The sequence below is a fragment of the Streptomyces sp. NPDC002680 genome (assembly GCF_042889145.1).
Taxonomy (GTDB): domain Bacteria; phylum Actinomycetota; class Actinomycetes; order Streptomycetales; family Streptomycetaceae; genus Streptomyces; species Streptomyces adonidis.
The window spans coordinates 110627-167046 of sequence record NZ_JBIAQP010000022.1 but is presented as its reverse complement, the minus strand read 5'-3'; the positions used below and the strand labels follow the sequence as shown (position 1 = coordinate 167046).

The 56420-nt window shown below is 68.8% G+C and carries 56 protein-coding genes, 1 tRNA gene and 1 pseudogene (2 of these 58 running past the window's edge); 40 read left to right on the top strand and 18 right to left on the bottom strand.

The window, feature by feature from the left end; all coding sequences use genetic code 11:
• From ACFYXF_RS43090 to ACFYXF_RS43080, 3 genes are all read left to right on the top strand, one after another.
• On the top strand, positions 1-293 hold the 3' end of the coding sequence (locus tag ACFYXF_RS43090; protein WP_389358157.1) for a HelD family protein. It extends 2020 nt beyond the left edge of the window; the window shows 293 of its 2313 coding nt (coding positions 2021-2313); the start codon falls outside the window, past its left edge; the stop codon is at positions 291-293.
• Positions 294-613: 320 nt separating this feature from the next.
• Entirely contained in the window at positions 614-2029 is a 1416-nt protein-coding gene (locus ACFYXF_RS43085) for an NAD-dependent malic enzyme (protein ID WP_389358155.1), read from the top strand.
• A gap of 359 nt (positions 2030-2388) precedes the next feature.
• Positions 2389-2670: an HU family DNA-binding protein gene (locus tag ACFYXF_RS43080; protein ID WP_105974351.1), complete on the top strand. Its 282-nt coding sequence runs from the start codon at positions 2389-2391 to the stop codon at positions 2668-2670.
• Positions 2671-2784: 114 nt separating this feature from the next.
• On the opposite strand, the gene murA is transcribed toward ACFYXF_RS43080, so the two are convergent.
• Positions 2785-4131 carry a UDP-N-acetylglucosamine 1-carboxyvinyltransferase gene (gene murA, locus ACFYXF_RS43075; protein WP_235478274.1) on the bottom strand — a complete coding sequence of 449 codons (1347 nt, stop codon included), beginning with the start codon at positions 4129-4131 and terminating at the stop codon, positions 2785-2787.
• 302 nt (positions 4132-4433) lie between these two features.
• On the opposite strand from murA, the gene ACFYXF_RS43070 reads away from it, so the two are divergent.
• From ACFYXF_RS43070 to ACFYXF_RS43020, 11 genes are all read left to right on the top strand, one after another.
• The gene (locus ACFYXF_RS43070) at positions 4434-5009 is read left to right on the top strand and encodes a YqgE/AlgH family protein (RefSeq protein WP_389358152.1); all 576 of its coding nucleotides are present in this window, start codon (positions 4434-4436) and stop codon (positions 5007-5009) included.
• A gap of 29 nt (positions 5010-5038) precedes the next feature.
• Positions 5039-5335: a DUF3039 domain-containing protein gene (locus ACFYXF_RS43065; RefSeq protein WP_053741615.1), complete on the top strand. Its 297-nt coding sequence runs from the start codon at positions 5039-5041 to the stop codon at positions 5333-5335.
• Between the two features lie 236 nt (positions 5336-5571).
• On the top strand, positions 5572-6897 hold the full coding sequence (locus ACFYXF_RS43060; protein ID WP_389358149.1) for an extracellular solute-binding protein: 1326 nt from the start codon (positions 5572-5574) through the stop codon (positions 6895-6897).
• Between the two features lie 65 nt (positions 6898-6962).
• Positions 6963-7880 (top strand): carbohydrate ABC transporter permease, encoded by a 918-nt coding sequence (locus tag ACFYXF_RS43055; protein ID WP_389358147.1) that lies wholly within the window; start codon positions 6963-6965, stop codon positions 7878-7880.
• Complete coding sequence (locus ACFYXF_RS43050; protein WP_389358145.1) at positions 7880-8731, top strand: carbohydrate ABC transporter permease; 852 nt, start codon at positions 7880-7882, stop codon at positions 8729-8731. The genes ACFYXF_RS43055 and ACFYXF_RS43050 overlap by 1 nt, the downstream gene beginning before the upstream one ends.
• Before the next feature lies 1 nt (position 8732).
• Positions 8733-10367, top strand: a complete 1635-nt coding sequence (locus ACFYXF_RS43045; RefSeq protein ID WP_389358143.1) for a beta-N-acetylhexosaminidase — start codon at positions 8733-8735, stop codon at positions 10365-10367.
• A 270-nt stretch (positions 10368-10637) separates the two neighbouring features.
• A complete protein-coding gene (locus ACFYXF_RS43040; RefSeq protein ID WP_235478279.1) occupies positions 10638-11531 on the top strand; it encodes a xanthine dehydrogenase family protein subunit M in 894 nt (297 codons plus the stop codon).
• A complete protein-coding gene (locus tag ACFYXF_RS43035) occupies positions 11528-13213 on the top strand; it encodes a 2Fe-2S iron-sulfur cluster-binding protein (RefSeq protein WP_389358141.1) in 1686 nt (561 codons plus the stop codon). Before ACFYXF_RS43040 ends, ACFYXF_RS43035 begins: the two co-directional genes overlap by 4 nt.
• Entirely contained in the window at positions 13210-15519 is a 2310-nt protein-coding gene (locus tag ACFYXF_RS43030) for a xanthine dehydrogenase family protein molybdopterin-binding subunit (RefSeq protein WP_389358139.1), read from the top strand. The genes ACFYXF_RS43035 and ACFYXF_RS43030 overlap by 4 nt, the downstream gene beginning before the upstream one ends.
• Entirely contained in the window at positions 15516-15641 is a 126-nt protein-coding gene (locus ACFYXF_RS43025; protein WP_389358137.1) for a hypothetical protein, read from the top strand. Before ACFYXF_RS43030 ends, ACFYXF_RS43025 begins: the two co-directional genes overlap by 4 nt.
• Before the next feature lie 147 nt (positions 15642-15788).
• Complete coding sequence (locus tag ACFYXF_RS43020; RefSeq protein WP_389358135.1) at positions 15789-16658, top strand: SUKH-4 family immunity protein; 870 nt, start codon at positions 15789-15791, stop codon at positions 16656-16658.
• A 37-nt stretch (positions 16659-16695) separates the two neighbouring features.
• On the opposite strand, the gene ACFYXF_RS43015 is transcribed toward ACFYXF_RS43020, so the two are convergent.
• Positions 16696-17238, bottom strand: coding sequence for a VOC family protein (locus tag ACFYXF_RS43015; protein ID WP_389358133.1), 543 nt, complete (start codon positions 17236-17238; stop codon positions 16696-16698).
• 837 nt (positions 17239-18075) lie between these two features.
• On the opposite strand from ACFYXF_RS43015, the gene ACFYXF_RS43010 reads away from it, so the two are divergent.
• The 3 genes and pseudogenes from ACFYXF_RS43010 to ACFYXF_RS43000 all read left to right on the top strand — a co-directional run.
• A complete protein-coding gene (locus ACFYXF_RS43010; RefSeq protein WP_389358131.1) occupies positions 18076-18639 on the top strand; it encodes a DUF4365 domain-containing protein in 564 nt (187 codons plus the stop codon).
• Complete coding sequence (locus tag ACFYXF_RS43005; protein WP_389358129.1) at positions 18636-19829, top strand: hypothetical protein; 1194 nt, start codon at positions 18636-18638, stop codon at positions 19827-19829. Before ACFYXF_RS43010 ends, ACFYXF_RS43005 begins: the two co-directional genes overlap by 4 nt.
• 159 nt (positions 19830-19988) lie before the next feature.
• Positions 19989-20655, top strand: a pseudogene (locus ACFYXF_RS43000) (tyrosine-type recombinase/integrase); the annotation flags it as partial.
• A 75-nt stretch (positions 20656-20730) separates the two neighbouring features.
• Here ACFYXF_RS43000 and ACFYXF_RS42995 read toward each other — a convergent pair.
• Positions 20731-21492: a GAF domain-containing protein gene (locus ACFYXF_RS42995; RefSeq protein WP_389358127.1), complete on the bottom strand. Its 762-nt coding sequence runs from the start codon at positions 21490-21492 to the stop codon at positions 20731-20733.
• Between the two features lie 198 nt (positions 21493-21690).
• Here ACFYXF_RS42995 and ACFYXF_RS42990 point away from each other — a divergent pair, with 198 nt between their 5' ends.
• Entirely contained in the window at positions 21691-21909 is a 219-nt protein-coding gene (locus ACFYXF_RS42990; protein WP_389358125.1) for a hypothetical protein, read from the top strand.
• 339 nt (positions 21910-22248) lie between these two features.
• Here the strand turns inward: ACFYXF_RS42990 and ACFYXF_RS42985 are convergent.
• Positions 22249-22320: transfer RNA gene (locus ACFYXF_RS42985), tRNA-Cys, on the bottom strand.
• A 238-nt stretch (positions 22321-22558) separates the two neighbouring features.
• Here ACFYXF_RS42985 and ACFYXF_RS42980 point away from each other — a divergent pair.
• The 6 genes from ACFYXF_RS42980 to ACFYXF_RS42955 all read left to right on the top strand — a co-directional run bounded on the left by ACFYXF_RS42980 (position 22559) and on the right by ACFYXF_RS42955 (position 28438).
• The gene (locus ACFYXF_RS42980; RefSeq protein WP_389358123.1) at positions 22559-24025 is read left to right on the top strand and encodes an MFS transporter; all 1467 of its coding nucleotides are present in this window, start codon (positions 22559-22561) and stop codon (positions 24023-24025) included.
• 40 nt (positions 24026-24065) lie between these two features.
• The gene (locus ACFYXF_RS42975; protein ID WP_389358121.1) at positions 24066-24266 is read left to right on the top strand and encodes a CopG family transcriptional regulator; all 201 of its coding nucleotides are present in this window, start codon (positions 24066-24068) and stop codon (positions 24264-24266) included.
• Positions 24263-24652 (top strand): type II toxin-antitoxin system death-on-curing family toxin, encoded by a 390-nt coding sequence (locus ACFYXF_RS42970; RefSeq protein WP_389358119.1) that lies wholly within the window; start codon positions 24263-24265, stop codon positions 24650-24652. The genes ACFYXF_RS42975 and ACFYXF_RS42970 overlap by 4 nt, the downstream gene beginning before the upstream one ends.
• Positions 24653-24800: 148 nt before the next feature.
• Entirely contained in the window at positions 24801-26612 is a 1812-nt protein-coding gene (locus ACFYXF_RS42965; RefSeq protein WP_389358117.1) for a DEAD/DEAH box helicase, read from the top strand.
• Positions 26613-26939: 327 nt separating this feature from the next.
• The gene (locus ACFYXF_RS42960) at positions 26940-27581 is read left to right on the top strand and encodes an IclR family transcriptional regulator (RefSeq protein WP_105974336.1); all 642 of its coding nucleotides are present in this window, start codon (positions 26940-26942) and stop codon (positions 27579-27581) included.
• Positions 27582-27646: 65 nt separating this feature from the next.
• Positions 27647-28438, top strand: coding sequence for a S16 family serine protease (locus tag ACFYXF_RS42955; RefSeq protein ID WP_389358115.1), 792 nt, complete (start codon positions 27647-27649; stop codon positions 28436-28438).
• Positions 28439-28566: 128 nt separating this feature from the next.
• Here the strand turns inward: ACFYXF_RS42955 and ACFYXF_RS42950 are convergent, their stop codons facing one another.
• Positions 28567-30387, bottom strand: a complete 1821-nt coding sequence (locus ACFYXF_RS42950) for an RICIN domain-containing protein (RefSeq protein ID WP_389358113.1) — start codon at positions 30385-30387, stop codon at positions 28567-28569.
• Between the two features lie 223 nt (positions 30388-30610).
• Here ACFYXF_RS42950 and ACFYXF_RS42945 point away from each other — a divergent pair, with 223 nt between their 5' ends.
• Positions 30611-31672, top strand: coding sequence for a LacI family DNA-binding transcriptional regulator (locus ACFYXF_RS42945; protein ID WP_389358111.1), 1062 nt, complete (start codon positions 30611-30613; stop codon positions 31670-31672).
• 210 nt (positions 31673-31882) lie between these two features.
• Here ACFYXF_RS42945 and ACFYXF_RS42940 read toward each other — a convergent pair whose 3' ends face one another.
• The 7 genes from ACFYXF_RS42940 to ACFYXF_RS42910 all read right to left on the bottom strand — a co-directional run bounded on the left by ACFYXF_RS42940 (position 31883) and on the right by ACFYXF_RS42910 (position 37004).
• A complete protein-coding gene (locus tag ACFYXF_RS42940; RefSeq protein ID WP_389358109.1) occupies positions 31883-32071 on the bottom strand; it encodes a hypothetical protein in 189 nt (62 codons plus the stop codon).
• A gap of 14 nt (positions 32072-32085) precedes the next feature.
• On the bottom strand, positions 32086-32673 hold the full coding sequence (locus tag ACFYXF_RS42935; protein WP_389358107.1) for an ArsR/SmtB family transcription factor: 588 nt from the start codon (positions 32671-32673) through the stop codon (positions 32086-32088).
• 93 nt (positions 32674-32766) lie between these two features.
• A complete protein-coding gene (locus ACFYXF_RS42930; protein WP_389358105.1) occupies positions 32767-33738 on the bottom strand; it encodes a glycine betaine ABC transporter substrate-binding protein in 972 nt (323 codons plus the stop codon).
• Positions 33735-34616 carry an ABC transporter permease gene (locus ACFYXF_RS42925; protein ID WP_389358103.1) on the bottom strand — a complete coding sequence of 294 codons (882 nt, stop codon included), beginning with the start codon at positions 34614-34616 and terminating at the stop codon, positions 33735-33737. The genes ACFYXF_RS42930 and ACFYXF_RS42925 overlap by 4 nt, the downstream gene beginning before the upstream one ends.
• Positions 34613-35857, bottom strand: a complete 1245-nt coding sequence (locus ACFYXF_RS42920) for a betaine/proline/choline family ABC transporter ATP-binding protein (protein WP_389358101.1) — start codon at positions 35855-35857, stop codon at positions 34613-34615. The genes ACFYXF_RS42925 and ACFYXF_RS42920 overlap by 4 nt, the downstream gene beginning before the upstream one ends.
• Entirely contained in the window at positions 35850-36497 is a 648-nt protein-coding gene (locus ACFYXF_RS42915) for an ABC transporter permease (RefSeq protein WP_389358099.1), read from the bottom strand. The genes ACFYXF_RS42920 and ACFYXF_RS42915 overlap by 8 nt, the downstream gene beginning before the upstream one ends.
• A gap of 30 nt (positions 36498-36527) precedes the next feature.
• Positions 36528-37004, bottom strand: a complete 477-nt coding sequence (locus ACFYXF_RS42910) for an Lrp/AsnC family transcriptional regulator (RefSeq protein ID WP_389358097.1) — start codon at positions 37002-37004, stop codon at positions 36528-36530.
• 128 nt (positions 37005-37132) lie between these two features.
• On the opposite strand from ACFYXF_RS42910, the gene hppD reads away from it, so the two are divergent.
• Entirely contained in the window at positions 37133-38278 is a 1146-nt protein-coding gene (hppD, locus tag ACFYXF_RS42905; RefSeq protein WP_389358095.1) for a 4-hydroxyphenylpyruvate dioxygenase, read from the top strand.
• Between the two features lie 31 nt (positions 38279-38309).
• Here the strand turns inward: hppD and ACFYXF_RS42900 are convergent, their stop codons facing one another.
• Positions 38310-39707: a tetratricopeptide repeat protein gene (locus ACFYXF_RS42900; protein ID WP_389358093.1), complete on the bottom strand. Its 1398-nt coding sequence runs from the start codon at positions 39705-39707 to the stop codon at positions 38310-38312.
• Positions 39708-39799: 92 nt separating this feature from the next.
• Between ACFYXF_RS42900 and ACFYXF_RS42895 the strand changes: the two genes are divergently transcribed.
• Entirely contained in the window at positions 39800-41206 is a 1407-nt protein-coding gene (locus ACFYXF_RS42895; RefSeq protein ID WP_389358091.1) for an FAD-binding oxidoreductase, read from the top strand.
• 14 nt (positions 41207-41220) lie between these two features.
• Here the strand turns inward: ACFYXF_RS42895 and ACFYXF_RS42890 are convergent, their stop codons facing one another.
• A complete protein-coding gene (locus ACFYXF_RS42890; RefSeq protein WP_105974374.1) occupies positions 41221-41694 on the bottom strand; it encodes an SsgA family sporulation/cell division regulator in 474 nt (157 codons plus the stop codon).
• A gap of 308 nt (positions 41695-42002) precedes the next feature.
• Here ACFYXF_RS42890 and ACFYXF_RS42885 point away from each other — a divergent pair, with 308 nt between their 5' ends.
• Positions 42003-43466: an RDD family protein gene (locus ACFYXF_RS42885; protein ID WP_389358089.1), complete on the top strand. Its 1464-nt coding sequence runs from the start codon at positions 42003-42005 to the stop codon at positions 43464-43466.
• Positions 43467-43598: 132 nt separating this feature from the next.
• The gene (locus ACFYXF_RS42880) at positions 43599-44261 is read left to right on the top strand and encodes an RDD family protein (protein ID WP_389358087.1); all 663 of its coding nucleotides are present in this window, start codon (positions 43599-43601) and stop codon (positions 44259-44261) included.
• 80 nt (positions 44262-44341) lie between these two features.
• Here ACFYXF_RS42880 and ACFYXF_RS42875 read toward each other — a convergent pair whose 3' ends face one another.
• On the bottom strand, positions 44342-44635 hold the full coding sequence (locus ACFYXF_RS42875; RefSeq protein ID WP_389358085.1) for a hypothetical protein: 294 nt from the start codon (positions 44633-44635) through the stop codon (positions 44342-44344).
• A 424-nt stretch (positions 44636-45059) separates the two neighbouring features.
• Between ACFYXF_RS42875 and ACFYXF_RS42870 the strand changes: the two genes are divergently transcribed.
• The 3 genes from ACFYXF_RS42870 (at position 45060) to ACFYXF_RS42860 (ending at position 48469) form a co-directional block, all read left to right on the top strand.
• Entirely contained in the window at positions 45060-47405 is a 2346-nt protein-coding gene (locus ACFYXF_RS42870) for an immune inhibitor A domain-containing protein (RefSeq protein WP_389358083.1), read from the top strand.
• A gap of 133 nt (positions 47406-47538) precedes the next feature.
• On the top strand, positions 47539-47895 hold the full coding sequence (locus tag ACFYXF_RS42865) for a hypothetical protein (RefSeq protein ID WP_389358081.1): 357 nt from the start codon (positions 47539-47541) through the stop codon (positions 47893-47895).
• Between the two features lie 91 nt (positions 47896-47986).
• Positions 47987-48469: a pyridoxamine 5'-phosphate oxidase family protein gene (locus tag ACFYXF_RS42860; RefSeq protein WP_389358079.1), complete on the top strand. Its 483-nt coding sequence runs from the start codon at positions 47987-47989 to the stop codon at positions 48467-48469.
• Positions 48470-48729: 260 nt separating this feature from the next.
• On the opposite strand, the gene ACFYXF_RS42855 is transcribed toward ACFYXF_RS42860, so the two are convergent.
• Positions 48730-49314: an isochorismatase family protein gene (locus ACFYXF_RS42855; RefSeq protein WP_389358077.1), complete on the bottom strand. Its 585-nt coding sequence runs from the start codon at positions 49312-49314 to the stop codon at positions 48730-48732.
• A gap of 154 nt (positions 49315-49468) precedes the next feature.
• Positions 49469-50809, bottom strand: a complete 1341-nt coding sequence (locus tag ACFYXF_RS42850; RefSeq protein WP_389358075.1) for a nicotinate phosphoribosyltransferase — start codon at positions 50807-50809, stop codon at positions 49469-49471.
• Between the two features lie 87 nt (positions 50810-50896).
• On the opposite strand from ACFYXF_RS42850, the gene clpS reads away from it, so the two are divergent.
• From clpS to ACFYXF_RS42815, 7 genes are all read left to right on the top strand, one after another.
• Positions 50897-51205 (top strand): ATP-dependent Clp protease adapter ClpS, encoded by a 309-nt coding sequence (gene clpS, locus ACFYXF_RS42845; RefSeq protein WP_053741646.1) that lies wholly within the window; start codon positions 50897-50899, stop codon positions 51203-51205.
• Positions 51206-51217: 12 nt separating this feature from the next.
• Positions 51218-51823: a DUF2017 domain-containing protein gene (locus ACFYXF_RS42840; protein ID WP_389358073.1), complete on the top strand. Its 606-nt coding sequence runs from the start codon at positions 51218-51220 to the stop codon at positions 51821-51823.
• Positions 51824-52053: 230 nt separating this feature from the next.
• On the top strand, positions 52054-53463 hold the full coding sequence (locus tag ACFYXF_RS42835; protein WP_389358071.1) for an amino acid permease: 1410 nt from the start codon (positions 52054-52056) through the stop codon (positions 53461-53463).
• A gap of 189 nt (positions 53464-53652) precedes the next feature.
• Positions 53653-54075, top strand: coding sequence for a Mov34/MPN/PAD-1 family protein (locus ACFYXF_RS42830; protein WP_389358069.1), 423 nt, complete (start codon positions 53653-53655; stop codon positions 54073-54075).
• A 79-nt stretch (positions 54076-54154) separates the two neighbouring features.
• Positions 54155-54253, top strand: a complete 99-nt coding sequence (locus ACFYXF_RS42825; protein ID WP_343239847.1) for a putative leader peptide — start codon at positions 54155-54157, stop codon at positions 54251-54253.
• Between the two features lie 124 nt (positions 54254-54377).
• Positions 54378-54656, top strand: coding sequence for a MoaD/ThiS family protein (locus ACFYXF_RS42820; protein WP_235478314.1), 279 nt, complete (start codon positions 54378-54380; stop codon positions 54654-54656).
• Between the two features lie 16 nt (positions 54657-54672).
• Complete coding sequence (locus ACFYXF_RS42815; protein WP_330290649.1) at positions 54673-55623, top strand: cysteine synthase; 951 nt, start codon at positions 54673-54675, stop codon at positions 55621-55623.
• A 35-nt stretch (positions 55624-55658) separates the two neighbouring features.
• Here ACFYXF_RS42815 and ACFYXF_RS42810 read toward each other — a convergent pair whose 3' ends face one another.
• On the bottom strand, positions 55659-56126 hold the full coding sequence (locus tag ACFYXF_RS42810; protein WP_389358065.1) for a type II toxin-antitoxin system PemK/MazF family toxin: 468 nt from the start codon (positions 56124-56126) through the stop codon (positions 55659-55661).
• 205 nt (positions 56127-56331) lie between these two features.
• Between ACFYXF_RS42810 and ACFYXF_RS42805 the strand changes: the two genes are divergently transcribed.
• A protein-coding gene (locus tag ACFYXF_RS42805; RefSeq protein WP_389358063.1) for an MBL fold metallo-hydrolase crosses the window boundary here: on the top strand, positions 56332-56420 show its beginning. Its footprint extends 664 nt past the window's final position; the window shows 89 of its 753 coding nt (coding positions 1-89); it begins with the start codon at positions 56332-56334; its stop codon lies beyond the right edge, outside the window.

Below are 56420 nucleotides of genomic sequence, written 5' to 3'. Positions count from 1 at the left end.
ACCTCGTGGACGGCACGGTCGGCGTCGTCGTGGCCATGAACCGCCGCGAGGAGGCGGCCCGCTGGCTGGCGGGCCTGGGCGACCGCGTGGTGGCCCTGGGCAGCCTGGAGGCCAAGGGACTGGAGTACGACGCCACTGTGGTCGTCTCCCCGGCGGAGATCGCCGACGAGAGCCCGGCCGGCCTGCGCGTGCTGTACGTCGCCCTGACCCGGGCAACACAGCAGCTCACGGTCGTGTCGGCGGACCGCGACGAGCCCGACGCACGAGGGGTGCCCGACCTTCTCCGTGACTGATGCCAAGAGTGTGGCCGATGGGAATTGCCTTACGGGGATCGTTTGTTACCGTTGACGTGGCACCGGCTCGATCCAAGCCCCCGGGCCCAACCTTCGTCGCTACGAGCGACCACTTGCCGCGAGGCGAGCATGGCGGGTCGGTGCCACTTGAACGCGTAAGGCACAAGAGGTCCACGTCACCTGGTGACGTGGACCTCTTTTCGTTCAAGAACGTATTGAGAACAAAACGTTCGCAATCGAGGCCCCGCTACCAGCTACTCAACGGTAGGTGCGACGATCGGACAGCAAACCAAGCATCAGGGTGAAGAAGGAAGTCGGCCATGGCAACGGCGCCCAGCGTCTCCTACTCGATCACGGTCCGGTTGGAGGTGCCCGCGAGCGGAACCGCGGTCTCCCAGATCACCACCGCCGTGGAGTCCTCCGGAGGCTCGGTGACCGGCCTCGACGTCACCGCCTCCGGCCACGAACTGCTCCGGATCGACGTCACCATCGCGGCCACCTCGACCGCGCACGCCGACGAGATCGTGCAGAAGCTCCGCGGCATCGAGGGCGTCACCCTCGGCAAGGTCTCGGACCGTACGTTCCTCATGCACCTCGGCGGCAAGATCGAGATGCAGTCCAAGCACCCCATCCGCAACCGTGACGACCTCTCGATGATCTACACCCCGGGCGTCGCCCGCGTGTGCATGGCGATCGCCGAGAACCCCGAGGACGCCCGCCGCCTCACCATCAAGCGCAACACCGTCGCGGTCGTCACCGACGGCTCCGCGGTCCTCGGCCTCGGCAACATCGGCCCGATGGCCGCCATGCCGGTCATGGAGGGCAAGGCGGCCCTCTTCAAGCGCTTCGCCGACATCGACGCCTGGCCGATCTGCCTGGACACCCAGGACACCGACGAGATCGTCACCATCGTCAAGGCCATCGCCCCGGGCTTCGCCGGCATCAACCTGGAAGACATCTCGGCCCCGCGCTGCTTCGAGATCGAGGCCCGCCTCCGCGAGGCCCTCGACATCCCCGTCTTCCACGACGACCAGCACGGCACCGCGATCGTCGTCCTCGCCGCCCTCACCAACGCCCTGCGCGTCACGGGCAAGGCGATCGGCGACATCCGGGTCGTCATGTCCGGCGCCGGCGCGGCCGGTACGGCCATCCTCAAGCTGCTCATCGCCGCGGGCGTCAAGACCGCCGTCGTCGCCGACATCCAGGGTGTCGTCCACGCGGACCGCGCGGACCTGGTGAACGCCGCCCCGGACTCCCCGCTGCGCTGGATCGCCGACAACACCAACCTGGAAGGCCTCACCGGCACCCTCAAGGAGGCCGTGCGCGGCGCCGACGTCTTCATCGGCGTCTCCGCCCCGAACGTCATCGACGGCGACGACGTGGCCGCGATGGCGGACGACGCGATCGTGTTCGCGCTCGCGAATCCCGACCCCGAGGTCGACCCCGCGATCGCCCGCCAGACGGCGGCCGTCGTGGCCACCGGCCGCTCGGACTTCCCGAACCAGATCAACAACGTGCTGGTCTTCCCGGGTGTCTTCCGCGGTCTCCTGGACGCGCAGTCCCGCACGGTCAACACCGAGATGATGCTCGCGGCGGCCACCGCACTCGCGAACGTCGTCACCGAGGACGAGCTGAACCCGAACTACATCGTGCCGAGCGTCTTCAACGACAAGGTCGCGGGCGCGGTCGCGGGTGCGGTGCGCGAGGCGGCGAAGGCCGCGGCGGCCGCCGAGTAGGCGTCCACACGGGCAGACGGGCACAATATGTGACGGTTGCCACGGGCCCCCGTACCGGCGCGTCGGGGGCACCCCGCCCCCGGGCGGCTCTAGGGTGGCGGCCAGACTCACCCCGCTCGGCCCCGGCCGGTGACGCTTTCCAGGTGACTCCCAAGGGTGTTCGTGTGACTCCCAGGGGTGCCGGATTGGCTTTCCCGCCGCAGGTGGGGGCAGGATGCGTCTTCGGGCGCGAGGGTCCGACGACGGACCCGGGTCCGGGGACCCACCGAGGACCCTGGCAACATCGGCTTCGCTGTGCCCACCGTGCGGCTCCGCCGCGGGGCACGCCTCAACAGCAAGAAGAACACGGGAGTAACGACATGAACCGCAGTGAGCTGGTGGCCGCGCTGGCCGACCGCGCCGAAGTGACTCGCAAGGACGCCGACGCCGTGCTGGCCGCGTTCGCCGAGACCGTCGGTGAGATCGTCGCCAAGGGCGACGAGAAGGTCACCATCCCCGGCTTCCTGACCTTCGAGCGCACGCACCGTGCCGCTCGCACCGCGCGCAACCCGCAGACCGGCGACCCGATCAACATCCCCGCCGGCTACAGCGTCAAGGTCTCCGCGGGCAGCAAGCTGAAGGAAGCGGCCAAGGGCAAGTAACTTGCCCTAGGACTTGTAACACGCCAATGGGGCGGCCCCCGGAGTTCGGGTGCCGCCCCACTGGCGTTGCTGTCACTGATGGCCTCAAACGCCGGCCGGGCTGAAAGAAAATACCTACCCGAGCGCCTTGCCCGGCAGCTCCACCTTGGCGCCCAACTCCACGAGCTTCTCCATGAAGTTCTCGTAGCCGCGGTTGATCAGGTCGATGCCGTGGACCCTGGAGGTGCCCTGGGCGGCCAGGGCCGCGATGAGGTACGAGAAGCCGCCCCGGAGGTCCGGGATGACCAGGTCGGCGCCCTGGAGGCGCGTGGGGCCCGACACGACCGCCGAGTGGAGGAAGTTGCGCTGCCCGAAGCGGCAGTGCGAGCCGCCGAGGCACTCGCGGTAGAGCTGGATGTGCGCGCCCATCTGGTTCAGCGCCGAGGTGAAGCCGAGCCGGGACTCGTACACCGTCTCGTGGACGATGGACAGGCCCGTCGCCTGCGTCAGGGCGACGACCAGCGGCTGCTGCCAGTCCGTCTGGAAGCCCGGGTGCACGTCCGTTTCGAGGGCGATGGACTTCAACTGGCCGCCCGGGTGCCAGAAGCGGATGCCCTCGTCGTCGATCTCGAAGGCGCCGCCGACCTTCCGGTAGGTGTTCAGGAACGTCATCATCGAGCGCTGCTGGGCGCCACGGACGTAGATGTTCCCCTCGGTCGCCAGCGCCGCCGACGCCCACGACGCGGCCTCCAGACGGTCCGGGAGGGCCGCGTGGTTGTAGCCGTCGAGCTTGTCGACACCGGTGACACGGATGGTCCGGTCGGTGTCCATGGCGATGATCGCGCCCATCTTCTGCAGTACGCAGATGAGGTCCTCGATCTCCGGCTCCACGGCCGCGTTGGACAGCTCCGTGACGCCCTCCGCCAGCACCGCAGTCAGCAGCACCTGCTCGGTAGCGCCCACGGACGGATACGGCAGTGCGATCTTCGTACCGCGCAGCCGCTGAGGGGCCTCCAGGTACTGCCCGTCCGCGCGCTTCTCGATCGTCGCGCCGAACTTCCGCAGCACCTCGAAGTGGAAGTCGATCGGCCGGCCGCCGATGTCACAGCCGCCGAGACCCGGGATGAACGCGTGTCCGAGCCGGTGCAGAAGGGGGCCGCAGAAGAGGATCGGGATACGGCTCGAACCCGCGTGCGCGTCGATGTCGGCGACGTTGGCGCTCTCCACGTGCGACGGGTCCATGATCAGCTCGCCGGGCTCCTCGCCCGGACGGACCGTCACCCCGTGCAGCTGGAGCAGCCCGCGCACGACACGGACGTCACGGATGTCGGGGACATTGCGCAGTCGACTTGGCGCACTGCCCAGCAGGGCGGCCACCATGGCCTTCGGTACGAGGTTCTTCGCACCGCGGACACGGATCTCGCCCTCCAGCGGGGTGCCGCCGTGGACAAGCAGTACGTCGTCTGTGCCGTTGACCGTCATGTATCTCGCGTTCCGATGAGTTGGGCGGGGGTGTTGGGCGGGCCCGTCGTGCAGGACGCGGTCGTGCAGGCACGCACAGGAGCCGAAGAGACAGGGTAATCGCCGTACACCCCCCTTCTGTAAGCCCAAGCGCCGCCCAGCCGTGTCATAGCTTTGCCACAACACGAACCGTTCGCCGCCGGGCACATGCGGTCACCGGCGCAGGCATGCGCCCGCTCCGCCCCGATGCGCCCTGAGCTGCGTTCACGCGGGTACCCCGATTGGCTCCCCGCACCGGGGGAAGATGCGGGATCATGTCTGGCATGACCGAGGTGTCCTCGCTCACAGGGCGGCTGCTCGTGGCCACGCCCGCCCTGGCGGACCCGAACTTCGACCGCGCGGTGGTGCTCCTTCTCGACCACGACGAGAAGGGCTCCCTCGGCGTCGTCCTCAACCGCCCGACCCCGGTGGACGTGGGCGACATCCTGGAGGGCTGGGCGGACCTCGCCGGCACCCCCGGGGTCGTCTTCCAGGGCGGCCCGGTCTCCCTCGACTCCGCGCTCGGCATCGCGGTCATCCCCGGCGGCGGGATGTCCGGGGAGCGCACCCCCCTCGGCTGGCGGCGCGTGCACGGCGCGATCGGCCTCGTCGACCTGGAGGCCCCGCCCGAACTGCTGGCCAAGGCGCTCGGCTCGCTCCGCATCTTCGCCGGGTACTCGGGCTGGGGGCCGGGCCAGCTGCAGGACGAGCTGACGGACGGGGCCTGGTACGTCGTCGAGTCGGAGCCGGGGGACGTCTCCTCGCCGTCCCCGGAACGCCTGTGGCGAGAGGTGCTCAGACGCCAGCGCAGCGAACTGGCGATGGTCGCCACATACCCGGACGACCCTTCGCTCAACTGACGGCTGTGACCTTCAGTACCCTTGCCGTTATGAGCACTCTTGAGCCTGAGACCCAGCCCCAGCGCGGGACTGGTACGGGGACCCTCGTCGAACCGGCGCCGCAGACCTCGCACGGCGACGGCGACCACGAGCGCTTCGCCCACTACGTCCAGAAGGACAAGATCATGGCGAGCGCCCTCGACGGGACTCCCGTCGTTGCGCTGTGCGGCAAGGTGTGGGTACCGGGCCGCGACCCGAAGAAGTACCCGGTGTGTCCCATGTGCAAGGAGATCTACGAGTCCATGGGCTCCGGCGGCGACGAGGGCAAGGGCGACGGCAAGAAGTAGGGCCGGGCGCTGGCCGGTTGTTCAGTAGAGCGAGGTCCCTAGGGTGCGTTTTGCGTGCCCTGGGGACCTTTGCGTTGTCTGTCGTTGCGCAGGGTGCTTCGGCCGGTCACAGAGTGGTGGAGACGTGGTCAAGACCTCTTGTGGCCATGTCCATGTAGTCCATAGCCTCCGTGGTGTTGTGCAGAGCGAAACATCCATTGCGTATGTTGCAACGCTTTTACCGGAGGAAACGCCAGATGACTCTCTCTGTCCGATCTGTTCGATCTACTCGGCTGGTCGCCTCCGTGGCCGCCCTGGTCCTCGCCGGGCTCACCGCCACCGCTTGTGCCCCAGAAACCTCGGACAACTCCTCCTCCGGCAAGGACGAGCAGACCGGCACCCTGCGCGTGTGGCTCTTCCAGGAGGTCGGCAACGCCCCGAAGGAGAAGGTCGTCACCTCGGTCGTCGACTCCTTCGAGAAGGCCCACAAGGGCGCCGAGGTCAAGGTCGAGTACATCCCCGTCGAGACCCGCGCCCAGCGCATCAAGGCCGCCTTCAACGACCCGAAGAGCGCCCCCGACGTCATCGAGTACGGCAACACGGACACCGCCGGTTACGTCGCCGACGGCGGACTCCTCGACATCAGCAAGGAGTTCGCGGCCTGGGACGAGTCGTCGGACACCGACCCGACGGCCCGTCAGTCCGTCACCGTCGACGGCAAGGTGTACGGCGCCCCCTTCTTCGTGGGCGTCCGCGCCCTCTACTACCGCACCGACGTCTTCGAGGAACTCGGCCTCGAAGTCCCGAAGACCATGGCCGAGTTGGCCGACACCGCGCGCGAGATCCGGGCGGCCAAGCCCGACCTGTACGGCCTCGTGGTCGGCGGCGCCTACACGTACGGCGCGATGCCGTTCGTCTGGGCCAACGGCGGCGAACTCGCCACCGGCCGGGGCGGATCGTACGCCTCCGCCATCGACAGCACCGCCTCCCAGAAGGGCATCAAGGCCTACACCTCGCTCTTCGGCGACGACAACTGTCCCGCCGCCAAGTGCGCGGGCATGGGCGGCAACGACAGCGTCACCGCCTTCGCCGCGGGCAAGGCCGGCATGGTGATCGGCGGCGACTTCAGCCACACGGCCGTCGAGGCCGGCAAGGTGAAGGGCAAGTACGCGGTCGTACCGCTGCCGGGTGTCACCGCCGGCTCGGTCGCACCGGCGTTCGCGGGCGGGAACAACCTCGGTGTGCTGAACAGCACTTCGCATCGGACGCTCGCGGTCGACCTCATGGAGGCGCTCGCCTCCAAGCAGACGCAGACCGAACTCTTCGACGCGATGGGCTTCTTGCCGACGTTCGCGGACACGCGGGACGCGGTGGCCAAGAAGCAGCCGTTCGTCGCGCCGTTCGTGAAGACGCTCGCCTCGGGGACGAAGTTCGTGCCCGCGTCGCCCGCGTGGGCGCAGATCGACTCGTCGTTGGTGCTGCCGACGATGTTCCAGGAGATCGTCAGCGGCAAGAAGAGTGTTGCTGCCGCCTCGGCCGACGCGGCGAAGAAGATGGATGACGCGTTTGGGTCTGTCGGGTGACTCAGGTGACAGCGCCCAGTAGCTCGGGGGTTGACGAGCGTCGGCGGGTGCGGGTGGGTCGTGGCTTGTCGCGCAGTTCCCCGCGCCCCTTGGGGGGTGGGGGTGCACGGCGTCAGAAAGCCACCCTCTGGCTCTATCTCGCGCCCGCCCTTGTCGTCCTCGGTGGGCTTCTTCTCTACCCCATTTATCAGCTTGGGTTGATCTCCTTCTTCGACTACACCCAGGCGCAGGTGAGCGGTGGCAGACCGACCACCTTCGAGGGGTTCGCCAACTACCGGGAGATCTTTTCCGACTCCCAGTTCTGGCGGGTGCTGCTGGCGACCGTGCTCTTCGCGGCGGCCTGTGTGGTGTCCACGCTCTCCGTCGGGTGCGCTCTCGCCGTGCTGCTGACTCGTGTCCGTGCGCTGCCCCGGCTCGCGTTGATGCTGGCGGCGCTCGGGGCGTGGGCGACGCCAGCGGTCACCGGGTCCACCGTCTGGCTGTTGCTGTTCGACCCCGACTTCGGGCCCGTCAACCGGGTGCTGGGCCTAGGCGACCACTCATGGACGTACGGCCGGCTGAGCGCCTTCTTCCTGGTGCTGCTCGAAGTGGTGTGGTGCTCCTTCCCGTTCGTGATGGTCACGGTGTACGCGGGGATTCGCGCCGTACCGGCCGAGGTGCTGGAGGCGGCTGCCCTGGACGGCGCGTCCCAACTGCGTATCTGGCGCTCGGTGCTGGCGCCGATGCTCCGCCCGATCCTGGTGGTCGTCACCATCCAGTCGGTCATCTGGGACTTCAAGGTCTTCACGCAGATCTACGTGATGACGAACGGCGGCGGTATCGCCGGCCAGAACCTCACCCTCAACGTCTACGCCTACCAACAGGCCTTCGCCTCCTCCCAGTACAGCCTCGGCTCGGCGATCGGGATCGTGATGCTGCTGATCCTGCTCGCCGTGACGCTCGTGTACCTGCGGCTGCTGCGCAGGCAGGGGGAGGAACTGTGATGTCCGGCAACGTTGTCCACCGGCTTGTACGGCGGCCCTGGCGGCTGGCCGCCGAGGTGTCGGCGCTGCTGATCGCGGCCGTCGTCGCCTTCCCCCTCTACTGGATGGTGCTCAGCGCCTTCAAACCGGCCGGCGAGATCGAGTCGACCGAGCCTCGGCCCTGGACGCTCGACCCGTCCCTGGACTCCTTCCGGCGGGTCTTCGGGCAGCAGGAATTCGGCCGTTACTTTCTCAACAGCCTTGTGGTCGCCTGCTCGGTGGTCGTCGTCTCGGCGCTGATCGCGTTTCTCGCGGCGACCGCGGTGACCCGATTCCGGTTCCGATTCCGGACCACCCTGCTGATCATGTTCCTGGTGGCCCAGATGGTGCCCGTGGAAGCGCTCACCATCCCGCTGTTCTTCCTCATGCGGGACTTCGGGCAGCTGAACACGCTGGGTGCCCTGATCCTGCCGCACATCGCCTTCTCGCTGCCCTTCGCGATCTGGATGCTGCGGGGCTTTGTGAAGGCCGTTCCGGAGGCGCTGGAGGAGGCCGCGTACATCGACGGGGCGAGCCGGTCGCGATTCCTGTGGCAGATCCTTTTCCCGCTGGTCTTCCCGGGGTTGGTGGCCACGAGCGTGTTCTCCTTCATCTCGGCCTGGAACGACTTCCTGTTCGCCAAGTCGTTCATCATCAGTGACACTTCCCAGTCGACGCTGCCGATGGCCCTGCTGGTCTTCTACAAGCCCGACGACCCGGACTGGGGCGGCGTGATGGCCGCCTCCACGGTGATGACGATTCCGGTGCTGGTGTTCTTCGTACTCGTACAGCGCCGACTCGTGTCGGGGCTCGGTGGAGCGGTAAAGGACTGACGTGACTGAACTGATTCCGGTGCCCGTGACTGTGCGGGACGTCGGCTCTGCGGGCGGCTTCGTGCTTGACGAGACCACGGTGATCGACGCCGGCCCTGGTACCGGGGCGACAGCCCGCTGGCTGCGCGGCGTGCTCGGGGCCGCTACGGGGCTCGCGCTGCCGCCTGGCGCGGGGGACGACGGCGAGACCATCCGGCTGCGGATCCAGCCCGAGGACGCGGGCCACCTCGGCCCGGAGGGCTACAAGCTGTACGTCAACGGGGACGACATCACCATCCACGGCGGCGGACCGGCCGGGGTGTTCTGGGGCGCGCAGACGCTCCGTCAACTGCTCGGCCCCGATGCCTTTCGGCGTGCCCCTGTCGCCCCCGGCCGGCAGTGGCTCGCCCCCGGCACATTCGTCGAGGACACCCCCCGCTTTGCCTGGCGCGGCCTCATGCTCGACGTGGCCCGGCACTTCATGCCCAAGGAAGGCGTCCTGCGCTACCTGGACCTGATGGCGGCGCACAAACTCAACGTCTTCCACTTCCACCTGACGGACGACCAGGGCTGGCGCGTCGAGATCAAGCGGTACCCGAAGCTGACCGAGGTCGGCTCCTGGCGGGCCCGGACGAAATTCGGCCATCGTGCCTCACCGCTGTGGGAGGAGAAGCCGCACGGGGGCTTCTACACCCAGGACGACATCCGCGAGATCGTCGCCTATGCCGCCGAGCGGCATATCACCGTCGTCCCCGAAATCGACGTACCGGGGCACTCGCAGGCCGCGATCGCCGCGTATCCGGAACTCGGCAACACCGATGTCATCGACACGACCTCCCTCTCCGTCTGGGACACCTGGGGCATCAACAAGAACGTACTCGCCCCCACTGACAACACCCTGCGCTTCTTCGAGGGCGTCTTCGAGGAACTCCTCGAACTGTTCCCCGGGGAGTTCGTCCATGTCGGCGGCGACGAGTGCGCGAAGGACCAGTGGCAGCAGTCGCCCACCGCGCAGGCCCGCATCGCGGAACTCGGGCTCGGCGACGAGGACGGGCTCCAGTCGTGGTTCATCCGGCACTTCGACACCTGGCTGACCGCGCGCGGGCGCCGGCTCATCGGCTGGGACGAGATCCTGGAGGGCGGCCTTGCGCCGGGGGCCGCGGTCTCCTCCTGGCGCGGTTACGCGGGCGGCATCACGGCCGCGCGCGCGGGTCACGACGTCGTCATGTGCCCCGAGCAACAGGTGTACTTGGACCATCGTCAGCACGGCGGTGCCGACGAACCCGTCCCCATCGGGTACGTCCGCACCCTTGAGGATGTCTTTCGTTTCGAGCCGGTTCCACCGGAGTTGAGCCCCGAGGAGGCACGGCACGTCCTCGGCGCCCAGGCCAACCTGTGGACCGAGGTGATGGAGGACACCGGGCGCGTGGACTACCAGGCCTTCCCGCGCCTGGTCGCCTTCGCCGAGGTCGCCTGGAGCGCCCTGCCCGCGCCCGCCGAACGGGACTTCGCCGACTTCGAACGCCGGATGACCGCCCATTACGGGCGACTTGACGCCCTCGGCGTCGGCTATCGGTCACCCGCGGGGCCGCATCCGTGGCAGCGGCGGCCGGGAGTGCTCGGACGTCCGATCGAGGGGACACCCCCCAACGTGTGAGGTCCCACGGGCCGCCGAGGCCCCGTAGGAACTCGCGGGAACCCGTAGGAAAAAGCTCACAACAGTCGCCGACCGGTTCCAATCGGAACCGGTCGGTAATGTCGTACGAAAACGGACCATCTCGCTGGTGAGGCGGGCGAATGCCTCCTAGCGGACCCCTGCGTTCGGGTCTCGCGAGAATGTGCCAGAGTTGCCACGTCCGCCCTGTCAGCACGTACCGTACGGCAACACAGGTGGGACCAGGTGGGGCAGCGGGAAGGGGCAGCCGGTTTGACCACGCACGCACCGCAGGCGGCGCAGGCCGTGACGCTGCCCGCCTCGCTGGACGAGGCCGTCGCGGCGCTCGCCGCCATGCCGGCCGCCGTCCCCGTGGCGGGCGGCACCGACCTCATGGCCACCGTCAACTCCGGGCAGCTCAGGCCCGCCGCGCTCGTCGGCCTCGGCCGGATCAGCGAGATCCGCGGCTGGCAGTACCAGGACGGCCACGCCCTGCTGGGCGCCGGACTCACCCACGCGCGGATGGGCCGCCCCGACTTCGCCGCCCTCATCCCGGCCCTGGCCGCCTCCGCGCGCGCCGCGGGCCCGCCGCAGATCCGCAACGCGGGCACCCTGGGCGGCAACATCGCCACGGCCGCCCCCACAGGGGACGCGCTGCCCGTGCTGGCCGCCCTGGAGGCGACGCTCATCATCGCGGGCCCCGGCGGCGCCCGCCGGGAGATCCCGGTGTCGCACCTGCTGGCCGGCGTGGAACTGCTGCGCGCCGGTGAACTCATCGGCTTCGTGCGCGTGCCCCTGCTGCACGCGCCCCAGGTCTTCCTGAAGGCCACCGGACGGACCGGCCCCGGGCGCGCCCTCGCGTCCGTCGCGCTCGTCCTCGACCCCGCCCGGCGGGGCGTGAGGTGTGCCGTCGGTGCCATAGCGCCGATGCCGCTGCGCCCCCTGGACGCCGAGCAGTGGGTCGCCCGGCTGATCGACTGGGACAACAACCGCACGATCGTCCCGGAGGCACTGGGTGCCTTCGGGGAGTACGTCGCCGCGGCCTGCATCCCCGACCCGGTCCCGGACGCGGACGGCTCCGTACCGTCGCTTCCGCCCGCCGTACTGCATCTGCGGCGCACCGTCGCCGCGCTGGCCCGACGAGCACTGGGGAGGGCACTTTCGTGACCGACGACCAGTACAGCGACGACCAGTACGGGGACGGGCGCGGGAATCAACAGGGGGCGCAGGGAGAGGGCGCGCCCCGGGGCGGGGGTCGTTGGGACCCGCTGCCCCAGGGTGACTACGACGACGGCGCCACCGCGTTCGTGAAGCTCCCCGAAGGGGGCATCGACGCGCTCCTGGCCTCCGTGGACAGCCCGCTGGCCGCGCCCGGCCATGGGTACGTGCCCCCGCAGATAGAGGCGGCGCCGGGCACCGGGACCGAGGACGGTTCCTGGGGTGCGCCGCCCGCACCCCCCGGGGGCGTCCAGTGGCCGGACCCGAACGCCGCGTCCCGGGAGTCCCCGCAGACCCAGCACGACGGGTTCACGTACGAGCAGAGCTCGACGGGGCAGTGGGCCTTCGGGCAGGGCACCGCCGCGCCGGAGGGCACGGGTCCCGGTGGGCCGGGCCGCGAGGTGACCGGCGAGTGGCGGATCCCCGTCGCCGGTGGTGACCTTCCGGACGAATCGGGCGAGTTCAGTACATCGGCGCTCGTGGAGCAGTGGGGCGGCACGCCGCCGGCCACGCTCCCCGGCGGCGCGCCCGCACCCTGGGCGACGGAGGGCGCGGGACAGCCCTGGGCACCCGGACCCGAGTCGGAGCGGGAGCCCCGTTCGGCGCCGGGTGCGGAGACGACGTACGCGCCCGAAACCGTGCACGAAACGGGCGGCGCCGGTCGCCCGGCCGTCGGGACCGGTCACCCGGCCGACGTCTCCGGTCGCACCGCCGCCGAAGCCGGTCACCCGGTCGCCGACGAGGACCGCATCCCCGTCGAGATCACCCGCGACCCCGCCGAGGGCTCTGAAGGCCCCGCAGAGGCCGTCACGGACCCAGACGCGACCTCCGGGCCGGAAGGCTCGCCGGAGGCCGCTGAGGAGCCCGTGGAGGGCGAGCCGGACGCGGGCACCGAGGCATCCGGTGCCGGCGCGACCGACGCGGAGCCCGACACCGACCCGGACGCGACCGACGAAGCCCCGGGCATGCCGGGCGAGGAACACCCCCTCGCCTCCTACGTCCTGCGCGTCAACGGCTCCGACCGGCCCGTCACCGACGCCTGGATCGGTGAGTCGCTGCTCTACGTCCTGCGCGAGCGCCTCGGCCTCGCCGGCGCCAAGGACGGCTGCTCCCAGGGCGAGTGCGGGGCCTGCAACGTCCAGGTGGACGGACGGCTCGTCGCCTCCTGCCTGGTGCCCGCGGTCACCGCCGCCGGCAGCGAGGTGCGCACCGTGGAGGGCCTCGCCACCGACGGACAGCCGTCGGACGTACAGCGCGCGCTCGCCAAGTGCGGCGCGGTGCAGTGCGGTTTCTGCGTCCCCGGGATGGCGATGACCGTGCACGACCTCCTGGAGGGCAACCCCGCCCCGACCGACCTGGAGACCCGCCAGGCGCTGTGCGGCAACCTGTGCCGCTGTTCCGGCTACCGGGGTGTCCTGGAGGCGGTCCGCGAGGTCGTCGCCGAACGCGAGGCGCACGCCGCCGACGCGGAGGCGGATGACGGCGAGGCCCGTATCCCGCACCAGGCCGGACCGGGCGCGGGCGGGGTCAACCCCTCCGCGTTCGACGCGCCGGGCTTCGAGCCCGCCCGCAACCACGACTCGCACGCCCCGCACGACCAGACGTACGGCCAGGACGGAGGCCAGACGTGAGCAACGAAGCCGCCACCGCGACCACGGCCGCGGAGGCCGCCCCCGACGCGGAGGCGCTCCCGCACGGCCTCGGCGTGTCGCTGCCGGCCGCCGACGCGCGCGCGAAGACCGAGGGCACGTTCCCGTATGCGGCCGACCTGTGGGCCGAGGGCCTGCTGTGGGCCGCCGTACTGCGCTCACCGCACCCGCACGCGCGCATCCTCTCCATCGACACCACCCACGCGCGGGACATGCCCGGCGTACGGGCCGTCGTCACGCACGAGGACGTGCCGGGCGCCGAGCTGCACGGCCGGGGCAGGGCCGACCGCCCGATGTTCGCCTCCGAGGTCGTACGCCACCACGGGGAGCCCATCGCCGCCGTCGCCGCCGACCATCCCGACACCGCGCGCATGGCCGCTGCGGCGATCATCGTCGAGTACGAAGTACTCGACCCGGTGACCGACCCCGAGCAGGCTTTCGAGGCCGAACCCCTGCATCCCGACGGCAACCTGATCCGGCACATCCCGCTGCGCCACGGCGACCCGGACGCGGCAGGCGAGATCGTCGTCGAGGGCCTCTACCGGATCGGCCGCCAGGACCCGGCCCCCATCGGCGCGGAGGCGGGTCTCGCGGTACCGCGTCCCGACGGCGGCGTGGAGCTGTACCTCGCCTCGACGGACCCGCACGGGGACCGCGACGCGGCCGCCGCCTGCTATGGCCTGGAACCTGAGCGCGTGAAGGTGGTCGTCACGGGAGTCCCCGGCGCCACCGCCGACCGCGAGGACCAGGGCTTCCAACTCCCGCTGGGCCTGCTGGCGCTGAAAACGGGCTGCCCGGTGAAACTGACGGCGACCCGCGAAGAGTCCTTCCTGGGCCACGTCCACAGACACCCCACCCTCCTGCGCTACCGCCACCACGCGGACACCGACGGCAAGCTGGTCAAGGTCGAGGCCCAGATCCTGCTCGACGCGGGCGCGTACGCGGACACCTCCGCGGAGGCCCTCGCGGCGGCGGTCTCCTTCGCCTGCGGCCCGTACGTCGTCCCCAACGCCTTCATCGAGGGCTGGGCGGTCCGCACCAACAACCCCCCCTCGGGCCATGTCCGCGGTGAGGGCGCGATGCAGGTCTGCGCGGCCTACGAGGCCCAGATGGACAAGCTCGCGAAGAAACTCTCCGTCGACCCGGCGGAGCTGCGCCTGCGCAACGCGATGGCCACGGGAGACGTCCTCCCGACCGGCCAATCGGTCACCTGCCCGGCCCCGGTGGCCGAACTGCTCCAGGCGGTACGGGACTTCCCGCTCCCGGCGCTCCCCAAGGACACGCCCGAGGACGAGTGGCTGCTCCCGGGCGGCCCCGAGGGCGCGGGCGAACCGGGCGCGGTCCGCAGGGGCGTCGGCTACGGCCTGGGCATGGTCCACATGCTCGGCGCCGAGGGCGCGGACGAGGTCTCGACGGCCACGGTCAAGGTCCACGACGGCATCGCCACGGTCCTGTGCGCGGCGGTGGAAACAGGCCAGGGCTTCACCACTCTGGCCCGTCAGATCGTCCAGGAGACGCTGGGCATCGACGAGGTTCACGTAGCCCCCGTCGACACCGACCAGCCCCCGGCGGGCCCGGGCGCGCGGGGCCGCCACACCTGGGTGTCGGGCGGCGCGGTGGAACGGGCGGCGAAGATGGTCCGCACGCAACTCCTGCAACCCCTGGCCCACAAATTCGGCATGTCCACGGAACTGCTGCAAATCACCGACGGCAAGATCACGTCGTACGACGGTGTCCTGTCGACCACGGTGACGGAGGCGATGGACGGCAAGGAACTCTGGGCCACGGCCCAGTGCCGCCCCCACCCCACGGAACCCCTGGACGAGGCAGGTCAGGGCGACGCCTTCGTGGGGTTGGCGTTCTGCGCGATCCGCGCGGTGGTGGACGTCGACATCGAGCTGGGCTCGGTACGCGTGGTGGAGCTGGCGCTGGCCCAGGACGTGGGCCGCGTCCTGAACCCGGCGCAACTGGCGGCCCGTATCGAGGCGGGCGTCACCCAGGGCGTAGGCATCGCCCTGACCGAAAACCTACGCTCCGCGCGCGGGCTGATCCGCCACCCCGACCTCACGGGCTACGCCCTCCCGACGGCCCTGGACGCCCCCGACATCCGCATCGTGAAACTGGTCGAGGAACGGGACGTGGTCGCCCCCTTCGGCGCGAAGGCGGCGAGCGCGGTTCCGGTGGTGACGTCCCCGGCGGCCATCGCCTCGGCGGTACGGGCGGCGACGGGCCGCCCGGTGAACCGCCTGCCGATCCGCCCGCAGGCGGCGGTGGTGACGGCGACATGACGCTGCCGGAGGATGAGCCGCGATACGAACCGGGGCCGACGCCGGGCAAGATCCTGGTGTGGGTGCTGCTGTTCGTGGTGGCGGCGGTCGTGGTTGTCGCGGGTGGCGTGTACTTCGGCTGAGAGCAGTCGGGTTGGGCTCCGTCGCAGGTCAGGGCCCGTTGTCAGTGGTGCCGCGTAGTGTTCTGAGCAGTGGGAGGGCCCGCCGGGCGACGGAGGTTTTCGACGTCGAGCCGGGGGGACTGCGAACAACCATGCGCGGGGGAAACCATGAGCACGACGATCACTCTGACCAGGGGCGAACTGCTGACGCGTGTGGGACTGCCGGGCGGCAGAGGCCGGTTGAGGTTCGGTGCGCTGCGGACCAGTGCTCTGCGGGCGGTGGCGAACGCGACGGGAGAGACACCCGCGAGGCACTGCCCGCCCGATCGCCGCGCCCCGCTGGACCGGCGCGCGTCGGCCTCCTCGCTGGAGGTGCTGTCGCGGTTCGCGGCGGCGACGGAGGAGATGGCGGCAGCGCGAGGCCGATTCGCTTCCGGCACGGGCCGGTTGGGCTCGCGGACGGTGGCGGAGACGTCCCGGCACCTGCTGACGGTCTTCGCGCAGGGCACCAACGGTGATGTGCTGCCGTACTGGAAGATGGCCGCCCTGATCCGCCCGCTGGCCAGGTTCGCCGCCCCCGGCGCGGAGTCGGGCCTGGCCCTGGACCTGCCCGCGAGGCTCCTGGAGCAGGAGTTCGGCCACGGCAGGGTGGCGCGCTTCGAGGACGTCGACTTCCCGGCCCCGCTGACGCACGAACCGACGCGCCGCTTCCTGTCCGGAACGGGCCTCCCGGAGGACGGCTCCCTCTTCCAACTGGACACGGACATACCGCTGCCGACGCTGGCGGAGTACTGCGCGGACGAGGACACGGCAACGGAACTCCCGCAGGGAGCGGCCGACTTGATCCGCCTGGGCGGGTTGACGCAGGGCAACAGCCTGGTACTGGACGGCGGAACGGGCACGGTCCTGGCCTGGAACGAGCCCGAGACGACTCTCCACCACCTGAACACGGACGTCTCGACGCTCGCGTACACCCTGTGGCTGCTGCACCGGGCGAAGACGATCGACTTCGAGGCGGAGGCGGGCAAGGTGCTGTGAGCGGGGCCTGACACCCGCGTGACCCGCGTGACCCGGGTCAGTCGGGTTCCCGGACGGGAGCACTGCCACGCCCGCGTTCCCGACCGCTCAGCTCGGCGTCGAGGGTCTCCTGGGCCACGCGCATGGCCTCGGCGTACACGGGTTCCTGCAGCCGCTTCCACATCTCGTCCTCAGGAACGTCCTCGACGTGGCTGACCACCCACCAGATATTGCCGAAGGGATCCTTGATACGCCCGCCACGCTGCCCGAAGGCATCGTCCACCACAGCGGTGACGACCTGGCCTCCGGCGGCGACGGCTCGCGAGAACACCTGGTCGGCATCGTCGACGAACACACGCAGCAGACTAGGCATGACGGGCCAGTCGGAGTGCCGGTCGAAGGCCAGCACGACGGTGTCCCCGACCCGGATCTCCCCGTGCCCGACCAGACCGTCCTCCGTCAGCACCCGCCCGAGTTCCTCACCGCCGAACACCTGGGCGACGAAGTCGAGAAAGGCCCCCGTGTCGTCGGTGACGACCCAGGGCGCGACGGTGGTGTAGCCCTCTGGCGCGGCGTTGCTGGCGTTGCCCTGCTTGGACATCGTGGTCCCTTTCGCCGATGTCGAATGCTGACAACGACGCTAGGCGAGATGTAGGTCTGTTTCTGTCCTAGACAGAGGGTTTCGAGCCGAGATGAACGGCAGATGGGGTGGCCCTCGAAGGAGGGCCACCCCATCTATGCGTGGTGGTCGGGCTGGTGGAGGCCGTGGCGGGAATCGAACCCACGTAACTCGCTTTGCAGGTTTGTTGGTGCTGGTCAGGGCATGACCCGGACGTGTTTGCGGGCGTTCATTCCTGTACGGGGGCTGTGTCGACTGAGGCGGGGTGAACGGTCGCGGACGGCCGCGTGCGGCTACGAATGAGACGGACGAACGTCGGATGGCGGACTGCGATCGACCCGGACCTCTGAGCCGGCGGAGGACGCGAGAGCCGCACTCGTGAACCTTGCCCCCCAACACGCTTTTCAACTGTGCGTAGGGCCGTATGGGGCCGTCCGTGGGGGTTCACGGGGCAGGTCAGACGGGGTGCACGTACGGCGGTGGACTGTGACGGCCGTCGGTGCACTGGACAATGACCAGGACAACGAGCGGTGGCGAACAGGTCAGGGAGCCAAGGTCATCGGCCAGTTGCGTGTGACGTGGGCACCTCGTTAGGCGATTCCCCCGAAACGGGCTTCAAGGCTGGCGTAGCCATGAGGCCAACAGGACTCTGACCTTGCAGATTCATACGTGCCCACTAGCGATCACGGCTGGCTGGAGGTTTGCCACACGCCACGGCTCAAATAGCAGTCCTCGGCATGCAATGTCACACTCCAACTCCTAGTGTGACACGCACCACTCATGTCAGACTGTCGTCTGGTCAACTGCTGGGGGGCACGGGTGACGGTTTCAAAGGTTGAGTGGGACGGCCAATTCCTTGCTTTGGATAATGGCGTTCCATACGGCTCGCTGCACTCCGCAGAGTGCAAGCAGCAATTTAGCCTGGCATATACCCACGCCGTTACCACTGCGGCTAGATGTACAATATCAGACTTAAAGGTTGACATTGAACGGATCGATTTCACTGTACGTCAGAGCGCGCGGCACAAAAAATACAGCTCTTCACAGGTAGACATTCAACTGAAGTGCACATGGCAAGATCTTGAGCATAATGGTCGACTGCGCTGGAGACTTTCCCGCGACCACTATGACTGGCTGCGCGATGAAGATACGTACAACCATAAGATACTCGTGGTCGTTACGGTTCCGAGAATGCTAGATGAATGGCTGGAGGCGAACGACGATCATCTTTTGCTCAGAAAGAAAGCCTATTGGGTCTGCCTTGAAGGAATGGGTGAGATAGACGCGGGTTCAACTTATGTCGATCTACCCGAAGATCAGACATTTGACGTGATACAGTTGCTAAATATTTTGCATCGAGTAGGGAACGGAGAGCGGCCGTGAGTATCACTCGCAGTGAGGGCGCCCGCCCTTACGACCCTATCCGAGATCTCAGCCCAAGAGCGATTGAAGACTTTCTGCGGACTGTAGGTTGGATTCGAGAGGGCTACCGAGAAGGCATCAATAGTTTTTGGGTCAATGAGGCAGAGGGCGCGAGCCTGATGCTGCCTTACAATTCTCGTTTTCGTGATTTCACCACCCGTCTCAACGATGCCTTGCGCACCATTTCAGAGGTGCACAAGGTAAAAGGGGAGGCTCTGGCGCTAGAGATCGCGAGCGCTAGAAGTGACATCCTCCTGCTACGCGCAGACCAAGCGACTTTCGATGGATCGATTCCTTTGGCGGAGGCGCAAAGCTTGATCAACGGGGCAAGTCAGATGATTCTAGCTGCAGCCTGTAGCGCCATCAATCCTCGTGCCACCCATCCTTCCCGTAAGCCCGATGCTGCCAAGGATTTTTTGGCAGAGGAGGTGCGGATGGGGCATACTCTTCGAGGAAGTTTTGTAATAACAATTTTGGCTCGACACGAGAGCACAGTTCGAGAAGAACTTCCCGAGCCGCTTCTTGGACGTGAAAGCCCTTCCGCTGATGAAGCTGATATTCGAGCATCCGAGGCACCGCAAGGGGTCATCGAATCTTATACGCGTCGCGTGATGTCGACATTGGCATCAGGGCTTCAAGCAGCCAATGAACTCTTGCAAGATGAGCCGCAGATCACTGAATCTGAGGCGGTCGAGCAAGGAGCTAGTGCGCAATTGATGGAGTCAATTGGGCGTATGGGCTCTTGGGAAGGCATCAATTCTCTCGACATGTCCTTTCGCTGGTCCCCGTCACACCCGACTCCGCCCGCCGAAACGCCGAGCAGAGTGGTCCTCCCGCGCGAGCAAGCGGAGAGGGCTTCTTTTGTCGGAAAGAATCTCCGTCGTCAACCAAACATTTTGCATGAAAGTGTCATCGGATACGTCATACGACTAGAGCGGGCAGAGGGAAAGGATGACGGCATCGCTGTCATCGACGGCGTCCTAGGGAAGTCTCGACGTCGTGTCAGGGTGCAATTGAGCGGAGATCACTACCGGCTAGCAATCAGGGCGCACGATCAGCGAGCGCCTGTCGTGGCAGTAGGCACCGTGACTCTTGAGCGCCGCGCCTGGTGGATTAACCGCGCGGAGGACTTTCGCCTTGCACTTCAGTGATGGTGCTTTCTCTTCCACAATTTCTTGGGCGTTCGATGGTTACAGAACCTTTCCCTGCGGAATGACGATCTGCTCGGCCGTGAAGCGCACCAAAGGAATTTCGCGGGCCAGCTCCTCATCGTGAGCAAATGGTGCATATTTTGGCAAATCTCCATCCTTAACTCCGCTCGCTGGGCTGTCGCGCTCGCCCTCGGACTGCGTCAAGGGGAGGTACTTGGGCTGACATGGGACGACGTGGACCTTGAGGGTGGGTTTCTCGATGTCCGCCGTAGTCGCCGGCGCCCGCAGTACGTCCACGGATGCACGGATCCCTGCGGACGCAAGGCCGCTGGGTGCTGTCCCCAGAAGCGGCGAACCAACCCTGAGTTGTCCACCACCAAGTCGCGCGCCGGCCGTCGCGCGGTCGGTCTCCCCGATCAGCTCGCTGACCTACTCCGTGCGCATCTCAAGGCGTAGGAGGTGGAGCGAACGGGCGCTGGCAAGCGCTGGGAGGACAACGGCCTGGTCTTCCCGGATGAGTACGGCCGTAGTCCGTCTCACCGCAGGGACTGGTCCGAGTGGAAGGCTCTTCTGGCAGCGGCGAAGGTCCGGGACGGGCGTTTGCGCGACGCACGGCTGCCACGGTCCTACTGATCCTGGGTATCCCGAGCGAGCCGTCATGGGACTCATGGGGTGGTCGACAACTGTCATGACCGCCTGTTACCAGCACATGGTGGACGCAGTACGGACGGACATCGCGCAGCAGGTTGACGGTCTGATTTGGATGCCCGAGAGGCGCCAGCCGGATGATGGCGGCGAGGCTGGCGCGGGTGTCCAGGCTGTTTGAGTTGGCCGAAGTGTGTGTGGTGGTGGGGGCACTCCTGTTGTGGGTGCCCCCTGTAATGCGTTGTTCCTAGCGAAATCAGCGCGAGAGAGCAGCGCCGAGGATCTCGGCCAGGATTCTTAGGAGTACTTGTTCCGTTGCGCTGAGTGCTCCAGCCTCTTCGGCATCTATGGACAAGCAGCCGTAGCTTTTCGTCCCGCCCCACACAGTGGCCGCCATAAAGGTCTTAAAATCGGCTCCTGCCGGGAAGCAGACACCGGGATCGTCTACGTCTCGGATGTAAACGGTACCCTTTTGTTCCGCTACCGCGATAATTGAGTCACTGCCATCATTCAAGCCTTCTTGAAATGTTAGATCAAGTTTAGAATTTCTTCCCTTCCAGACGCTGTTGCACTTCACTGTTCGCGGCGGGCCTGGAAGAAGTTCAAGTAGACATGCGCGAGTGCGCGGCGGGCCTATCTTCTCTGCGGCCAGATCAACCACCAGCTGCTTCATCTGTTGCTGATATGTGCTCCGAGTGGTTGCATTGGGAGCACTTATTACCGCCCCGAGCAGGCTAACGGCTGGCGCCAAGAGATCTTCAAGAACCGTCCGCTCTTCGGCCACGGCGGCCTCGCAGAGATCTTCAGCAGTCCTTCGTGCGATCTGCTGACGCGAAACCTCGCGTGCTGGAATGAAGACACTCACGGCTATCAGGATAGCGCCACAGATCCCGATCAGGACACGGACAAAAGTTGGTGCATCTTCGGCGAAAAACGCCGCGGCGTAGGCCAATGCTGAGCAACTAGTGGTAATCCCGGTGGCAACGCCCCAGCGGCGTATAATTTGGAATGCCGACATGAAGGCAGAGCATACAGGCGCCTAGGTTTGCGATTGATGTGATACGCCATCTGCAGGGGGCGCGTGGAAGCATTGAGGGGGCGCGAAGGTGCGCTTGGATTAGCGGCCGTTACGCAGGCATCTAGGCTTCGTTTAGGAATCGACGGTTTGAGGTAACTCTACAGGGGGGGCGCATTGTCGAGCCAAGTAGGGGCTAAAATGGAAAGTCCCAAGATCACCCGCGTGCCGTCTCGGGATCCCAAGATCGACGAGATCTTGGAAGACACCTCAGCGTACTTCGCGCGTGTGGATGTCACCCGTAAGGATCAAGCTAAGGCATGGCTGCGGGAAGAGATGGACCGATTGTTGCGTGAGCGCAAACCCGCGCGCCGAAAACTCTCCGACGTCGTGAAGAGCATGTTTAAGCTTAGGAACTGAGCCTAGCTCGGGCGGCGTTTCAGGCTACTGGTGCGATACAGGCGTAACGGGCCTGGAGTGAGCGTGCAGGCGTCGTACCGAACAAGATCTGGCGTGCTCAGGCTGTCGTGTCATTGAGCCGTCCGGGCAACTTGCTGTCTTGCATGTGCACTGCGAGGGGAGGTGGGGGGATGCCATGTCCCCTCGCGGCCGTTCACAGGCAGGCGGGCTTACTGGGCCAGGCTTCTAGGGTATCGGCCCACTGCCGGCCCAAATGAGACGGGAACTGAGGCAAAGGAACGGGAGGGCGGCACCCCATATGGGGTGCCGCCCTCCCGTCCTGCCTGGTCGGGCTGTCTGAGGCCGTGGCGGGAATCGAACCCACGTAACTCGCTTTGCAGGCGAGTCCCTAAACCACTCGGGCACACGGCCGGGTTGGGAGCGGGGTGGGGGTGCAGTGTGTCTGCGTCCCCCGTCCGTTCCGAACTTCGTTACTTGACCGTAGGGGTGGGGTGCGGGGAGGGGCAAGGGAGCCGGGCGGGCTGCAATGGGACTGCCATACGCCGTTCATGAATCGGGGGCGGTGTCCGTGGGCGTACGACCAAGGTCCCGGGTCGGGCCCTACCTCCGACAGGGGTCAAGGTCGGTGTTGGCCCTTACGCTGGCCTGCATGACCTCACTGGAATCGGGCGACACCGGCGTCGCCACCGACAGCGTCGACGCGGATACTCCCTTGGCTGCCGTATCTGGTGAGGGGGTGCTCGGGCGTTCCTATCGGGCGCTCAGTGTGGGGATCGTCTCCGTCGTGCTGCTCATCGCCTTTGAGGCGACTGCCGTGGGGACCGCCATGCCCGTTGCCGCGCGGGAGCTGGACGGGGTGTCGCTGTACGCGTTCGCCTTCTCCGGGTACTTCACGACCAGTCTGTTCGGGATGGTGCTTGCCGGGCAGTGGTCGGATCGGAAGGGGCCGCTGGGGGCGCTCACCACGGGCATCGCCGCCTTTGCCGCCGGGTTGTTGTTGTCCGGGACCGCCGGCGTCATGTGGCTGTTCATCGCCGGGCGGGCCGTGCAGGGGCTCGGGGGCGGGCTCGTGATTGTTTCCCTGTATGTGGTTGTCGGGCGGGCCTATCCGGAGCGGTTGCGGGCCTCCATCATGGCTGCCTTTGCTGCTAGCTGGGTTGTGCCGTCAGTGGTTGGGCCCCTTGCCGCCGGGGCCGTCACCGAGCAGCTCGGGTGGCGGTGGGTCTTTGTCGGGATTCCCGTACTTGTTGTCTTTCCGCTTGCCCTTGCGCTGCCTCAGATACGGCGGCTCGCCGGTGGGGCTGTGAAGGAGCGTGAGCGGGACGAGCAGGGGGATCGGCGTCGTATCCGGCTTGCCTGCGGGATTTCGCTCGGCGCCGGGCTGATCCAGTACGCCGCTCAGGATTTGCGGTGGTTCTCCGTCGTCCCGGGGTTGTTGGGTGTCTCGTTGCTCGTGCCTGCCGTCCTTGGGCTGCTTCCCCGGGGGACCTATCGGGCCGCTCGCGGATTGCCGTCCGTTGTGTTGTTGCGTGGAGTCGCCGCGGGGTCCTTCATCGCCGCCGAGTCCTTCATCCCGTTGATGCTCGTCACCCAGCGGGGGCTGTCGCCGACGTTGGCCGGGTTCTCGCTCGCCGCGGGGGGTGTTACGTGGGCGTTGGGGTCGTCCGTGCAGGCTCGGGCGCGGATGGAGCCGTATCGGGAGCGGCTGATGACGTTTGGGATGGTTCTCGTCGCCGCGTCCATCGCCGGGGCGCCCGCTGTGCTGATCGACGCCGTGCCCGTGTGGACCCTTGCGGTGGTGTGGGCGTTCGGGTGCTTCGGGATGGGGCTGGTCATCGCCAGCACCAGTGTGTTGCTGCTTCACCTCTCCGCGCCCGAGGAGGCCGGCGCCAACTCCGCCTCCCTGCAGATCTCCGACGGGCTGTCCAACGTGCTGCTGCTGGCGGGTGGGGGTGCGGCTTTCGCCGCGCTGGGTGGGGGGACGGTGGCTCATGCCTCCAGTGCAGCGGCCGGTGGCTCCCATCCGGGCGCCTTCGCCGTCGTGTTTCTGCCGATGGCGGGGGTGGCGTTGGTGGGGGCTTGGGTGACTACGCGGGTGCGGGTAACCCCCGCCTGAGTGGTACTAGTTTGACCCTATTGGGCGGTACCGTTCTGTCGTGGCTATGAACCTGCGTCTCCGTGACGATCAGACGGAAGCTCTGAAGCTGCGTGCCGAGGAAGAGAGCGTGAGTATGCACGCCATTGTCCTGCGGGCCGTGGACGACTACCTGGCTAGGACGGCTCACGAAGCGCTGGTCCGTAAGGCCGCCAAGGAACAGACCGTCAAGTGGGCTGAGCTGCTGGAGCGGCTCAAGTGACGTACGTCTATCTGTCGGGTGAGGATGTTCTGGGCATCGCCGGCTTCGCAGTAGAGGATCAGCGCTTCGTTGTGCGTGACGTGGGTCTGGTGGCGGCGGCCGCGCATCGGCCCTCGGCCTCACCGCTCGGGCGGGAGGCGTACACCGGCCTGTTCGACAAGGCGGCGGCGTTCCTGCAGTCGCTCGTGGTCGACCGCCCCTTCGATATCGGAAACAGGCGCACGGCGTGGACGTCCTGTGTCGTCTTCCTGGCGCTGAACGGCGTACAACTGCGGCCGGACATCGACGCCGCCGCACGTCTCCTGATCGCGGTGGCCTCCGGCGGCATGAATGAGGTCAACGTCATCTCCGACGCTCTGCGAGACCTCGCCGAGCCGTCGATGTGAGCTGAGTCCCATCCCCGGGTACCCCCGCGTCGTACGCACGTTGACAGCCCCGGGCCGCCGGTAGGGTGGCCCGGTTGTCATACGTAGCCTCAGCCGTCGCCGTGGCTACAGCCGTCGCAGAGCCGCCCGACCCACCACCCCGGAGACCGTGACTACCACCGCCGCCAGCGCTGCCACCGCCACCGCCTCGAACCATCACCTCTCGCCCGCCTTCCCCGGCCGTGCCCCCTGGGGCACCGCCAGCAAGCTGCGTGCCTGGCAGCAGGGGGCGATGGAGAGGTATCTCAAGGAGCAGCCGCGTGACTTTCTCGCCGTCGCCACACCCGGCGCCGGCAAGACGACGTTCGCGCTGACGCTCGCCTCCTGGCTGCTGCACCACCATGTCGTGCAGCAGGTGACCGTCGTCGCGCCCACCGAGCATCTGAAGAAGCAGTGGGCCGAGGCGGCGGCGCGGATAGGGATCAAGCTCGATCCCGAGTACAGCGCCGGGCCGCTCAGCAAGGAGTATCAGGGCGTCGCCGTGACGTACGCGGGGGTTGGCGTGCGGCCCATGCTGCACCGCAATCGCTGCGAGCAGCGGAAGACCCTTGTCATTCTCGACGAGATCCACCACGCCGGTGACTCCAAGTCCTGGGGTGAGGCCTGCCTGGAAGCCTTCGAGCCCGCCACCCGGCGGCTCGCGCTCACCGGTACGCCCTTCCGGTCCGACACCAATCCCATTCCCTTTGTCACGTACGAGGAAGGGAACGACGGGATTCGGCGGTCCTCCGCCGACTACACCTACGGGTACGGCAACGCGCTCGCCGACCATGTCGTCCGGCCCGTCATCTTCCTCTCCTACAGCGGGCAGATGCGGTGGCGGACCAAGGCCGGTGACGAGATCGCCGCCCGGCTCGGCGAGCCGATGACCAAGGACGCCATCTCGCAGGCCTGGCGTACCGCCCTCGATCCGCGTGGCGAGTGGATGCCCAGCGTGCTCCGCGCCGCCGACAAGCGGCTGACCGAGGTGCGGAAGGGGATTCCGGACGCGGGCGCCCTCGTCATCGCCTCCGACCAGGAGTCCGCCCGCGCCTACGCCAAGCTCATTCGCGACATCACGGGCACCAAGGCCACCGTCGTCCTCTCCGACGACTCCGGCGCCTCCGACCGTATCGACGAGTTCGCCCACAACGACTCCCGTTGGATGGTTGCCGTCCGGATGGTGTCGGAAGGTGTCGACGTGCCTCGGCTCGCCGTCGGCGTGTACGCCACCACCATCTCCACGCCCCTCTTCTTCGCCCAGGCCGTCGGACGCTTCGTACGGTCCCGGCGGCGCGGTGAGACCGCGTCCGTCTTCCTGCCGACCGTCCCCGACCTCCTCACCTTCGCCAACGAGATGGAGGTCGAGCGCGACCACGCCCTCGACAAGCCCAAGAAGGAGGGCGAGGAGGACCCGTACGCCGAATCCGAGAAGGAGATGGAGGAGGCGAACCGGGAGGAGGACGAGGACACCGGGGAGCAGGAGCAGTTCTCCTTCGAGGCGCTGGAGTCCGACGCCGTCTTCGACCGGGTGCTGTACGACGGCGCCGAGTTCGGGATGCAGGCGCACCCGGGGAGCGAGGAGGAGCAGGACTACCTCGGGATCCCGGGGCTGCTGGAGCCCGACCAGGTGCAGCTGCTGCTCCAGAAGCGGCAGGCCCGGCAGATCGCGCACAGCCGTAAGAAGCCCGACGACGAGGCCGATCTTCTTGAGTTGCCCGCCGAGCGGCGGCCTGTGGTTTCTCACAAGGAGATGCTCGAACTGCGTAAGCAGCTCAACACCATGGTCGGCGCGTACGTCCACCAGAGCGGCAAACCGCACGGGGTGATCCACACCGAGCTGCGGCGGGTGTGCGGCGGGCCGCCGAGCGCGGAGGCCACCGCGGGACAGTTGCGACAGCGCATCGCCAAAGTGCAGGAGTGGGCCACTCGGATGCGGTGATCACCTCACCGCTGCCCGACGCGTCCGGTGAGGGGGCGTGTGCGGTCGTACACACGCTGTGCATATCGGGAGGAAGCGCAGTAGTCCGTACCGCGGAGTGACCGGATTCTGGACGTAGCCTTCCGCTGAGCGAACCGCCTTCGCTAATGTCCCCGACACGCACACGCCCCGTGGCAGCGCCGCCGCGGAGCGCAGTCGTGAAGCGACCGTGTCCGGGAGAGCCCGGGCCGCGCCGATCGGCCGCCTCTGACACGCGTCGCCCACGGGACCGGCGACGCACCCGTCGTCAGGGAGCTGCCGACCTCACCACGTGAAGGAGTGGGCGTCGTGACCGCGGAGACCTCCCAGACGCTCGACCGGGGACTGCGCGTCCTCAAGCTGCTCGCGGACACCGACCACGGGCTGACCGTCACCGAACTGTCGACCCGGCTCGGCGTCAACCGGACCGTCGTGTACCGGCTCCTCGCCACCCTGGAACAGCACGCGCTCGTACGCCGTGACCTGGGCGGCCGGGCAAGGGTGGGGCTGGGTGTGCTGCGGCTCGGGCGGCAGGTGCATCCCCTCGTACGGGAGGCCGCGCTGCCCGCGCTCAGGTCGCTGGCCGAGGACATCGGCGCCACCGCCCACCTGACCCTCGTCGACGGGACGGAGGCGCTCGCCGTCGCCGTCGTCGAGCCGACCTGGACCGACTACCACGTGGCGTACCGGGCCGGTTTCCGCCACCCCCTGGAGCGCGGCGCGGCCGGCAAGGCCATCCTCTCCGCCCGGCAGCAGCCCGCCACCGACCCCGGATACACCCTCACGCACGGCGAGCTGGAGGCCGGCGCGAGCGGGGCCGCGGCTCCGCTGATCGGGGTGACGGGGGTCGAGGGGAGCGTGGGGGTCGTCATGCTCGCCGACGCGGTGCCCGAGCGGGTGGGGCCGCGGGTCATGGACGCGGCGCGGGAAGTGTCCGAGGCCCTGCGCTGACCGGCGTACGGGAGGGCGGGGCAGCCGCCCCTGGCCTGAACTCGGCCCCACGTTAGATTGACCCCGTGCTCTCTCGCCTCACGCGCCCCCGGGCCGTCGCCGTCTGTGCCCTGCCCGTCGTGGCCCTGCTCGCCACGGCCGCGTTCGCGCCGTTGCCGTTCGCCGTGGCGCAGCCCGGGATGACGGCGAACGTGCTCGGCGACAACGCGGGCGACCCGGTCATCACCATCACCGGCGCGACGACCCGTGAGACACGCGGTGAGCTGCGGATGACGACCATCGAGGCGACCGGGCCCGACACCCACGTCAACCTCGGTGACGTACTCGGTGGCTGGTTCTCCACCGATCAGGCCGTGATGCCGCGCGACTCGGTCTATCCGAGCGGTGACAGCACCAAGGAGATCGAGGAGCACAACGCGGCCGAGATGAAGGAGTCGCAGGACGCGGCCGCCGAGGCGGCGCTGAAGTATCTGGACGTGGACTCCGGCAAGGTCAAGGTCTCGCTCAAGCTTTCCGATGTCGGTGGGCCCAGTGCGGGGTTGCTGTTCTCGCTGGGGATCGTGGACAAGCTGGACGGTGACGGGCGCGGGGGTGACCTGACCGGGGGGCGGTCCATCGCGGGTACGGGGACCATCGACGTGGATGGGACTGTTGGCGCGGTGGGGGGTGTCGCGTTGAAGACGCAGGCTGCTCGGCGGGATGGGGCGACCGTGTTTCTGGTGCCTGCGGCGGAGTGTTCGGATGCGGAGTCGGAGCTTCCTAAGGGGTTGCGGTTGATTCCGGTTACTTCGCTCAAGGGGGCGGTTGGGGCGTTGGTGGCGTTGGAGACGGGGCGGGGGGCTGTGCCGAGTTGTTAGCTCCGTTGGGTGCGTGGTTCTTCGGCTGGCGGCCGGTGGGGGCTTGTCGCGCAGTTCCCCGCGCCCCTAAGGGGATCACCGCAGCCCCCATTGGGCCGAACCGTTTGGACAGCCCCCGCCCCCGGGCTCTACCTCACCAGCTCCCAGTCCTGCGAGCCGTCCGTCGTCGCGTTCTGTAGCGTCAACGGGGTTCCGGCGGTCGCGCCCGTCAGGTACAGGTTCGTGTTCTTCACCGACTGCAGTTTGTAGAAGCCGTCGTCCGTCTTGATCAGGTTCCAGCTGCCCGTCGCGCTGTTGTCGACCCACTGGCCGATCCGCTGGCCGACCGTCGCGTTGCCGGTCCAGATCGCTGCCGCGCGGCCGCCGGACTTGTTCAGGAGAGTCGTACCGCCGTTCGGTTCGGTCACCACGTGCCAGTACTGGGTGTCCGGGTTGGCCGCCGAACCCGGTGCCTCCAGTGCCACGTCAGGCACGTCCGCGTTGCCGAGGTTCGCGTCGTTCGTGTGGTTGCCCGTGCCGATCACCTGGTCGGTCTTCCGGTTGACCAACTGGTAGTAGGCGCCCGCCGACTGCCCCAGGTCGACCTCCGCGAACGCCAGTGTCGAGGTGCCCTGGTTGTTGAGGATCGCGACGCGGCCGGTGCCCTCCACGTACTGCAGGTTGCGGCTGTAGGCACCCGGTGATGTCGTCTGGTACTCCTTCCAGCGGCCGTCGCTGCGCCCGCTCTCGTTGACCCAGACGCTGCCGCTGCCGGCCGCGTTGTAGACCAGGCGTCCACCAGGAAGCTGGATGACGACCGGGCTGCCGTTCCTCGTGAGCGGGCGGGATCCTGTGTCGACCGGCAGAGAGGCGACGTCCGTGCCGGTGGCGGAGCCCTTGTAGAACTCCAGCGGGTTGTCGGCGATCACGTACCTGGTGTTGGCTCCGCCGCCCCAGTACTCGAACGGGAGCATCCACTTGCCGTCCGTCGTCCGCACGACGTTCGCCATGCCCGGCCGCCCGCCGCCGATCTCCGTCTTGCCGCCGCCCATGTTGTCGGTCAGTCCCGCGACGTCGACGACGGTAGCGCTCCACGGCGTCGCAGCGCGGCCGTTCCACGTCCTGTGGGCGAGGATCTGTCCGTGCGAGTCCGTGGCCGTGGCGTTCGCGGGGTCCAGCGTCGGGACGCCGGTGGTCGCGTTGAAGCCGGTGTAGTCGTTCTCGTCGGAGTAGTAGCAGACGAGCTTGCCCTTGTAGACCATCAGGTACGGCTCCCAGAGGGGGTCCACCTGCCGGTTTGTGTTCGCGGCGGCGATGTTCGTCCCGACCGCGCCCGCGCTGCCGCCCTGCCAGCCGCCCGTCGCGACGACGTTCTCGACCTTCCAGGTCACCCCTTCGTCCACGCTGGAGTACAGGGCGATCGCGATGTCGCTGCGGTCCCCGTCGTTGGACGGCGTCCAGTTCGGGTCGGCCGCCTTGTGCTCCTTGTAGTAGTAGTCGTCGCCCGACACGACACTCGCGAGGAGCAGCGTGCCCGCCTTGAGGTCGCCTACGTCCTGGGGGAGCGCGTACAGGTAGGGGTTCGTCCAGTTGCTCTTGTACTTGGCGTACTGGGGATCACTGGAGAGGTACGCCGGTGCCTTGACCTCCGACAGGGGCTGCCACGACGTTCCGTTGTCGTCGCTCTTGTAGACCGGCAGGGTCTCCCGGTCCGCGCTGCCGGTCGCCGTCACGACGGTGGCCTTCTCGAACGCCGCGACCAGCCGCCCGCTCGGCAGCTGCGCCGACTTCGGGTAGATCGCGCAGTTGCCCCGGCCCTTCAGACACGGCTCGTTCCCGAGCTGGTAGAGGATCCCGCCCGTCGGGTTGTAGGCCTGCGCACTGGCCATGGGCACCGCCAGCAGCGCGGCCGCCGCGACGAGACTCCCCAGCGCCTTTGCCGACTTTCGTCTACTCTGCGTTCTCCGCATGACCCCTCCGGTCGCTCTGTACCGAGTCCATTTGTGACTGCGTAGTCAGGCCGGAGTCTGTGGCTCCGATCCGGCTGGCGTCAATACTTGTGACGCCGCTGTTTCCTCAGGATTACCGGGGATTGCCGGGGATTGCGGTGGCCGATTGACGATCTGCACGGCTGGCCCGCACACTGATACCGGCGGTTTTCTGACAGCGCAGTCTGGTGAGGGAGTGGCTTCGGTGGCCGGTACGGGTGCTCAGGGTCGTGACGCTCGAGGCGGCGGCGTCTCACGGCCCGCGGCGACGAGTTCCGACGTCGCGCGGCTCGCCGGTGTCTCCCAGAAGACGGTCTCGCGTGTGATGAACAACGAGCCGTACGTCCGTGAGGAGCTGCGCGCGCGTGTCCTGCGGGCGGCCCAGCAGCTCGGGTACCGCCCCAACGGCGCGGCGCGCAGCCTCACTTCGGGGCGCAGTCGGAGGCTGGGGGTCATTTCCCTGGGCGCCCGCCTCTACGGCCCCACGACCATGCTCGTCGCCATAGAGCGCTCGGCGCGCCGGCTCGGCTACTCGGTCAGCGTCGCCCACACCACCGAGGACGACGAACACGGCACCGCCGAGGCCATCGACAGCCTCCTCGAACAGGGCGTCGACGGCATCGTGCTGTCGGAGGCGATCGACGAGGGCAGCCCGGTCAAGGTCTGGCTGGATGTGCCGATCCTCACCATCGGCCGGTTTCCGGGGCTGGTCGCGGCGCGGCGCATCCGCTCGGCGGAGAAGTCGGACCGCAGTGGGTACGTGGCGACCCGGCACCTCGTCGACCTGGGGCACACCGAGATCCGGCATGTCTCGGGGCCGGGCCAGTGGTGGGCCTCCCGTGACCGCGCGGACGGCTGGCGCTCGGCGCTGACCGAGGCCGGCCTTCCCGTGACCGAGCCCGTCGAGGGGGACTGGTCCTGTGCGAGCGGGTACGAGGCGGGGTTGCGGCTGGCGGACGACTCGGCGATGACCGCCGTGTTCGTCGCGAACGACGACATGGCGATCGGCCTGGTCAGGGCGTTGCACGAGCGGGGGCGGGGGGTTCCGGACGACGTGAGTGTCGTGGGGATGGACGACATTCCGGCTGCCCGCTTCCAGCGGCCCGCGCTGACGACTGTGGCGCAGGACTTCGACGCGGTGGCTACGGAGGGGGTTGGGTTGCTGGTGGAGGAGATTGCGAACCCGGGGTCTACGGAGCGGGTTCTGCATGAGGTGGATCCGCCGTTGGTGGTTCGGGAGTCGAGTGGGCGGCCTCGGGTGGGGTGAGGGTGCCGTGGGGGGTTGTCGGTTTGCTGCGTCGCCGGTGGGGGCTGGTCGCGCAGTTCCCCGCGCCCCTGGGGGCCTGCGGCCCCGTCGGGGGTGCGGCGAGGGGTTGGTGGTTTGCCGCTGCGCCGTCGTGGCTGGTCGCGCAGTTCCCCGCGCCCCTGAAGGGGCCTGCGGCCCCATCGGGGTGCTGCCGAACTGGGGCGCGCCTGCTTACGCGAGTTGCGGCTTCGGCGGTGCTGACGCCAGGCGCAGGCCCACCTCTACGAGGGTCCAGCCGACCCTCGTGCGCAGGTCCCGCTGAGGGCGCTTGGCCGTGGTGGCGAGCCGGTGGGCGTCGGCCTCGGCTCGGAGGTCGGCGGCGCGGAGGTGGTGGAGGGCGAGGTAGGGCTCGGGGTTCATCGGGCGGTGGCCTCTCAGGTCACGTGGATCGGGAAGACGTGCGTGTGGACGCGTACCGTCTCGGCATCCGGGGTGCCCTCGGCCGGGGCCTGGGCGCGGTAGCTGTCGACGAGTTCGTGCATGCGGTGGATCAGTTCCAGGGCGCGCTCGGGTGTCAGCCGTAGCGTCATGTCGCTCAGGTCCGATGAGCGATTCCACTCGTCGGACCACTCGTTCGGATTGCCGAGCCAGGTCGAGACCTCGCGGGCGTGGATGTTCGCGACCTCGTGGATGAACAGACCGGCGGCACCGCGGACAGCGGGGTCGGGGTCCTTGAGCAGGGCGTCGTCGAACTCCACGCCGTCGTGGACCGACTTCCACCACCGCTCCCGCCCCTTGCCATGCTCGGGCGCGTCCTCGACGAAGCCGTGCGCGGCGAGCTGGCGCAGGTGGTAGCTGGTCGCGCCGCTCGACTCGCCCAGTTTCGCGGCCAGTTGGGAGGCGGTGGCGGGCCCGCCGCGCCGCAGTGCGATCAGCAGCTGCATCCGCAGTGGATGGGCGATGCCACGCAACGAGCGGGCGTTGAGCACGTGGGGGGTCAGTTCTTCGGGCTGCTCCGGCATGCGTACAAAGATAGCGTTGCAAAGAAGCCCTTGCAAGGATTTCTTTGCAACTACTCCTTTGTAAGGAAAAGCCCCTGGTCGTAGGCGAGTTGGCTACTTCACGAACCCCTCCGCCCGCATCCAGTCCAACGCCACCTGATGCGGATCCTCCCCCTCCACATCCACCTTGGCGTTCAGCTCCTGGGCCACCGCGTTCGTCAGTTTCGCCGTCACCGGGTCGAGGATCTTCGTGATCGCCGGCCACTTCTTCAGGGTCTTCGAGTTGATCTCGGGGGCCGCGTTGTAGTTGGGGAAGAACTTCCGGTCGTCCGCCATCACCGCGAGGTTCATCGACTTGATGCGGCCGTCCGTCGTGAAGACCTCCCCGTACACACAACTGCCCTTCGCCGCCTGCGTGTAGATGATCCCGGTGTCCATCTGCGTGATGTTCCCGGCGGGCAGACTCATGCCGTACGCCTTCTCCATGCCCGGCAGTCCGTCCGCGCGGTTGGCGAACTCGCCCTCCACGCACAGCGTGACCACCTTCGGGCGGGTCGCCGCCAGTTCCGCCACCGCCGACAGCGTCTTCGTGCCGTACTCGCGGAAGTTCGCCTGGTTCAGGGCCAGGGCGTACGTGTTGTTCAGGGCCGACGGGGACAGCCACGTCAGGCCGTTCTTCAGGTCGGCGTCCCGTACCGCCTTCCACTGCTCGTGCGGGTCGGCGATGGGTTCGCTGTTGCCCTGGTACGTGATCCACGCGGTGCCCGTGTACTCGTACATGCCGTCCGCGTCGCCCTTCTTCACCGCCTCGCGCGCCCCGAACGAACCCTGGATGCCCGTACGGTCGAGCACGTCCGCGCCCGCCGCCTCGAAGGCGATGCCCATCATCGCGCCGAGGATCAGGTTCTCGGTGAACGACTTGGACGTCACCGTCAGTTGGGCGCCCTTCAGCGGTTTCCCCTTGCCGATCGAGCCCGGTTCGACGTCGTCGACCATCGGAGAGCCACTGGTCAGACCGCAGCCGGGCACCAGAGCCGCGAGGAGCACACATCCGGCACCGGCCAGCACGGCCCGCCTCCGCCTCACGTCTCCGCCTCCAACCCCCGTGGCCGCAGCAGCAGTTCGGCCAGTGAGGCCAGCCAGTCCACCAGCAGGGCCAGTACGACGGTCAGGATCGAGCCCAGCATCAGCACCGGCATCCGCTGGTTGGTGATCCCGGTCGTGATCAGCACCCCCAGCCCACCGCCCCCGCCGAACGCGGCCAGCGTCGCCGTGCCCACGTTCAGGACGAGCGCCGTCCGCACACCCGCGAGGATCAGCGGTACCGCCAGCGGGAGTTCGACCCGGGCCAGCACCCACGGCGACGACATGCCGATGCCCCGAGCCGCCTCCAGAAGCGTCGGGTCGTTGGCCTTCAGGCCGGCGATGGTGTTCGACAGGACCGGCAGCACCGCGTACGCCACGATGCCGATCAGCGCCGACCTCCGGCCGATGCCCAGCCAGATCACCAGCAGCGCCAACAGGCCGATCGCCGGGGTCGCCTGACCCATGTTGGCGACCGTCATCACCACCGGGGTCGCCCGCCGGAACGCCCGCCGAGTCAGCAGGATGCCCAGCGGGATCGCGATGACCAGCACGAAGAACGTGGAGATCGCCGTCAGTTCGATGTGCTGCCAAAGGGCCTTCGACACCTGCCCGTTGGACAGCGCGTTCTCGGAGATCGCGTCCAGGTCGGCCTGCCGGAACCACAGCCAGGTCGCGAGCAGCACGAGGACCAGGATCCCGGGCAGGATCGTCAGCCGCTGCCAACTCAGCCTGGCCGTGCGGGACTTGACGGATGGAGGAGTGGCTGCCGGGGTCCCACCGAGACCCGGTCCCGCCACCGCCTCCTCTCCCCCTCCCCTTCTCCCTCCCCCTCCCTCTCCTTCTTCCTCCGTCTCCGGGTTCACCGTCGGAGTGGTCACGCCTTCACCCCTCCCCGTTCCCCGTCCCCTTCCTGCTCGGCATGGGTCAGGTCCGTCCGCGCCGACTCCAGGTCGTGCTGCGCCTCCACCGCCTCCAGCCGGTCGGCGTCCAGGAGTTCGTGCACGGAGTTCATCAGCGTCTCCATGTCGACGACGCCCTCGTACTCGCCCCGCCGCCCGGTCACCGCGACCCGCCCCGCGTTGTCCGTCAGCACCGCCTCCAGCGCGTCCCGCAGGGTCGCGTCCCGGGTGACCGTGTCGGAGACCAGCGTCCCGGCGCGCGCCAGTGAACCCCTGGCCCGCATCAGGTCGCCCCGCCGTAGCCACTTGTACGGGCGGCGCCGCTTGTCGAGCAGCAGGATCTCGTTCGTACCGCTGGACCGGAGCTTGTTGAAGATGTCCTGGAGCGGGTCGTCGACGGCCACCGTCGGGTAATCGGTGATCTCGACATTTCGTACGCGGGTGAGGTTGAGCCGTTTCAGGGCCGCCCCCGCGCCCACGAAACCGGACACGAAGTCGTCCGCCGGGTTGGTGAGGATCGCCTCCGGGGTGTCGAACTGGGCGATGTGCGAGCGCTCGCGCAGGACCGCGATCCGGTCGCCCAGCTTGATCGCCTCGTCGAAGTCGTGCGTCACGAAGACGATCGTTTTGTGCAGCTCGTGCTGGAGCCGGATCAGCTCGTCCTGGAGGTGGTCCCGGGTGATCGGGTCGACGGCGCCGAACGGCTCGTCCATCAGCAGGACCGGCGGATCGGCCGCCAACGCCCTTGCCACGCCCACCCGTTGCTGCTGGCCGCCGGACAGCTGACGCGGATACCGGTCGTGGAACTCGCCGGGGTCCAGGCCGACCAGGTCGAGCATCTCCTCCACCCGCGCCTTGATCCGTCCCGCCGGCCAGCCCGTCATCCTCGGGACGAGCGCGATGTTCTGGGCGACCGTCATGTGCGGGAAGAGACCGGACGACTGGATCGCGTACCCGATCCGGCGACGCAGTTTCACCGGGTCCATGTCGGTGACGTCCTCGCCGCCGATCCGGATCCGGCCGCCGCTCGGCTCGATCAGCCGGTTGATCATCTTGAGTGTCGTCGACTTCCCGCAGCCGGACGGGCCCACGAAGACGACGGTCTCGCCCGCCTTGATCTCCATCGAGACGTTGTCCACGGCGGGCCGGGGACTCCCCGGATAGCGCTTGGTCAGACCCTCCAGCTCGATGGTGGCCCCATGGGAACTGGTCTCAGACACGGATCCCCCTCGGAATCGTGAGCCGCCCGACGAGCACATACGCCGCGTCGAACAGCAGCGCGAGCACGATGATCCCCAGCGTGCCCGCGAGGACCTGGTTCAGGGCGTTCTTGCTGCCCAGCGAGGCGATGCCCCGGAAGATCTCGTTGCCGAGACCCGGCCCGGACGCGTACGCGGCGATGGCCGCGATGCCCATCAGCATCTGCGTCGAGACCCGGATACCGGTCAGGATCGGCGGCCAGGCCAGCGGCAGCTCCACCCGCGCCAGCTGCGCCACCCGGGACATCCCGATGCCCCTCGCCGCGTCGACGAGTGACGGGTCGACCCCGCGCAGGCCCACGATCGCGTTGCGCACGATCGGGAGGAGGCCGTAGAGGGTGAGGGCGATGACCGTCGGGGGCACACCCAGGCCCACGATCGGGATCAGCAGGCCGATCATCGCGAGCGACGGGATCGTCAGGATCGTCGACGTCGCCGTGGTCGCGAGGCTGCCCGCCCAGTCGCTGCGGTAGGTGACGACCCCGAGCGTGACCCCGACCACCGTCGCCACGACCATGCACTGGAAGACGGCGCTGGCGTGCTGGAACGCGTCCGTGAGCAGCTGTTGATGGCGGTTTCCGAGGTACTCCCAGAAGTTCACCCGCCCGCACCTTCCCGTCGCTCGGTCGCCTCAGTCGCTGTCCTCCAGGGCCGCCTGCTCCACCAGCGGGATGATCCGCAGCGGAACGGGGTTCTCCATGACGATCGCCGTGGCGGCCCGGTCGATGCCATCAAAACCGACGACCCGGTCGATCACCCGCTGGAGATCGGCGTTCGAGCGGGCCACCAGCCGGCACAGCATGTCCCCGCTGCCGGTGGTCGTGTGCAGCTCCAGCACCTCCGGCACGGACGCCAAGTGGGCCCGTACGTCCCGCCCTTGCCCCTGCCGGATCTGGAGCGTCGCGAAGGCCGTGACCGGGTAGCCGAGGGCCGCCGGGTCCACCTGCGGCCCGAACCCCCGGATGACGCCATTCGACTGAAGCCGGTCGAGCCGCGCCTGCGCCGTCCCCCGCGCCACTCCGAGCCGCCGGGACATCTCCAGCACACCGATCCGCGGCTCCCGCGCGAGCAGCACGATGATCCGCCCGTCGAGTTCGTCGATCGTCACAGGAACCCCTCAGATGGGATGGTCATCGTGTACAGAAGGCCTGCCTGTACGGGTCTACAGCTGAGCAGAATGTCCAGCCACAGCGCAAACTGTTGCGCATCTTGCCAGCCCGGAGCGACGCTTCAGCCATGACGCAGACCACACACCACACTCCCGACACCGCCCGGCAGGCAGACCCCTTCCCGGTCAAGGGAATGGACGCGGTCGTCTTCGCCGTGGGCAACGCCAAACAGGCCGCGCACTACTACTCCACGGCCTTCGGCATGCGGCTCGTCGCCTACTCCGGACCGGAGACGGGCAGCCGCGAGACGGCGTCGTACGTCCTGGAGAACGGCTCCGCCCGGTTCGTGTTCACCTCGGTCGTCAAGCCCGCCACCCCCTGGGGCCACTTCCTGGCCGGCCATGTGGCCGAGCACGGCGACGGCGTCGTCGACCTCGCCATCGAGGTCCCGGACGCCCGCGCCGCGTACGAGTACGCCGTCGGCCACGGCGCCCGCTCGCTGGCCGAGCCGTACGAGCTGAAGGACGAGCACGGCACCGTCGTACTCGCCGCCATCGCCACGTACGGCCAGACCCGCCACACCCTCGTCGACCGCACCGGGTACGACGGCCCGTACCTCCCGGGGTACGCGGCCTCCGCCCCGCTGGTCGAGCCGCCCGCCCGGCGCACCTTCCAGGCCATCGACCACTGCGTGGGCAACGTCGAACTCGGCCACATGAACGAATGGGTCGGCTTCTACAACAAGGTCATGGGCTTCACGAACATGAAGGAGTTCGTGGGCGACGACATCGCCACCGAGTACAGCGCGCTGATGTCGAAGGTCGTCGCCGACGGGACCCTGAAGGTCAAGTTCCCGATCAACGAGCCCGCCATCGCCAAGAAGAAGTCCCAGATCGACGAGTACCTGGAGTTCTACGGCGGCGCGGGCGTCCAGCACATCGCCCTCAACTCGAACGACATCGTCGAGACCGTACGGACCATGCGGGCGGCCGGGGTCCAGTTCCTCGACACACCCGACTCGTACTACGACACCCTGGGGGAATGGGTCGGCGACACCCGCGTCCCCGTCGACACCCTCCGCGAGCTGAAGATCCTCGCCGACCGCGACGAGGACGGCTACCTCCTCCAGATCTTCACCAAGCCGGTCCAGGACCGGCCGACCGTCTTCTTCGAGATCATCGAACGGCACGGCTCGATGGGCTTCGGCAAGGGCAACTTCAAGGCCCTCTTCGAGGCGATCGAACGGGAGCAGGACAAGCGCGGCAACCTGTGATCGCCAACCTCTAACCGGCTGACACCGGCGGTCAGTTGGGTGGGCCGGACGCCACCGGCTCACCCAGCGCGGTCAGTGCCTCCTTCGCCGCGACCGCCCCCGCAGGCGAGAAGTACGGGTTGATCCGCAACGCCTCCGCCAGATGTCGGCGCGCGGGCCCCGCCAGCCCCAACTCCCACTCGATCATGCCCCGGTGGTACGCGTACAGCGCGCTGCGCACCTCGCCGCCGTGCTCCCTGTCGGTCGCCCGCCTGGCCCAGCCGAGCGCCAACTCGGCCTTCCCCGCCCGGTGCAGCGCCCAGGCCAGCGCGTCCGCGACATCGAGGCCGGGCTGCCGCGCCCACTCCGCCCGCAGTCGCCGTACGGCCGACTCCGCGTCCCCGTGGTCCGCCTCGAACCGCCCGAGCAGCAACTCGCCGTCCACACCGGCCGCTTGCTCCTTCGCGACCCGGGCCCGCAGTACGGCGTACTGCGCACGTGCCTCCTCCGGGCGGCCCAGGGACTCGTACAACTCGCTCAGTTCCAGCGCGTATTGGGGAGACGGCTGCATGGCGAGGGCCGCGCGGTAGGCGGTCACCGCCTCCGTCGACCGGCCCAGCGCCGCCAACGCCCGTCCCTCGCCCGCCCGCGCGGAGCCCAGGCCGGGGTCGAGGCGCAGGGCGGCCTCGAAGTGGTCCAGGGCGGCGGTCGGTTCGCCGCGCTCCCAGGCCAACTCGCCCGCCCGGTACTGCCATTCGGCCTCCTCGGCCGGGGTCGCCGCCCGTGCCGCCGCGTCCGCGAGCGCCGCCTGCGCGTCCTCGCGCCGGCCCTGGTCCCGGTACACGCCCGCCGTCCGCGCCAGCACCGCCGGTACCGCCGCCCCGGAACGCAGTCCCTGCATCTGCCCCAGCGTCCGCCGGACCGCCTTGTAGTCGCCGAGGCCGGTGTACGCGTCCAGCAGCGGCGGGTACGACGTCCAGCGCTTCGGCGCCTCGCGCAGCGCCGCCTCCCCCCACTTCCGGGCGGCCGGGAAGTCACGGCGGGTGTTCGCGAGCGCGGCCAGCCCGCCGTACGCCTCCGCGTTCCCGCCCGGGCGCACCTTGATCGACGTACGCAGCGCGCGTTCCGCCCGCGGGAAGTCGGCGGCATCGGACGTCCGCCGCCCGCGCTCCACGTACGCCGAGCCGAGCTGCGCCCAGGCCTGTCCGTCACGCGGATGGGTGCGTACGAACGACTCGCGGTCGCCGATGAGCGCCGCCAGGTCGGGCAGCGCGGCGGGTGCCCCGCCGGTCACCGCCCGTTCCGCCCGGGCCGCCGGGCCCGGCGCCGGTGGTGAGTCGGGCCGGTCCAGGGGCAGCAGCATCAGGGCGCCGCCGAGTACCGCACACCCCGCGAGTGCGGCGATCAGCGGGCGCGGGAGGACACGAACGCGGGCTCTCTCCATCTCCATGGCGCTCACTCTGCGTCAGTACGACGACCGGATTCCCGTACCGAAAGCGCCTCGCAGACGGGGTTCACACCGATGGCCCCGGGTGCGACGCTGTGATCATGAGCCGTATCCAAGCCGCACCCGACGAAGCCCAGGGCAACCTCACGGACCGGCTGCTCGCGGAGCTGCCGGCCGAGGCGGTGCTCACCGATCCGGACGTCACGTCCGCCTACGCGAACGACATGGCGAGCTTCTGCGAGGCCGGTACCCCGGCCGTCGTGGTCCTGCCGCGCACGGTCGAACAGGTGCAGCACGTCATGCGTGTCGCCACCGAACTGCGTGTCCCGGTCGTCCCGCAGGGTGCCCGGACCGGCCTGTCGGGCGCGGCCAACGCGTCCGAGGGCTGCATCGTGCTGTCGCTCGTGAAGATGGACCGGATCCTGGAGATCAGCCCGGTCGACCGCATCGCCGTCGTCGAGCCCGGCGTCATCAACGCCACGCTCTCCCGCGCCGTCAACGAACACGGTCTGTACTACCCCCCGGACCCCTCCAGCTGGGAGATGTGCACGATCGGCGGCAACATCGGCACCGCGTCGGGCGGGCTGTGCTGCGTGAAGTACGGGGTCACGGCCGAGTACGTCCTCGGGCTGGACGTCGTCCTCGCCGACGGGCGGCTCATGTCCACCGGGCGGCGGACCGCGAAGGGCGTCGCCGGGTACGACCTCACCCGCCTGTTCGTCGGCTCGGAGGGCTCGCTCGGCATCGTCGTACGGGCGGTCCTCGCCTTGAAGCCGCAGCCGCCTCAACAGCTGGTGCTGGCCGCCGAGTTCGCGTCGGCCGCCGCTGCCTGTGACGCCGTGTGCCGGATCATGGAGGGCGGTCACGTCCCGTCCCTCCTCGAACTGATGGACCGTACGACTGTCAAGGCCGTCAACGACCTGGCGAACATGGGACTGCCGGAGACGACCGAGGCCCTGCTCCTCTGCGCTTTCGACACCCTCGACCCCGCCGCCGACCTGGCCGCCGTCGGCGCGCTCTGCGAGGCGGCCGGAGCCACCCAGGTCGTCCCCGCCGACGACGCCGCCGAGTCCGAACTCCTGCTCCAGGCGCGGCGGTTGTGTCTGGTCGCGCTCGAAGCGGTCAAGGGCACGACGATGATCGACGACGTGTGCGTACCCCGGTCGCGGCTCGCCGAGCTGCTGGAAGGCGTCGAGCGCATCGCCGAGAAGTACCAGCTGACCATCGGGGTGTGCGCGCATGCAGGTGACGGCAACACCCACCCCACCGTCTGCTTCGACGCCCAGGACCCCGACGAGTCCCGGCGGGCCCGTGAGTCCTTCGACGAGATCATGGCCTTCGGTCTGGAACTCGGCGGCACGATCACCGGGGAGCACGGCGTCGGCATCCTGAAGAAGGAGTGGCTGGCGCGCGAGCTGGGCCCGGTGGGCATGGAGATGCAGCGGGCGGTCAAGGCGACCTTCGACCCGCTGGGCATCCTCAACCCCGGCAAGCTGTTCTGACCTGGTCCTTGGTGTCATTCGCCGTCCTGGGACTCGTCCGAGGGCCACGGGTCGCGTAGCCAGAGGTCGTCGGCCGGGGTGGGTGCGAGCAGCTCGGCGAGGCCGTCGTCGATACCGAGCTGCTCGGCCTCAGAGCCCGGGGGGACCGCCCGGAGGGTGCGCTCCAGCCATGCGGACACCTGAGCGGCGGGCGCCTCAAGGAGGGCGTCTCCGTCGGGTGAACTCAGCGCCATCAGGACGACGCTGCGCCCGTCGACCTTCGTCGGCCACACGCGTACGTCACCGTGCCCGCACGGCCGGAACACCCCCTCGACCAGGAGTTCGCGGGCGAACGTCCAGTTCACGGGGTTCTCGGAGCTGATGTGGAAGGCGATGTGGACGGCGAACGGATCGTTGGTGCGGTAGGTGAGCCGCGCCGGGACGGGGATGCTCCGCTCCGGCGACAGGATGAGTTTCAGCTCCAGTTCCCGTTCCACCACGGTGTTCATGGCGTGCGTCATGGCGGTACTTCCTCTCTCGTCGAACCTGTCGTGCATGTCGTGCGGGGTCCATGTCGGGCCCGCAAGAGGAGAGAGGGCGGAGAGGCGTCAGCATTACGCGAGTTTCCGGGAAGTTTTTCGGAGATGTTTCTTGCGAACGATGTCGAACGGTGTCCAACGGTGTCGGACCCGTCGCGACAGATGGCAGAAGCTGTCACGAACGAGGTAGCTAGGGCCCGAGGGGCATCGATGAGTGCGCCGGTCTGATAGATGTGGGGCACCCCAAATGACCCCCGAGCAGATACGGGACGACGGACATGAGTGCCCCAACCCCGGCCCCCGGTGACGACAGGCCCCGCGAAGGGTTTTACCCGGACCCGTCCATTCCTGGATATGTCCGGTTCTGGAACGGCACCGCCTGGGTGCCGGGCACCAGCCGTCCGGCGGCGCCGTCCGACGGTGCGTCGGCCGTGGCGCGGGTCGAGGAGACCGGGCCGCACTTCTTCGACGAGGACCCGCGGTCGCAGGCCGGCGAGCCGCGCCGGGCGACCCCCGCGGAGGCCCAGCACGGCAGCCGGCCCGAACCGGCGTCCGCGTGGGGCGCCGACCGCTCCCACCAGTCCGGCTTCGGCGGAAACCGGGACCGCCAGGTCTCCTGGGGCTCCCCGGCGGCCGACCCCCGGGTGACGAACGAGCCGCCGGTCCAGCCGGACGGGCGCTCGGCCCGTACGGACGGCACGGCGACCATCCCGCCCGCCGAGCCGGACGACGTCGGTGACGTGCCCGAGTCGGGCACGTTCGTGTTCCGCCGGCCCACCCCCGGACCCGCCGCCATCGGCGGCGGTGGCGCGGAGGGAGGCGTTCCCGGCACCCGTGGCCCCGTCCCCTCCGAGAGCACCATGACCTTCCGCGCGCTCTCCCCGCGCACGGGGCGCGAGGGCGGGGAGAGCGGCGCGCAGCCGGGGAGCACGGGCTCGCCGGGGGGCGCGCAGGGCCCGGTCACGGCACCCGCGCCGGCGACCGGCTCGGGCGGCTTCGGCGCGGGCAAGGCCGCGGCGGCCCGCGCGGCGGCGGCCCAGGGCGCCAACCCCGCCCTGCTGCCCGCGACCCCGGCCCTCCCTCAGCAGTCCGGTCCCGGCGCCGGTGCGCCCATGGCCCCCGGCACCGGCGGCGGCCAGCCCTCCTGGGCCCAGCAGGTGGGCCGCCTGGCCGGGCCCGAGGAGGGCGGGGAGCAGCGTCTCGCGCCCTGGAAGCCGCCCGTCGAGGACGTGTTCCAGGCCGCCGCCCGCAGACAGGCGTCGGCCCGTCCGGCGGGCCTCGGCAAGCGGCTCGTGGCACGGTTCGTGGACACGCTGGTCCTCGGCGCCCTCACCGCCACGGCCGCCGTACCGCTGGGCACCATGGCCGTCGACCACATCACCGGCAAGATCGACGCGGCCAAGCTCTCCGGCGAGACCGTGACCGTATGGCTGCTGGACGGCACGACCGGGCTGTACCTGGGCATCGTGCTCGCCGTGCTGCTGCTCGCCGGGATCCTGTCCGAGGCGTGGCCCACCGCCAAATGGGGCCGCACCCTCGGCAAGAAGCTGGTCGGCCTGGAGGTCCGGGACATCGAGGGCCACGAGCCCCCGTCGTTCGGCCTGGCCCTGCGCCGCTGGCTCGTCTACTGCGTCCCCGGACTCCTCGGCATCGGCGTCGTGGGTGTCCTGTGGTGCCTGTTCGACCGCCCGTGGCGCCAGTGCTGGCACGACAAGGCGGCGCACACCTTCGTGGCGGGCTGAGCCCGTACGGACAGCGAGCTGAGCCCGTACAGATAGAGGGCGGCCGGGTACGGCGTACGACTCACCGGATTCGATACCCCGGACGGCCGCTCGCCGGATGCGGAGGCGGGCGGTTCGCGGTCGACTCGGGCCATGAGCAGCGAACCGCCCCCCGGCGCCGGTCAGCAGCCACCGGAAGACGACGACCCGTTCAGGAAGCAGCCACCGCCTCCGTCGTACGGCGCGGGCGACCCGTACGGCGGATCGGGCCCCGCCGGCGGCGGCTCGCCGTACGGAGGCGGTGCCGGTTCGCCGTACGGGGCCGGTGGTGGTGATCCGTACGGCGGGGCCGGTGACCCCCTCGCGGGTATGCCGCCCCTCGCCGACAGCGGCCGGCGCGTGCTCGCGCGGATCATCGACATGATCCTCGTCGGCATCGTCGTCTGGCTGCTCACCTGGGGCTTCAACGTCAACGAGTACGAGGTCGACAGCGACAAGATCGAGTACGGCCGCTCGCTCGGCCAGTCGCTCATCGCCGCCGTGCTCTACATCGCGTACGACACGATCCTGATGTCCCGGACCGGGCAGACCCTCGGCAAGAAGTGGCTCGGGCTCCGGGTGGCCAACCTCGACAACGGCGCCACGCCCTCCGTGCAGACCATGCTCGTGCGGTCGCTCGTGCTGTGGATCCCGTTCGCGTTCTGCTGCGCCTGCATCTGGACGGCGATCGCGGGCGGCTGGAGCTTCTTCGACAAGCCGTACAAGCAGGGGCTGCACGACAAGGCGGCCAAGACGGTGGTGGTCAGCACGCGTTGACCAACCCCGGGGACGGAAACGGCGGTTGGGCGGACCCGCATGACACGGGTCCGCCCAACCGCCGTTTCCGTACGGGCGGTTCAGTCCTGGTGGGCCGAGGAGGCCTCCACCGGGACGCGCTCGCGCGGCGCCGCCGGGGCGGCCGACGAGGCGACGACCTGTGAGGTCGCCCTGGACTGCTTGGGGCGGGGCACGGTCATGGCGACGAGCAGCCCCAGGACGAGTCCCACGAGGGCGATCAGCGCGACCCCCGGGCCCGAACTCGTCTGAGACAGCAGCAGCATGGCGAGCGTCGAGAGGATCACGGTGCACGAACCGTAGGCGAGCTGTGCGGTGGTCGGACGCGGCGCGGTCGGACGAGTCGGACGAGGCATGGCAATCGAGTCCTCGTTGGATTCGGGGGTGAGGGGAGCGTGTCGGCCTGGCATTCCACCGGACATCCGGCGTTCCGCCGACCGACTCTAATCGCGTGCATGCCCGAGTGGAACGCGCAGTAAGCGTGACCTAACCCACGGCTCCGGAGCACAGGGGGCGCACGGAGTCATGGCGTCCACCAAGTGGACGCGCCCGCGCGCCGGGTGGGCGACAGATCGGACGTGCCCCTGATGTCCGTATAGCGAACATAAGGCGTACGCCAAGTCCGCATAATGCAATTGACCTGCTCAAGTCAAGGTCTGTCTTTTCTCCTCAACCTCTAGTCAAATTGCGTCACTTGACTACACGCGTATAACGCCCGCGGACAGCTTCCGAACCAGGAACCCCCATTCCGCGCGGACGGACGCGGGGGAGGACCCTCAAGTGACCAGCAGACCCTGGACGTTCAGAACGGCGGCCGTAGGCGTGGCACTCGCCACAGCCGCCGCCACCTTCTCCACCTACACCATCGCGCAGGCCGACTCGGGCGCCGCGGCGGCGCTCAACCGGCACGACCCGGCGGAGCAGCAGCACGCCGAGCAGGAGCACGACCTCGACGGCCCGCTCAGCAAGACCCAGGAGGCCCAGCGCGAGGAAGCCCTCAACCAGGTCATCTCCGGTGAGGCCACGGCGAAGAACCGTGACGGCTCGCAGGTCGTGCAGCTCAAGAGCGGCAAGGGCAAGGGCAAGTACGTCGAACTGGGCCGGGAGAAGACCGACAAGATCTTCACCATCCTGGTCGAGTTCGGCGACCAGATAGACAGCCGCTACGGAGGCACGGTCGGCCCGCTCCACAACGAGATAGCCGAGCCGGACCGCACGCAGGACAACAGCACGGCCTGGCAGGCGGACTACAACACCGAGCACTTCCAGGAGCTGTACTTCGGCACCGGCAAGAACGTCGAGTCGATGAAGAAGTACTACGAGAAGCAGTCCTCGGGCCGCTACTCGGTCGAGGGCACGGTCTCGGACTGGGTCAAGGTCCCCTACAACGAGGCCCGTTACGGCTCCAACCTGGCCAACGACGGTGCCTGGTACGCCGTTCAGGACGGCGTCACCGCATGGGTCGCGGCGCAGGAGGCAGCAGGCGCGACCGACGCGGAGATCAAGGCGCAGCTGGCCGAGTACGACCAGTGGGACCGCTACGACTTCGACGGCGACGGCGACTTCAACGAACCCGACGGCTACATCGACCACTTCCAGATCGTGCACGCCGGTGAGGACGAGTCCGCGGGCGGCGGCGCACAGGGCGAGGACGCCATCTGGGCCCACCGCTGGTACGCGTTCGGCACCGACGCCGGTTCGACCGGCCCCTCGGGCAACCTGCTCGGCGGCGCGCAGATCGGCGACACCGGCATCTGGGTCGGCGACTACACGATCCAGCCCGAGAACGGCGGACTCGGCGTCTTCGCCCACGAGTTCGGCCACGACCTCGGTCTGCCGGACCACTACGACACCACCAACACCGGTGAGAACTCGACCGGGTTCTGGACGCTGATGTCGTCCGGCTCCTGGCTCGGCACCGGCGGCGACAACATCGGCAACCTGCCCGGTGACATGAACGCCTGGGACAAGCTCCAGCTGGGCTGGCTCGACTACGACACGGCGAAGGCCGCGACGAAGTCCAGCCACAAGCTGGGCGTCGCCGAGTACAACACCAAGAACGCGCAGGCGCTCGTCGTCGAACTGCCCGACAAGACGGTCACCACCGAGGTCGTCACCCCGGCGCAGGGCGCGACCCAGTGGTGGAGCGGCAGCGACAACAACCTCTCCAACACGCTGACCCGTTCGGTCGACCTCACCGGCAAGTCCTCGGCCACCCTGACCCTGGACGGCTGGTACGACATCGAGGCCGACTACGACTACCTCTACACCGAGGTCTCCACCGACGGCGGCGCCACCTTCACGCCCCTCGACGGCACGGTCGACGGCGCGGCCATCCCGCGCGACGGCAGCGGCAAGCCGGCGCTCACGGGCACGATCGACGCGTACGCGAAGCTGTCGTACCCCTTGGACGCCTACGCGGGCCAGAAGTTCGACCTGCGCTTCCGCTACACCTCCGACGGCGGCGTCTCCCAGAAGGGCTTCACGGCCGACGAGATCACGGTCACCGCGGACGGCGCGACGGTCTTCTCCGACGACGCGGAGAGCGCGGACGCGGCCTGGACGACGAAGGGCTTCTCGCGCATCGGCGCGGGCATCACGGACGACTACCCGCAGTACTACATCGCCGAGAACCGCCAGTACGTGTCGTACGACAAGACCCTCAAGGTCGGCCCGTACAACTTCGGCTTCTCGACGACCCGTCCGTCCTGGGTCGAGCACTTCCCGTACCAGAACGGTCTGTTGATCTGGAAGTGGGACACCTCGCAGAAGGACAACAACGTCACCCAGCACCCGGGTGTCGGCCTGGTCCTCCCGGTGGACGCGCACCCGACCCCGCTGAAGTGGGCGGACGGCACGCTGATGCGCAGCCGCATCCAGTCCTACGACTCCCCGTTCAGCCTGTCCCGCACGGACGGACTGAAGCTGCACAAGGCGGACGTGCTGACGAAGGTCGCCTCCCAGAAGGGCGTGTCGACCTTCAACGACCACACCTCCACGTACTACGACGCGGCGACCCCGCTGGCGGGTGTGAACGTCACTGACACCAACACCAAGATCAAGATCGTCAAGGAGGCCTCCGACGGCTCCACGATCTCGGTCCAGGTGGGCCCCGCGGTGAAGTAATCCACATAATCGCAGGTCAGAGCGTGATCGGCCGTGACCCCCTGGCGGGTCGCGGCCGATCGTGTTTAGGTGCCTCCTGTGGCTTTCTTATTGACATCGATCCGACATCGAGTCCCACGGGGGGTGTGACCGCATGGCCGCAGGAGGTTTCTGCAGACTGCCGAGTGGCAGCGTGGTGGTGGCGTTGAACCTGCCCAGCCCCACCGCCCCGACGGTGGCAGTGGGCCCGTCCGACGTACGCGTCCTGGTTCTGGCCCAGAACCGCGCCCGAGCCCTGACCCGGCTGCGCAACCTGGGCCTGCGAGCGGTCTACCTCCGGGGCAACGCGGCACCGCCCACTCCCGACGAGATCACGGCGGTCCTCCACCACCCCGACGGCCTGATATGGCGCACGGCCCCGGACAACAGCGTGCCGCCGACGGCACTGGAGCGGACGGAGCTGTGGCATCCGATCAGGTCGCTGCTGCGGAGGCCGGCGGCGCGGGCGTGACGGCTGCCTGGGTGGGTGCCTGGGGCCTCGGTCCCGGGACCTAGTCCCACCGCCGGATGTGACCGTCCGGCGTACGCCATACGCTCGCCGCATGACGGCAGAAGCTGACGCTCCCCCCACCGGACCCCGCAGCATCGAGCAGCGCCTGCGCGAGGCGCTGGAGCGCCTCGACAGCGAGATCGACGTCTGGGTGGCCACGGCGGACGCCACCGGCGAGCCGACCCTCGTCCCGCTCGCCTTCTGGTGGGACGGCGAGGCGGTGTGGCTGGCCACCCGCGACACCAACCCGACCGGCCGCAACCTGATCGCCTCGGGCCGGGTGCGCCTCTGCTTCGGCCACACCCGGGACGTGGTCCTGATGCACGGCACGGCCCGCACGCTGACCCGCGAGAATCTGCCGCCCGGTGTGGGCGACGCGTTCACGGCAAAGGACGGCTGGGACCCACGCAAGGACCACGCCTCGTACGTCTGGTTCCAGATCACCCCGGATCTGATCCAGACATGGGGAACGGCCGCCGAGATGCGCGACAGGGATGTGATGCGCGACGGGAAGTGGCTGGTCCGGGCCGACTGAATCGCCCCCGCCGCCCCTACCCATTCCCGTCCCCTGGGGGCTGCGCCCCCAGACCCCCCTTTGTCCTCAAACGCCGGACGGGCTGAAATGCCTGGGCTGGGCTGAAAGATCAAGCCCGGCCGACACCATCCAACCCGGCCGGCACCATCCAGCCCGTCCGGCGTTCGAGGACGAGCGCGTTCAGCGCGACAGGGGGGTCTGGGGGCGCAGCCCCCAGAAGGATGGGACGGGTAGGGGCGGCGGGGGCGGAGAAAACCTGCTCACACCACCGGCTTGCCCGACAGTTCCACCCCCGCCTCTCGCAACTCCTCCAGCGCCCGTTCCGTCGTCTCCTCGGCCACCCCTGCCGTGAGATCCAGCAGCACCTGTGTGCGGAAGCCTTCACGGGCCGCGTCCAGGGCCGTGGCCCGCACGCAGTGGTCGGTCGCGATGCCGACCACGTCCACCTCGTCGATCTCCCGCGCCCGCAACCAGTCACCCAGCGTGACGCCGTTCTCGTCGGCGCCTTCGAACCCGCTGTACGCCGCCGCGTACGCCCCCTTGTCGAACACCGCGTCGACCGCCCCGGAGGCGACCGCCGGGGCGAAGTTCGGGTGGAACCCGACCCCCTCCGTGCCGGCCACACAGTGCGCGGGCCAGGAGTGCCGGAAGTCGGGGTTGTCGGCGAAGTGACCGCCGGGGGCGATGTGATGGTCGCGGGTCGCCACGACGTGGCGGTATCCGGCGGGGGCCTGCCCGATCAGCTCGGTGATCGCGGCGGCCACGTCGGCACCCCCGGCCACCGCGAGACTGCCTCCTTCGCAGAAGTCGTTCTGCACATCGACGACGATCAGGGCGCGGCGCATGGTCGGTCTTCCTTCGACTGGTGTGGAGGGGTGCGGGCCCGGCCAGTGTGAATATGTGAACTACCGAGCCTAGAGACTTCGGCACCGCTTCGGGAGGGGGCATTCGGGGCAACCGGCGCACGCGGACGCCCGTTGCCCCTGTGCACTGGGGGTGTCAGGCCGGTACGGGCAGATACTCCGTCGGAATGACCGCCTCCCCGCGCGACAGCTGGGTCGCCGACAGCGGCAGATTCGCGCGCGCGGCGGCATGCCGGTCCCGTACGACGTCCAGCGGCTCGCGGGCGACGACCTCACCGCCCTTCACCAGCTCGACCAGCAGCTGCCGGTCCGCCAGCTCCCCGGGCACCGGCCCCGTACCGATCACCTCGGCCTCCGCGATCCCGTCCCGGTCGAGTCGGCGGGCCGCCCACTTCCGGCCCCCGATCGACGTCTTGCCGCCGCTCGCCTTCTTCGCCACCGGGACGAGCGGAGCCTTCGGGTCCGCCGACTCCGCGCGGGCCACCAACTTGTAGACCATCGAGCACGTCGGGTGGCCGGAACCCGTCACCAGCTGCGTACCGACCCCGTACGCGTCCACCGGCGCCGCCGCCAGCGAGGCGATCGCGTACTCGTCGAGGTCCGAGGTCACGACGATCCGCGTCCGCTCCGCGCCGAGCGCGTCCAGCTGCTGCCGCACCCGGTGCGCGACGAGCAGCAGGTCCCCGGAGTCGATGCGCACCGCGCCCAGCTCGGGCCCGGCGACCTCCACCGCCGTCCGTACCGCCTCGGCGACGTCGTACGTGTCGACCAGCAGCGTCGTGTTCCGGCCCAGCGAGTCCACCTGGGCCTGGAAGGCGTCCCGCTCGCGGTCGTGCAGCAGGGTGAACGCGTGGGCGCTGGTCCCGACGGTCGGGATGCCGTAGCGGAAACCGGCGGCCAGGTCGGACGTGGACGTGAAACCGCCGACGTACGCGGCCCGGGAGGCGGCCACCGCCGCCAGTTCGTGGGTGCGCCGGGCGCCCATCTCGATCAGCGGGCGGTCACCGGCGGCCGAGGCCATCCGGGAGGCCGCCGCCGCGATCGCGGAGTCGTGGTTGAGGATCGAGAGGATCACCGTCTCCAGCAGCACGCACTCCGCGAAGGAGCCCTCGACGCGGAGGATCGGCGAGCCCGGGAAGTAGACCTCGCCCTCGGGGTAGCCCCAGATGTCCCCGCCGAACCGGTACGAGGCCAGCCACTGGAGGGTCTCCTCGTTGACGATCCCGCGCTCGCGCAGGAAGCCGAGGACGTCCGGGTCGAAGCGGAAGTTCTCCACCGCGTCGAGCACCCGCCCGGTGCCCGCGACGACGCCGTAGCGGCGGCCCTCCGGCAGCCGCCGGGTGAAGACCTCGAAGACGGACCGCCGGTCGGCGGTGCCCGCCTTCAGGGCGGCCTGGAGCATCGTCAGCTCGTAGTGATCCGTGAAGAGCGCCGTAGAGGGAACATCCACCGGCAGCCCGAGGTCCGCTGTGTTCATACGACGGGATGCTACCCCCATCTCGTCACCTTGACGATTTCCGGGTCCGTTTGGCCGGGGACCCCCTTCTGGTGGCAGCATGGGCATGTGACGTCACCCGCTCCCGTAGAGATCGAACGCACCGAGTCGGCGGAGGAGACCTTCGCCGTACCCGAGCCCGACGTCCCCTGGGTCACCATCGTCCACAACGACCCGGTCAACCTCATGAGCTATGTGACGTACGTCTTCCAGACGTACTTCGGCTACCCGAAGGACAAGGCCACCAAGCTCATGAAGGACGTCCACCACAAAGGCCGGGCGGTCGTCTCCAGCGGCAGCCGCGAGGAGATGGAACGCGACGTGCAGGCCATGCACGGCTACGGTCTGTGGGCCACCCTCCAGCAGGACCGGAAGTAGCGAACTCACTCCATGCCAGGACACTTCGAACCGCTCCCCGGCGGCGGCGCGGCCGTCGCGCTCGACGACGTCGAGATCTCCATCATCCGGTCGCTGGCCGTCCAGCTCCTGGAGCTGATCGGCCCCGGCCCCGCCGAGGACGCCCCCGACGACCCGCTCGCCGAGCTGTTCGCCGACGGCCCGAGCGAGCCGCCCTCCGACCCGGTGCTCAGGCGCCTGTTCCCGGACGCCTACGGCGACCCCGTCGACGTACCGTCCTCCCCCGAGCAGGCCCAGGAGGAGAAGGAGCACGCCGCCGAGTTCCGCCGGTTCACCGAGAACGACCTGCGCACCGGCAAGCGCGAGAGCGCCCTCGCGGTGATCCGCTCGCTGGACTCGCTGACGCCGCCCGGTGACGGTGGCGCGGTCCTCAAGCTGACCCACGAGGAGTCCCAGCAGTGGCTGGGCACGCTCAACGACCTGCGCCTGGCGATCGGCTCCCGGCTGGACGTCGTCGACGAGGAGGACACCGACCTCCTCTACCGGCTCCCGGACGAGGACCCCCGTAAGCCGATGGTGATGGCGTATCTGTGGCTGGGCGGGTTGCAGGAGACGCTCGTCTCCACACTCATGCCGTGAGATGGGACGGGAATCTCCCGGTCTGTGGCGGTTTTGTGTTCGCTCAGCGGACGCTCAAATCCGGATAACGATCGCGTTACCGCTGCCGTCGGCTGTGTCCCTTCCGTGCTCCGTTTGACCGCTTCTTCCTGTGGTGTGCCCCACAAATCGCCCCGGCGATCAATGCTGTGGCCGTGATAGATCTTCACGCTGCATCAGTCCGGGGGGCCGGGAAGAAGGGTTCACCACGCATGACGTCCGAAGCGCCTGACGCGCCCGAAGCGCCCGCAGCGTCCGAAGAGGGATACGAGCGCGGACTCGGCAGCCGCCAGGTCCAGATGATCGCGATCGGCGGCGCCATCGGCGTCGGCCTCTTCCTGGGCGCCGGGGCGAACATCGCCAAGGCCGGCCCCAGCCTCATCTTCATGTACGCCCTGGCCGGCGTGATCGTCTTCTTCATCATGCGGGCGCTGGGCGAACTGCTCCTCTACCGCCCGGTCTCCGGCTCCTTCGCCGAGTACTCGCGGGAGTTCCTCGGCCCGTTCTTCGGCTACTTCACCGGCTGGACGTACTGGCTGATGTGGGTGGTCACCGGCATGGCCGAGCTGACGGCCGCCGCGATCTACGTCAACTACTGGGCCCCCGGCGTCCCCCAATGGGTGACGGCCCTGGTCTTCCTGGTGATCCTCTTCGGCGTGAACCTGATCTCCGTGAAGGTCTTCGGCGAGCTGGAGTTCTGGTTCTCGATGGTCAAGGTCACCGCCCTCATCGGCATGATCGTGATCGGTCTGGGCGTCCTCACCTTCGGCTTCAGCTCCGCCGGTGACACGGCCGCCGTCTCCAACCTCTGGGCCTTCGACGGCTTCTTCCCCAAGGGCATCGGCTCGTCCCTGATGACCCTCCAGGGCGTGATGTTCGCCTACCTCGCCGTCGAGTTGGTCGGCGTCACGGCCGGCGAGTCCGAGAACCCCGAAAAGACCCTCCCCAAGGCCATCAACACCCTCCCGTGGCGCATCGCCCTCTTCTACGTCGGTGCTCTCACGGTCATCCTCTGCGTCGTGAAGTGGACCGAGTTCGCCCCGGGCGTCAGCCCGTTCGTCGAGGCGTTCGCGAAGATCGGCATCCCGGCGGGCGCGGGCATCGTCAACTTCGTCGTCCTGACGGCGGCCCTCTCCTCCTGCAACTCGGGCATGTACTCGACGGGCCGCATGCTCCGCACCCTCGCGGACAACGGCGAGGCCCCCAGGATCTTCAGCAAGCTGTCGCCGACGAAGACCCCGGCCTTCGGCATCGCGATCTCCGTCGCCTTCATGGGCATCGGCGTCGTCCTCAACTACGTCGTTCCGGAGAAGGCCTTCGGCTACGTGATGTCGGTCGCCACCGCCGCCGGCATCTGGACCTGGCTGATGATCCTGATCAGCCACGTCCTCTACCGCCGAGGCGTGGTGGCGGGCCGCCTCCCCGCCTCCTCCTTCCCGGCCCCGGGCGGCTCGGTGTGCAGCTGGATCGCCATCGCCTTCCTCCTCTTCGTCACGGCCCTCATCGCCTACGACGCGGACTCCCGCGTCTGCCTGTACGTGATGGCGGGCTGGGCGGCGGCCCTGGGAGCCGGCTGGGGAGTCTTGAAGAGCCGCAACCCGCAGGTGGCGGCGCGCAGCTGACGGGCCCGAAGGGGATCGGGCGCGCGCCAGCGCCCCGATAGGGGCGCGGGGAACTGCGCGACAAGCCCCCACGGCCCCGCAGCAAACGAACAACCGAACAGAACAAGGTCCCGGCATGTGGGCAGCCCCGTACCACCCCTCGGTACGGGGCTGCCCTTCCGTTCGTACAGGTTGCTTATCCTGACGAACATGCTGACCATCACCCAGGCCCTCGTCGACCAGATCGTCGCCCACGCCCGCAAGGACCACCCCGACGAGGCATGCGGCATCGTCGCGGGCCCCGAGGGCTCGGACCGCCCCGAGCGCTTCATCCCTATGCTGAACGCGGCCGGGTCGCCGACTTTCTACGAGTTCGACAGCGGCGAGCACAAGAAGGTGCACGACGAGATGTGGGACCGCGACGAGGAGGCGGTGATCGTCTACCACTCCCACACCATGACCGAGGCCTACCCGTCCCGCACCGACATCTCCTACGCCCACGAACCCCAGGCCCACTACGTCCTCGTCTCGACCCGCGACACGGACGGCGGCGGCGACTTCCAGTTCCGCTCCTTCCGGATCCTCGAAGGCGTCGTCACCGAGGAAGAGGTCAGCGTCGTAGAAACGTACTGATCTCACCTGACGGCCCGAAAATGTCCAGAATGCGGGACGACCCTCCGGGATCCGGACCGGGAATCGATACGATGAGCCCATGGTTCCCTACGACGTGAGCGAGAAGACGCCGAGCGCCCCGCTGCTCGTGGCGCGTCTGCACGTCGACCTGTGCAGGCTGGCCAGCGCCATCTGTTGACGCCGGCCCCTGCCGCCGTACGGCCGTGAGCCGCGGCGCCTCACACACGCATGACCCGCTGAAGAATGCTTTTCGCGCCGCCGCGCGCCCATCGACCTACCACTCCCGACAGGAGCCCCGAGCCATGGCCATCGAGGTCCGCATCCCGACCATCCTCCGCACCTACACCGACGGCGAGAAGGCCGTCCCCGGTGCCGGGGAGACCCTCGCCGAGCTGTTCGCCGACCTCGAGACCCGGCACGCGGGAGTCCAGGCCCGCATCGTGGACGACGGCAAGCTGCGCCGCTTCGTCAACGTCTACCTCAACGACGAGGACGTCCGCTTCCTGGACGGCATCAACACCAAGCTCGCCGACGGCGACACCGTGACGATCCTGCCGGCCGTGGCCGGCGGCATGGCCTGACAGGCCCCTGGCACCCATGCGCTACGACTCGCCGCTGGCCGCGGTAGGCAACACCCCCCTGGTGCGCCTGCCGCGGCTGTCGCCGTCCACCGACGTACGGATCTGGGCGAAGCTGGAGGACCGCAACCCCACCGGCTCGGTCAAGGACCGCCCCGCCCTGCACATGGTCGAGCAGGCCGAGAAGGACGGCCGGCTCACCCCCGGCTGCACGATCCTGGAGCCCACCTCCGGCAACACCGGCATCTCGCTCGCCATGGCGGCGAAGCTCAAGGGCTACCGCATGGTCTGCGTGATGCCCGAGAACACCTCGCAGGAACGCCGCGAGCTGCTCGCCATGTGGGGCGCCGAGATCATCCCGAGCCCGGCGGCAGGCGGCTCCAACACCGCCGTACGCGTCGCCAAGGAACTGGCCGCCGAGCACCCGGACTGGGTGATGCTCTACCAGTACGGCAACCCCGACAACGCGGGCGCCCACTACGCCGGCACCGGCCCGGAGATCCTCACCGACCTCCCCTCCATCACCCACTTCGTGGCCGGCCTCGGCACCACGGGGACGTTGATGGGCGTCGGCCGCTACCTCCGCGAGCACAAGCCGGACGTGAAGATCGTCGCCGCCGAGCCGCGCTACGACGACCTGGTGTACGGCCTGCGCAACCTCGACGAGGGCTTCGTACCGGAGCTGTACGACGCCTCCGTACTGACGACCCGCTTCTCCGTCGGCTCGGCGGACGCGGTCACCCGTACCCGTGAACTCCTCCAGCAGGAGGGCATCTTCGCGGGCGTCTCCACCGGCGCCGCGCTGCACGCCGCGATCGGCGTCGGCAACAAGGCCGTCAAGGCGGGCGAGAGCGCGGACATCGTCTTCGTGGTCGCCGACGGTGGCTGGAAATACCTCTCGACAGGCGTCTACACGGCGGCCACGACAGAGGAAGCCATCGAGACCCTGCAGGGCCAGCTCTGGGCGTAAGGCTCTAACCGGCCGAAAAATCGGAATTTCGTGGTTCACGTGGCGAGGTGTCGGACCTGGTCCCACAGGGCCGGGTCCACCACCCCCACCCGCCGCCGGAACTCCCACACCGGCAGGTCACGCAGCTCGTCCGTCTCCAGGAAGCTCGGCCGGCCCTGGGCGTCGCCCACCGCACCCGGCGGCATCGGGATCACCCCGGGCCGCTCGTCGTGATACTTGCTGGTGATCTTCGCGACGGTCGCGCGCCGCCCGTGCACCGCGAGCACCAGACACGGCCGGTCCTTGCCCCCGGGGCCGTCCTCGAAGGGCACGTTCGCCCACCAGATCTCCGCAGGCCGGGGCCGTGCGGACCGCCCCCGCTGCCGCTCCGGCGCCTCTGCCCGGCCCGGCGGCCTGCCCCCGCGGCTGCGGGGCCGGTGCCCGCGCCCCCAGCCGTCCACCAGCGCCGCGACCAGCGCGAGCAGCACGACGGCCGCCAGGGCGAGCCACCATGACGTGTCCATACGGACGACGGTACCGGCGCACCCCCCGACCCGCCCGCGCTACCGCCACTCCAGGTCCAGCCGAACCGGTGACAGCACAGGTGAGTTCGCCCACAACAGCCCTTGGCGGAGGAGCGACGGGAGGTTTTGCGCCTTACGCTCGACGGACCGCAAGAACCCCGTCACGTTTGTTTTGATGCTCCCCGCCAGCGGAGGTTTCTGCTTTATGAAGCTCACCGTCGTCGGCTGCTCGGGGTCGTTCCCGTCCGCGGAATCGGCCTGTTCGAGCTACCTCGTAGAGGCCGACGGCTTCCG

Bases quoted from the DNA above. Each gene is read 5' to 3' on its own strand.
- ACFYXF_RS43085 (WP_389358155.1), top strand. From the start codon at position 614: ATGGCAACGGCGCCCAGCGTCTCCTACTCGATCACGGTCCGGTTGGAG.
- ACFYXF_RS43080 (WP_105974351.1), top strand. From the start codon at position 2,389: ATGAACCGCAGTGAGCTGGTGGCCGCGCTGGCCGACCGCGCCGAAGTG.
- murA (WP_235478274.1), bottom strand. From the start codon at position 4,131: ATGACGGTCAACGGCACAGACGACGTACTGCTTGTCCACGGCGGCACC.
- ACFYXF_RS43070 (WP_389358152.1), top strand. From the start codon at position 4,434: ATGACCGAGGTGTCCTCGCTCACAGGGCGGCTGCTCGTGGCCACGCCC.
- ACFYXF_RS43065 (WP_053741615.1), top strand. From the start codon at position 5,039: ATGAGCACTCTTGAGCCTGAGACCCAGCCCCAGCGCGGGACTGGTACG.
- ACFYXF_RS43060 (WP_389358149.1), top strand. From the start codon at position 5,572: ATGACTCTCTCTGTCCGATCTGTTCGATCTACTCGGCTGGTCGCCTCC.
- ACFYXF_RS43050 (WP_389358145.1), top strand. From the start codon at position 7,880: ATGTCCGGCAACGTTGTCCACCGGCTTGTACGGCGGCCCTGGCGGCTG.
- ACFYXF_RS43025 (WP_389358137.1), top strand. From the start codon at position 15,516: ATGACGCTGCCGGAGGATGAGCCGCGATACGAACCGGGGCCGACGCCG.
- ACFYXF_RS43020 (WP_389358135.1), top strand. From the start codon at position 15,789: ATGAGCACGACGATCACTCTGACCAGGGGCGAACTGCTGACGCGTGTG.
- ACFYXF_RS43015 (WP_389358133.1), bottom strand. From the start codon at position 17,238: ATGTCCAAGCAGGGCAACGCCAGCAACGCCGCGCCAGAGGGCTACACC.
- ACFYXF_RS42995 (WP_389358127.1), bottom strand. From the start codon at position 21,492: ATGTCGGCATTCCAAATTATACGCCGCTGGGGCGTTGCCACCGGGATT.
- ACFYXF_RS42990 (WP_389358125.1), top strand. From the start codon at position 21,691: ATGGAAAGTCCCAAGATCACCCGCGTGCCGTCTCGGGATCCCAAGATC.
- ACFYXF_RS42980 (WP_389358123.1), top strand. From the start codon at position 22,559: ATGACCTCACTGGAATCGGGCGACACCGGCGTCGCCACCGACAGCGTC.
- ACFYXF_RS42950 (WP_389358113.1), bottom strand. From the start codon at position 30,387: ATGCGGAGAACGCAGAGTAGACGAAAGTCGGCAAAGGCGCTGGGGAGT.
- ACFYXF_RS42940 (WP_389358109.1), bottom strand. From the start codon at position 32,071: ATGAACCCCGAGCCCTACCTCGCCCTCCACCACCTCCGCGCCGCCGAC.
- ACFYXF_RS42935 (WP_389358107.1), bottom strand. From the start codon at position 32,673: ATGCCGGAGCAGCCCGAAGAACTGACCCCCCACGTGCTCAACGCCCGC.
- hppD (WP_389358095.1), top strand. From the start codon at position 37,133: ATGACGCAGACCACACACCACACTCCCGACACCGCCCGGCAGGCAGAC.
- ACFYXF_RS42900 (WP_389358093.1), bottom strand. From the start codon at position 39,707: ATGGAGATGGAGAGAGCCCGCGTTCGTGTCCTCCCGCGCCCGCTGATC.
- ACFYXF_RS42890 (WP_105974374.1), bottom strand. From the start codon at position 41,694: ATGAACACCGTGGTGGAACGGGAACTGGAGCTGAAACTCATCCTGTCG.
- ACFYXF_RS42885 (WP_389358089.1), top strand. From the start codon at position 42,003: ATGAGTGCCCCAACCCCGGCCCCCGGTGACGACAGGCCCCGCGAAGGG.
- ACFYXF_RS42880 (WP_389358087.1), top strand. From the start codon at position 43,599: ATGAGCAGCGAACCGCCCCCCGGCGCCGGTCAGCAGCCACCGGAAGAC.
- ACFYXF_RS42875 (WP_389358085.1), bottom strand. From the start codon at position 44,635: ATGCCTCGTCCGACTCGTCCGACCGCGCCGCGTCCGACCACCGCACAG.
- ACFYXF_RS42865 (WP_389358081.1), top strand. From the start codon at position 47,539: ATGGCCGCAGGAGGTTTCTGCAGACTGCCGAGTGGCAGCGTGGTGGTG.
- ACFYXF_RS42860 (WP_389358079.1), top strand. From the start codon at position 47,987: ATGACGGCAGAAGCTGACGCTCCCCCCACCGGACCCCGCAGCATCGAG.
- ACFYXF_RS42855 (WP_389358077.1), bottom strand. From the start codon at position 49,314: ATGCGCCGCGCCCTGATCGTCGTCGATGTGCAGAACGACTTCTGCGAA.
- ACFYXF_RS42850 (WP_389358075.1), bottom strand. From the start codon at position 50,809: ATGAACACAGCGGACCTCGGGCTGCCGGTGGATGTTCCCTCTACGGCG.
- ACFYXF_RS42840 (WP_389358073.1), top strand. From the start codon at position 51,218: ATGCCAGGACACTTCGAACCGCTCCCCGGCGGCGGCGCGGCCGTCGCG.
- ACFYXF_RS42835 (WP_389358071.1), top strand. From the start codon at position 52,054: ATGACGTCCGAAGCGCCTGACGCGCCCGAAGCGCCCGCAGCGTCCGAA.
- ACFYXF_RS42830 (WP_389358069.1), top strand. From the start codon at position 53,653: ATGCTGACCATCACCCAGGCCCTCGTCGACCAGATCGTCGCCCACGCC.
- ACFYXF_RS42825 (WP_343239847.1), top strand. From the start codon at position 54,155: ATGGTTCCCTACGACGTGAGCGAGAAGACGCCGAGCGCCCCGCTGCTC.
- ACFYXF_RS42820 (WP_235478314.1), top strand. From the start codon at position 54,378: ATGGCCATCGAGGTCCGCATCCCGACCATCCTCCGCACCTACACCGAC.
- ACFYXF_RS42815 (WP_330290649.1), top strand. From the start codon at position 54,673: ATGCGCTACGACTCGCCGCTGGCCGCGGTAGGCAACACCCCCCTGGTG.
- ACFYXF_RS42810 (WP_389358065.1), bottom strand. From the start codon at position 56,126: ATGGACACGTCATGGTGGCTCGCCCTGGCGGCCGTCGTGCTGCTCGCG.